This window comes from Aestuariibius violaceus (assembly GCF_040779325.2).
Lineage (GTDB): Bacteria > Pseudomonadota > Alphaproteobacteria > Rhodobacterales > Rhodobacteraceae > Aestuariibius > Aestuariibius violaceus.
This window is the reverse complement of the sequence record NZ_JBFONT020000008.1, coordinates 1-54,769: the sequence shown is the minus strand read 5'-3', so window position 1 is coordinate 54,769 and position 54,769 is coordinate 1. Positions and strand designations below refer to the sequence as shown.

Here is a 54,769-nt window from a genome sequence, read left to right as displayed (position 1 = left end):
CGCATCCTCGACCCCGGCGATCTGGCGAATGCGCGGCAGTTCAATGCGTCGGTTCGGGCCGATGCGCGGTTCAGCGAGAACATCGAAAGCTACGGCCTGACCGCGCAGGTGCGCCTGCAGTTCTGAGCCGTATCGCGCCGACAACGGGGCCTCACCTTGACGGGTGAGGCCGTTTGCCGCACCATGATCCCCATTGATAAGTCCTGTTTTTAGGGGGTTGTGATGGTGATTTTTTTCGATCGATCCACGCGCTATGCGCTGTATTTCCTGGCCGCGTCGGCCCTGCCTGCGGCGGCGCAGGTCGTCGATGATGGTCAAATACTTGAGCCGCGGATACCGGGTATCGCCGGTGTGACCAACAACGTGACGATCACCCAGTCGCTGATGGCGATGGCGGCGAACGACGCGATCTTCAACCGCCCATCGAGCCCGTTCGTGGTCGGCCTCGCCTTCGAGGACGAGGACAATTGCGGCAAGGGTGTCTGGGGCCGGAGCACGATCGGCACTGCGGATCTCGAAGGGGATACGACCGTCGACGGGTCCGTCACCCTGCCGACAGAGCTTGAGATGGATTATTACGGGGTCCAGCTGGGCGGTGATTATGCCTGCTTCAACGGGTTCTACAACGGCTGGGATCTTGCATTCGGTCTGACCGGCGGGGTCAATGTGGGCGATACCGAGCAGCCGGTTTTCGAACTGAACGGGTCGGGCACCGGGCTGACCGATACGCAGTCGAGCACGACCGAGACCGATTTCACCCAGCGCTATCTTGGCGTCTACATGGTGGCCAATCGCGGGCCCTTCTCAGCTGATATCCAGCTGCGGTTCGAGGATGCGGAATTCGATATCGAAAACGACCCGAAAAGTGGGTTCGCGGGCCTTGGCCTCGACACCGAGTTCGACAGCACCGGATACACGCTGAGCGGGGCGGCAAGCTATGTCGTGCCATTCCGCAACAGCGATACGCTGGCCTTCATCCCGGCGGCGGGTTTCGCCATCTCGCGCACCGATACGGACGATATCGGGTTCGAGGATGGCAGCCGGTTGGAGATCGGGGAGACCGAGAGCAATCTGGGCTTCATCGGCGGCACGATCGCCGGCGCGCAGATCGCGCCGGACGGCCTGTCGGCAACCACCTATTTCGGGACCGCCACGATCTATAACGACTTCGCGGACGATCAGGAGGCGCGGTTCGTCGATGGCGGCACGGTGGGCGAGCTGGAATACACCACGCTCGAGACCTATGGCGAGCTCAGCGCGGGGGTGAATTACACCCGCATCCTCGACCCCGGCGATCTCGCGAATGCGCGTCAGTTGAATGCCTCGGTCCGGGCGGATGCGCGGTTCGGCGAGTTCATCGAAGGCTACGGTCTGACCGCGCAGGTGCGGCTGCAGTTCTAGCGCCACAAAGGGTCAAGGTCGGGTGAACCTGCCTTGACCACCGATCCCTGAGGTTCCAGAGTCGCCGGCGATTGGGGACGTGCCGCGCGCGCGGAAAGGGATTTTGATGTCTTGGTTCAGCAAGGTCGCCTGGAAGGAGGGCCTTTTTCTTCAGCCACAGCATCTGCAACAGGCGGACCGCTATACCGAGCGGCTGATCGAGGCGCGCGTGGGGGTGACCACGCCCTATCCCTGGGGCGTCTCGGATATGGTGCTGGACAAGGACATGGCGCAGCAGGGGCGTGTCGGGTTGCGGTCCGTGACGGGGATCATGCCGGACGGGACGCCCTTCGATGCGCCGAACATCGACGAGCTGCCCTTGCCGGTCGAGGTGCCGGACGATGCGGCCGGCCTGCATGTCTGGCTGACGCTGCCCGATATCAGCCAGAACGGGCAGGATGTGGGCGGCGACGATCCGGGCGAGGCGGCGCGCTACAAGATCCTGCCGCAGGTCGTGGCCGACAATTCCAGCCCGAACCGGATGGAGCAGGCGTTGGAAGTCGCCGTTCCCCGGCTGGAACTGGTGGTGCGGAAGTCGCCCAAGGCGGGCTATCAGTGCCTGCGGTTGGCGCGGATTTCCGAGGTGCGGGACGGCGTCGTCTCGATGGACGACACGGTGCCGCCGCCTGCGTTGATCCTGACGGTGCATCCGGTGATGATGGGGTTCCTGACCCGCGTGATCGGCTGGGTCGAAGCCAAGCTGGAAAACCTGGCGCGCTATGCTTCCGATCCCTCCGCGGGCGGTGGGATGCAGGCCACCGATTACCTGATGCTGATGACGCTGAACCGCGAGATCGGGGCGCTGCGCCACATGCGGGAAAGCCGGAGCATCCATCCCGAACGGCTCTATGAGCGGCTGATCGGGCTGGCCGGCGAGTTGTCGACCTTCGATCAGGGCAAGCGGACGGCGCCCGAATACGCGCCTTATGATCATGGCGACCCGAAGGAGACGTTCACGCCGGTCGTGCAGGATATCCAGCGGCTGCTCAGCCGGGATGTGGGCCGGGCGACGCGGCTGGATCTGCGGCAGGTGCGCCAGAACTCCTACATCGCGCAGGTCGCGGACCGGACGCTGTTCCGCAACGCGACCTTCGTCATCGAGGTGGAAAGCGCCAAGCCGCTGACGCAGGTGCAGCAGCAATTCCCCGAGCTGTGCAAGGTCGGGCCGAATACCCGGATGAGCGAGATCGTCAAGAACAACCTGCCGGGCATCGGGCTGGTCCATCTGCCCAACCCGCCGCGGCAGATCCGGGTGATTTCGTCGAACGTGTACTTCCTGCTCGAGAAGAACACCCCGCTTTGGCAGGAATTTTCGACGGCGCCGGCGATCGGAATGCATTTTGCGGGCGACTGGCCGGAGCTTAAGCTGGAGCTGTGGGCCGTGCCGGAGAAAGCGTGATGGGATCGGACGACGAAAAGACGGTGTTCGGGGGCAAGCTGCCCCAGCCCGGCCAGGCGCCGAAGCCTGCCGATGGCGACAAGACGATCATCGGGGGCGCGTTGCCCACGCCGGGGCCGGGACGGGTGGCGCAGACGGGGCAAGGGTTCCAGCCGTCGCGCGACGACACGTGGCTGGGCGGGTCGGTGCCTGTGCAGCCGCGCGCGCCGCAGCCGCAGCAGCCCGCGCCAAGCTTCGGGGGCTACCCGCAAAGCCAGACACCGGGCGGCATCGGACGGCCAGGCACCACGAACGAGGGCTTCTTCCCCGAGATCGGCGGCGGGCAAGAGGCGCCGATGCAGCAGACCGGGCCGAAGATCCCGCTGCAGGACGCGCTGAAGGGCGCCGGCCTGGGCGCCGGCGGATCGTCGAACCCGCTGGTCGCGGCGGCTGCCAACCTGCTGATCCTGCTGGGCCGGTTGCGGACCGGTCTGGTGGAGATGCAGGCGGTTCCGCTGATGGAACACGTGACCCGCGAGCTGGACAATTACACGCCGAACGCCATCGCCGCAGGCGCCGATCCGCAGGAGGCGGAGATCGCAAAATATGCGCTCTGCGGCACTGCGGACGATATCGTGCAGAACCTGCCCGGCGCGGACCGGGGCATCTGGATCCAGTATTCCATGGTCGCGCGGTTCTTCGGCAAGCGCGATTCCGGGGTCGGCTTCTTTCAGGAGGCCGAGAAGGCGATGCAGGCGCCGGGGCAGCGCTATCAGCTGCTCGAGCTGATGCTGATGTGTCTGTCGCTGGGTTTCGAAGGGCAGTACCGGACGGCGCCAAACGGGGCCGTTGAGCTCGCCCGGATCCGCAACGCGATCTACGAGACGTTGCGCCGGGTGAACCCGAGGCCGGACGAGGATATCTCGGTCAACTGGTCCGCCGTACCGCTGGCCGGCAAGCGGCGGTTCAGCGGACCCCCGGTCTGGGTGATCGCGGCGGTGGCCGCTGTGATGCTGGTGGGGGCCTTCGCGACGCTCTCGACGCTTCTGGCCCGTGATGGCGGGCAGGTGGCCGTTGCGCTGAACGAACTGCATGCGGGGGTGCCTGCGGTCAGCCTGGAGCGGCTGGTGCAGGCGCAATTCGTGCCACAAGCCCCGGATTCCACGCAGCTTGAGCGGATCCGAGAGCGACTTGCCGACCGGATAGCGGCGGGCGAGGTCGAGGTTGGGACCAAAGGCGATTACATCTACGTGCGCGTGGGCAACCTCCTGCTGTTCGACAGTGGTCAGGCGACCGTCAAGGAGGAGTTTGCCACTCTCGCTGCCGAGATTGCGCAGGTCCTCAACGACGAGCCCGGCCCGATCCGGGTGCTGGGCTTTACCGACAACATCCCGATGTCGGGTCGTGGCCGCTACAAGACCAATTTGGATCTGAGCCAGGCGCGGGCGCAGGGCGTGGCCGATGTGCTGGCGGGCAGCATTTCCGATCCCGACCGAATACAGGTCGAAGGGCGCGGCCCGGCGGACGAGATCGCCGATAACGCAACGCCGGAGGGACGCGCCCTGAACCGCCGAGTCGAAGTTCTGATCGCCAAGGAAGGGACCTTCTGAGATGCGGATCCGTTTGCCCAGACCTCGCTACAAGTCGTGGATGCGCTGGCCGCTGATCGTCATCGGCCTGATCTGCCTTGGCGTCGCGATCTGGTTCGGCGGCGAGATGATCGGCGGCGTCTTCGCGTCGCTCTGGCTGCGGCTGACCGTCCTTGGCGTGCTTTACGGCATTCTGCTGGTCGTCTTCCTGATCCGCTGGCGCAAGCGGCGCAAGAAGGCGGCAGAGCTGGAAGAGGCGATGATCCCGCAGGTCGTGGAAGGCGACGCCAAGGAGCTGTCCGAGCGGATGACCAAGGCGCTGGCCACGCTGAAGAAATCGGGCGGGGCAAGCTATCTCTACGACCTGCCATGGTACGTCATCATCGGCCCGCCGGGGGCGGGCAAGACGACGGCGCTGGAAAACTCCGGCCTGGAATTTCCGCTGGCGAACAAGGACGAGGGCGGCGTCATCGAAGGGTTCGGCGGCACGCGCTACACCGATTGGTGGTTCTCGGAAGAGGCGGTGCTGATCGACACGGCGGGCCGCTACACCACGCAGGACAGCGACGCCGAGGCCGACAGCAAGAGCTGGACGGCCTTCCTTGAGTTGCTGAAAAAGGCCCGGTCGGACCAGCCGATCAACGGCATCATCCTGGCCTTCTCGGTCGAGGATATGCTGAATTCGAACGAGGCCGAACTGACCCGCCACGCCGAGATCGTGCGCGAGCGGCTGGGCGAGATCCACGAGACGCTGAGGGTCGACTTCCCGGTCTATGTCGTCTTCACCAAATGCGACCTGATCTCGGGCTTCCGGGAATATTTCAGCTCGTTCAGCCTGAACCGGCGCAAGAATGTCTGGGGCGTGACCTTCCAGACGAAGGACCGCAAGGAACAGACCTACGACAAGGTGCCGCAAGAGTTCGACCAGCTGGTCAGCCGCCTGTCGGACGAGATCATCGACCGGATGAACGAGGAACCGGACGGCATCAGCCGGATCGCGATCTTCGGTCTGCCGGGGCAGATGGCGCTGCTGCGCGACAATGTCAGCGACTTCCTGCAGCGGGTGTTCGAGCCGACGCGGTACAAGACGAACGCGATCCTGCGGGGGTTCTACTTCACCTCGGGCACGCAGGAAGGCACGCCGATCGATCAGGTGCTGGGCGCGATGAGCCGGGGCAACGAGGGCGGCGCCTTCACCCCCGCCTTCATGTCGGGCAAGGGCAAGAGCTATTTCCTGCACGACCTGCTGCGCCGCGTGATCTTTGAAGAGCGTGACTGGGTGTCGTTCGACAAGAAGGCCGTTGCCCGGCGCCAGATCCTGCGCGCCGCAGCGATGGGTGTGATCGGGGTCGTGACGCTGGGTCTGCTGACGGCCTTCGGGATCAGTTACTGGCAGAACGCGACGCTTCTGGCCCGGGCCGAGGGCGAGCGGCAGACCTATCAGAACGTCGCCCGGTTCGAGATCCAGCGCGAGGTCGTCAGCGACACCGATCTGCGCGCGATCTTGCCCTATCTGAACAGCCTGCGGTCGATGCCCGCGGGTTATGGCGATCCAGAAGACGGCGATCTTTGGGAAGGCTTCGGCCTGGGCCAGCGCAACCGCGTCAATGCCGCGGCGACCGAGGCCTACTCGGACGCGCTGGAAAAGATGCTGCGGCCGCGGCTGATCCTCGATGTGGAGCAGCGCATTCCGCTTTTCCTGCAGGACAATGACCTGCCGCAGATCTACCGGGCGCTGAAGGTCTACATGCTGCTTGGCGGGATCGGCGGGCGCTCTGACGACGAGGCGATCCAGGTCTGGTTCGAGGAGCAGTGGCGCCGGGGCGAGTTCGCGTCGCTCAGCGATCTGGACGAGCGCGAGGCGCTGGTCGGCCATCTGGAGGCGATGCTGTCGCTCGACGACACGCGCAGCGTCGAGATCGGCCTGGATCCCGAGACGATCGCGCGTGCCCGCGATGCGATCATCCGGATGCCGCTGGTCGATCAGGCCTACATCACGATCGCCGACGCGGCGGAGACGAACGGGATGCCTGACTGGAGCCTTGAAGAGGCGACAGGGCGGGGCAGTGATCTGGTGTTTATCACCCGCGACGGGTCAGACCTGTCGGACGTTACCGTGCCGTCGATCTATACCTTCATGGGCTTCTGGGATTACTTCTATCCTGCGCTCGACGAGGCCGAACAGCGGCTGCGCGACGACCAGTGGGTTCTGGGCGAGGCGGCGGGCGAGGTCGATTACGAAGGCCAGCTTGCCACGCTGACCTCCACGCTTCTGACGAAGTACCGGAGCGAGTTCATTGTCGCTTGGGACGAGATGTTCGAACGGGTGGAGCTTGCCTCGGTTTCGGCCGACGCGCCGAGCTATGCGGTGCTGGAGGAGCTCGCGAGTGGCCTGACCTCGCCGCTCTATGCGCTGGCCCGTGAGGTCACGCGAGAGACCCGGCTGAGCCGCCTGATCGACGAGATGGCGAGCCTCGATCAGGAGGCGATCATGTCGGGCAACCTCGACGGCGTGACCGATGAGGCCAGCCGGCGCCTGCTCCAGCGGTTTATCACCTCGCAGGGCGGCACCGCCCGGATTTTCCTTGAATCGGCGGCCAACAACAGCAGTGGGAAGAACCAGCAACGCGTTGGCGGGGCGTCCCAAAGCCAGAGCCCGCTTCTGCCGATCGAACGGCTCGAAGACGATTTCGAGCTGTGGCACATCATGATGGAGGGGGAACAGGGTGAACGGGCGATCAATGAGCTTGTTGCGGACATCCAGGGAATCCATCAAAATCGCCTGCTCTCCCGCAGCAACCCGACACAAGCTGCGCTGGAACTGCCCGGGGTCCTCAGTACTCTCGAAAACAAGGAGTCCCGGACCCCGCCGCCGATCGATCGGTTCATCCGCGAGATACTGGAAGACCTACGCAGCGAGTCGCGCGACGCGACGATCGATCAGATGAACCGGGCTCTGACGAACGACGTGACGTCGTTATGCCGGAGCGGTATCGAGACAAGCTATCCTTTTACTCAGAATGAGCGGCACTTGTCGCTTTCGGAGTTTGGCCGCTTCTTTGGCGAGCGTGGTGTGATGGATCGCTACTATTCCGAATATCTTGAATCCCATGCTCAAAGGATCGGTGACGGGCAGATCGCCCCGGATCCGAGAAGCAGGCTGTCGCAGGAACTGTCGCAGACCACGCTCGACCAATTCGGGCGGGCTGCAGCGATCCGCAACGCCTTTTTCCCTCCCGGGTCGTCCGAGCCACGGGTGAGTATTACCGTGCGGCCCGAGTTGCAGCCTGGGATGTCGGTCGGCGTTACGATCGGTGACAAAAACCACTTGTTCAATGGGTCCGGTCCGGGCGTGCAGTTCGACTGGCCAAACGGCTCCGGCAACGTCACTCTTGAAATCTATAACCGTGGAGGAGCCGGAGGCGGTCAGAGGGATTTCACCAGGAACGGACCCTGGTCGATTATCGATTTTCTGAACGCGGGAACCCAGCAGCGGCGGGACGGCAACGTATTGAGTTCCATCTATACGGTTCAGGGATTGTCCGTAAGGATCGAAATGCAGTTCAACTCCGCGCAGGTCCCCTTCCTCATGGATGCGATCGACGATTTCCGCTGCCCGACGCAGGTCAACTAGGGGCGCCGGTGGCGGGACTCTACGGCAAACACCGGGCGTTTGGGGACTTCATATCGTTGGGCCTCAAAGGCGAAACGGGAGCTGCGCTGGAGAATTGGCTGCACGCGATCCTGCCGCGGGCCAAAAGCACGCTGGGGGAAGCGTGGGACGGAATCTTCGACAGCGGGATGGAGCTGCGGTTCTGGGCCGGGCAGGGGGTGCTGTCGCCCGGGCCGGTCTGCGGGATCCTGCGCCCCTCGCGCGACAAGGTCGGCCGCCGTTTTCCGCTGCTTGCCATCGTAGAGGACGCGGTTCCCCTGCCACCGGTGATCGACCCGGACCAGACGCTCTACGCCGCGCTTTCCACCGGGCTCGACGCGCTGGAGGGGGAGGCGCCACTTGAGACGCTCAACGCGCATCTCGCCGAGCTGGGCGATTACCGCACCGTCGAGGCCGACGAGCCCGGCTTCTGGGCGGTCAATCCGGAGACGCCGGTGGAGGAGCTTCTGACCGCCATCGCGGCCACCGACCATCTGCGCGCGACCCGCGGACGCTCCTACTGGTGGAGCGCGGGCGATCCGTTAAGGGCCGCCGCGGTGCAGGTTTGTGCTGGATTGCCGGACGCGGATGGGTTCAATTGGCTGACAGCAGGCGTTTCGAGGCAGGAGGCAACGGGGTAGAGTGCGGGCGGGCACGACAAAGAGCCTGAAAACGGGCCGGGAGCCTCTTGGGGAATGAGCAACGGCTTTTTCACGTTTCAGACCGGGGAAGCGACCCATCGCGGTTGCGTCCGCGACCACAACGAGGACGCGCTGCTGAGCCTTCCGGGTTCGGGCGTCTGGGCCGTCGCCGACGGGATGGGCGGACACCAGGCCGGGGACTACGCGAGCCAGACGATCGTGGAAGACCTGCGGTCGGTCGGAATGCCGGGATCGGCCCACGATCTTCAGGCGCGGTTCATGGAACGGCTCGACCGGGCGCATCACCGGATCGTCGAACACGCGATGCGGATCGGCGGCGGCACGGTCGGCGCGACGCTGGTGGCGCTGCTGATCTTCGAGGATGCCTATGCCTGCGTCTGGGCCGGGGACAGCCGTCTCTACCTGCTGCGCGGGGGCAAGCTGACGCGGGTCAGCCAGGACCATACCGAGGTTCAGGAGCTGCTCAACTCGGGCGCCATCACGCCGGAAGAGGCGATCCACTGGCCCCGCCGTAACGTCATCACGCGCGCCATCGGCGTGACCGATCCGGCCGCCTGCGACGTGGTCAGCGGCACGCTTCAGGAGGGCGACCGGTTCCTTCTCTGTTCGGACGGCGTGACCGAGCACAACCGCGACCACGACCTTGCCGCGATGCTGTCGAACGGCTTCGGCGACCCGCAGGCGGTCAGCGACGCGATCATCCAGCGCACGCTTGCCGAAGGGGCGCGTGACAATACCACCGCGATCGTCGTGGATTGCTACGCCCGGACCGAGGCCATGGTCGACGAGACCACCGGCCTGTGGGAGACGTAAGTCATGGGGGCCGACAAAGCCGCCGAGGGGAAGCGCAGCGCGATCCCCATCGGCACGATGATCAACAACAATTACGAGATCACCGACCAGATCAGCTCTGGCGGGATGGGCGAGGTCTATCGCGGGGTCAACGCCTTCACCGGCGATCCGGTGGCGATCAAGATCGTGCTGGAAAGCCTCAGCCAGGACGAAAAGGTCGCAACGCTTTTCAAGCGCGAGGCGCGGATCCTCTGCCAGCTCTCGGACCGGGCGATCGTCCGCTATTACAACTTCGTCCGGGACGAGGGGCTCGACCGGTTCTGCCTGATCATGGAGTTCATCGACGGGATCTCGCTGAGCGATCACGTCCGGAAGAACGGCCCGATTTCGGTCGAAGAAGCCAAGCGGCTGATGAAGCGTCTGGCCCAGGGCCTGGACGAGGCCCATGGCCGCGAAGTGACCCATCGCGACCTGTCGCCCGACAACGTGATGCTGCGCGACGGCAAGATCGACGAGGCGGTGCTGATCGACTTCGGCATCGCGAAGTCGACCGAGCTGACGGAAGGCACGCTGCACGGGCAGTTGGCCGGTAAGTTCAAGTACATCTCACCCGAGCAGCTGGGCCATTATGACGGGGAAATCGGGCCGCGCACCGATGTCTACGGTTTCGGCCTGATGATCGCGGCAGCTGTCATCGGCACGCCGCTTGATATGGGCGGGTCGGTTGTCGAGGCGGTCAATGCCCGCCGCTCCGTCCCGGATCTGAGCGAGGTGCCGGACGAGTTGCAGCCGGTTCTGGCCAAGATGCTCGAGCCCGATCCGGACGATCGGCCGCCCCGGATGCTCGACGTGATCGCGCTGCTCGACGCGAAGCCCGAACCGCTGGTGCTTGATCAGACGATCATCCAGCCCGCCGACAAGACGGCAGAGCCGTCCACGCCGCCGCAGACCCAGCCGCCCTCAGGCGAGGAAAGCGCCGGATCGGACAGCCCGTTTGGCGCGCCGCCGCCGGCAGCGGCGGGCGTCCTGACGGGCGCGACGGCCCCGCCGGCGGGATCGGGCTTTGTGCCGACCTCACCCGCTCCGCATACGCCCCGCACGTTGACCGTCCCACCGCCGTCCCGAAAGAAACGCAATGTGAAGCGCAGCGGCAGCCGGTGGACCATGCTTCTGGCGCTTCTGCTCATCATTGTCGGTGGTCTGGCTGCCATGCAGGGGCCGCTGCAGTCGATCTTGCCTGGATCGTGGTTCGCGTCGGATGCGAATGGTGCAGGAGGTGGTGGCGGTGAAGGGGTGGCCAGCGCCTCAGGTACTCCAGCGGCGATGACGCGCGAGGGCTTCCTCGCTGCGTTTGCCGAAGGGGACTGCACCTTTGCCACCCGCGTGCGGGCGGGGCCGAATACCGGCCTGATCGAGACCTTCGCGACCGAGCTTGGCCAGTTCGGCGGCTTGCGCGATGCCTACGAGGATGAATTCGGCGCGCGTCCCGACCTGCTTCAACGGGTCGTGGCCGAAGGGCATTGCCCTGCGGTGAACTTTGCACGACGCCTTCAGGCGGACGGTGGAACCGGACCCATCCTTCTGATGGATGCCAGCCGGGTCGAGGCGGGCGGCACGGTGTCGGGCACGCTGACCGGGACCGATGGCGATCCGGTCTGGCTGTTCCTCATCAGCACGAAGGGCGGGATCTATAACCTGACCGCTGGGCTGGAGCCGTCGCCGGATGGATCGGCGCGCTTCGCGTTTGGGCTGGACCTTGCCGCGGGCGAGACCTCGGAACCGCAGCTGATCGCCGCCGTGACCTCGGAGGCGTCGCTGACCAGTGCAGCGACCGCCGTGGCCGGCGCGGTGGCCGGGTCTCTCCTGCCGCTCGTCGCAGACGAGATCGCCTCGACCGGCGGCGGGGGGGTCACGTTGGGTTATTTCCTGCTGGAGCGGACGGCATCCGAGGGGGCGCCTGTGGGCGAGACTGCACCGGAAGAAACGATACCGGACACGGGCAACAGCGGGTTCGTCATCCAGGAAGAGGGCTGAGACGCCCTCTCGTCACGCCCGGCCGGCTCGGCTATGTCCGGGCGCATGTCTCAGATCAGCTCTCTCTTTGTCACCCGCCTCTACCGGGCAGCCTTGTCGGACCACAAACCCGCTGTTGATGCCGCCGAGCTTGAGGCGTCGTGCTTTTCCATCGCCGGGGATGACGAGGCAGGCCAGGAATGGTGCGAAGAGAACGGCTATCCCGGCTATACCAGCTACGCCTCGCTGACGGACCTGCCCTGGCGGTTCCCGATCTTCGCCGACCTGGTCAAGGCGCTCGACGCCCATGTCGCGGCCTTTGCCGGCGAGTTGCAGTTCGATCTGGGCGGCAAGGCGCTGGAGCTTGAGGATATCTGGATCAACATCCTGCCCGAAGGCGGCATCCACACCTCCCACCTGCACCCCCATTCGGTGATCAGCGGCACGACCTACGTGGCGATGCCCGAGGGGACGAGCGCTATCCGGTTCGAGGATCCCCGCCACCCGATGATGATGGCTGCCCCGCCCCGCCGTGCCGATGCGTCCGAAGACCAGCGGACCTTCGTCTACGTGACACCGCAGGTCGGAGAGGTCCTGCTCTGGGAAAGCTGGCTGCGCCATGAGGTTCCCATGAACATGAGCGAGGACGAGCGGGTGAGCGTGAGTTTTAACTATAAGTGGACGTAAAGCTCACGCTTTAGGGCTGTCGGATCACTCCGCCGCCTGCGCTGTCGTCCGCCGCGTCTTGGGATGCAGCGACGCGGCCAGGATGTGCTCCGATTGGCTGATGACGTGGTTGGCGTGCAGAACGATCTTCGGGTCCGGCGCCGTCGCTACCGTCTCGTCCTTGTTGGGGTAGTCGAGCACCGACAGGAAATGCTTCATGCAGTTGAGCCGCGCCCGCTTCTTGTCGTCCGACCGGACGACGGTCCACGGCGCATCGGCGGTGTCGGTATAGAAAAACATCGCCTCTTTCGCCTCGGTATAGTCGTCCCACTTGTCGAGGCTCGCCATATCGATCGGCGACAGCTTCCACCGCTTCAGCGGATCGGTCTCGCGCGATTCAAACCGGCGCTTCTGCTCGTCCCGGGTGACCGAGAACCAATACTTGAAAAGCTTGACCCCGCTGCGGACGAGCATCCGCTCGATCTCGGGCGTCTCACGCATGAATTCGAGGTATTCGGTCGGATCGCAGAAGTTCATCACCCGCTCGACCCCGGCGCGGTTGTACCAGGACCGGTCGTAGAGGACCATCTCGCCCGAGGTCGGCAGGTGCTTGATGTAGCGTTGAAAGAACCACTGGCCGCGTTCCACCTCGGTCGGCTTGTTCAGGGCGACGACGCGCGCGGCGCGGGGGTTCAGGTGTTCGGTGAACCGCTTGATCGTGCCGCCCTTGCCGGCGGCGTCGCGTCCTTCGAAAAGCAGGACGTGTTTCTGGCCGGTCTCCTGCACCCAAAGCTGGACCTTCAGAAGCTCGACCTGCAATGCGGCCTTCTCGGCTTCGTACTCGGCGCGGCTCATCTTGGTGGGGTAAGGGTATTCGCCCTGCTCGAAGCTCAGGATCTTTGCCGTCCGCTCGTCAATCGCCTCTTTTGGCTGTTTCGTCGCTGCGCTCTCCATACTCGATCTCCCTCGTGACAGGGGGGCACCCTTTGCAGAAAAGGGGGGTGCAAAGCATTGACTTGAATCAAAGGCGCAAGCAGAAGGGTTGCGGTCATGGCATCGCGCTGAGGACTTCCGTAGAACGGCCCGATCTCCTCCGGAGAAACGGGCGCGCAAGTCTCGCCGCGCCGTGTAAAAAAAAATGCCTGTTGCCATGGGAGCGCTTGGCACGTATACGGCGCGCTCATTCACGAACTCCACGGGAATCAGCGTGACCCGGACGCCGGGGCGCTCTCGTGATGTTGAAAGGAAGAAGGCGATGAACGCCACAGAACTGCGCGACAAGACGCCGGACCAGCTCCGCGACGAACTCGCATCCCTCAAGAAGGAGGCCTTCAACCTCCGCTTCCAGCAGGCCACCGGTCAGCTTGAAAACACCGCGCGCATGCGCGTCGTCCGCCGGGACGTCGCCCGCGTGAAGACGATCCTGAACGAAAAGGCCGCGACCGCGGCGACCGAGGAGTAGGCCCATGCCCAAGCGTATCCTTCAGGGCACCGTGACCTCGAACCAGAACGCCCAGACCGTCACCGTGTCGGTCGAGCGCCGGTTCAAGCACCCGCTTCTTCAGAAGACCGTCCGTAAGTCCAAGAAGTACCGGGCTCACGACGAGAACAACAAGTTTAACGTCGGTGACAGCGTTCGCATCCAGGAATGCGCGCCGAAGTCGAAGACCAAGCGCTGGGAGGTGATCGCCGACTGACCGGCCGCTCATCGGCCCGCACGGGCCTCTTCGCTGATCCAGCGAGGAGCGCCCGCACGGGAGCGACGAGCGACCTGCCACACGCCATCACATTCCGGTTTGATCGAAACCCTGGGGGAGACAACCAGACCAGCCCCCAAAGGTCGGGAGAAACCAAATGATCCAGATGCAGACCAATCTGGATGTCGCTGACAATTCCGGTGCTCGCCGGGTTCAGTGCATCAAGGTTCTCGGCGGTTCCAAGCGCAAGTATGCGTCCGTGGGCGACATCATCGTGGTGTCGGTCAAGGAAGCCATCCCGCGCGGCCGTGTGAAGAAAGGCGACGTCCGCAAGGCCGTCGTCGTGCGCACCGCCAAGGAAGTCCGCCGCGAAGACGGCACCGCGATCCGCTTCGATCGCAATGCCGCCGTCATCCTCAACAACAACAACGAGCCGATCGGCACCCGTATCTTCGGGCCGGTGGTTCGCGAGCTGCGCGCGAAGAACTTCATGAAGATCATCTCGCTCGCTCCGGAGGTGCTCTGATGGCCGCCAAGATCAAAAAGGGTGACAAGGTCATCGTCCTGGCCGGCAAGGACAAGGGCAAGACCGGTGAGATCGAAAGCGTCGATCCGAAGGCGGGCAAGGCCGTCGTCGGTGGCGTCAACATCGCGATCCGCCATCAGCGGCAGACCCAGGCGAGCCAGGGCGGCCGCCAGCCGAAGGCGATGCCCATCGACCTGTCGAACCTCGCCATCGTCGATGCCAACGGCAAGGCCAGCCGCGTCGGCTTCCGCATGGAAGACGGCAAGAAGGTCCGCTTCGCCAAGACGACGGGAGACGTGATCTGATGCTCGACACAGCAACCTATACCCCGCGCCTCAAGTCGCTTTACCGCGAGGAGATCCGCGCGAAGCTGAAGGAAGAATTCGGCTACAAGAACGACATGCAGATCCCGCGCCTGGACAAGATCGTCCTGAATATCGGCGCCGGCTCCGAGGCGGTGAAGGATTCCAAGAAAGCCAAGACGGCTGCCGAGGATCTGACGAACATCGCCGGCCAGAAGGCCGTCATCACCAAGGCCAAGAAGTCGATCGCCGGCTTCCGCGTCCGGGAAGACATGCCGCTTGGCGCCAAGGTCACCCTGCGTGGCGACCGCATGTACGATTTCCTCGACCGGCTCGTCACCATCGCGCTGCCCCGCGTCCGCGACTTCCGCGGCGTGTCCGGCAAAAGCTTCGATGGCCGCGGCAACTACGCCATGGGCCTGAAGGAATTCATCGTTTTCCCCGAAGTGAACTTCGACAAGATCGATGAGAACTGGGGATTGGACATCGTCATCTGCACCACCGCTGATAACGACGCCGAAGCCAAAGCGCTGTTGAAGCATTTCAACATGCCCTTCAACAGCTGAGAGGATTGATCCATGGCTAAGAAAGCAATGATCGAGCGCGAGAAGAAGCGCGAACGCCTCGTCGCCAAGTATGCCGAGAAGCGCGCTGCGCTGAAGGAAATCGCGAACGACGAGAGCAAGCCGATGGAAGAGCGGTTCAAGGCGCGCCTCAAGCTCGCCAAGCTGCCGCGCAATTCGTCGGCGGTCCGGCTGCATAACCGCTGCCAGCTCACCGGGCGTCCGCACGCCTATTATCGCAAGCTCAAGATCAGCCGGATCGCGCTGCGCGAGCTTGGTTCCAAAGGCGAGATCCCCGGTCTCGTCAAGTCCAGCTGGTAAGGGAGGCGTAACATGATGAACGATCCCATCGGCGATATGCTGACCCGAATCCGCAACGGCCAGATGCGCGCCAAGTCCACCGTCCACACGCCCGCGTCCAAGCTGCGCGGCTGGGTGCTCGATGTGCTGGCCGACGAAGGCTATATCCGCGGGTACGAGAAGACGACCGACGAACGCGGCCATCCCGCCTTCGAGATCAGCCTGAAATACTACGATGGCACTCCTGTCATTCGCGAGCTCAAGCGGGTCTCCAAGCCCGGCCGCCGCGTCTACATGAGCGTCAAGGACATCCCGCAGGTCCGTCAGGGCCTCGGCGTGTCGATTGTCAGCACGCCCCGCGGCGTGATGTCGGATGCAAATGCCCGCGCTGCCAATGTTGGTGGCGAGGTGCTTTGCACGATCTTCTAAGGGGGCGCAGATGTCTCGTATTGGTAAGAAACCAGTCGACCTGCCCTCCGGGGTCGAGGCCAAGGTCTCGGGTCAGACGATCGAGGTGAAGGGGCCGAAAGGCACCCGCAGCTTCACCGCCACCGACGACGTGACGCTCGCCGTCGAGGATAACGCCGTGACGGTCACTCCGCGCGGCAAGTCCAAGCGGGCGCGTCAGCAATGGGGCATGTCCCGCACGATGGTCGCCAACGCGGTCGAGGGCGTGACGAACGGGTTCAAGAAAGAGCTCGAGATCAACGGCGTCGGCTACCGCGCGCAGATGCAGGGCACGACCCTGAAGCTGTCGCTGGGCCTCAGCCACGAGGTGAACTTCGAAGTGCCCCAGGGCGTCACCGTCACCGCGCCGAAGCAGACCCAGATCATCGTCGAAGGCATCGACGAACAGCAGGTCGGCCAGGTCGCGGCGAACATTCGCGAATGGCGCAAGCCCGAGCCCTACAAGGGCAAGGGCATCAAGTATCTCGACGAGTATATCTTCCGCAAGGAAGGCAAGAAGAAGTAAGGACCGGACAAGATGGCCAACAGCAAGAGAGACCTGTTCCTCAAGCGCCGCCTGCGCGTTCGGAACAAGCTTCGCAAGGTGAATGCAGGGCGCGCGCGCCTGTCCGTTCACCGCTCGAACAAGAACATCAGCGCCCAGCTGATCGACGACGTCAACGGCGTGACCATCGCGTCGGCCTCGTCGCTCGAAAAGGATCTGGGCGTTGTCGGCAAGAACAACGTGGACGCGGCGACGAAGGTCGGCGCGGCCATCGCGGAGCGCGCCAAGAAGGCCGGCGTGGAAGAAGCCTATTTCGACCGTGGCGGCTTTCTCTTCCACGGCAAGATCAAGGCGCTTGCCGATGCCGCCCGCGAGGGTGGTCTGAAGATCTAACCTGCGGTTTCGCGGGACCTGAAGGGGGCGGCCACCGCCCTCTCGATGATCCGGGAGCCCCCTACTGGGGCTCACCAGGATTGGAAAAACGGGCGCCACCGCGCCGCATGACGAAGGAGGCCACATGGCCAGAGATGACAATCGCAGGGGCGGCCGTCGCGACCGCGACGAGAACCCCGAATTCGCCGATCGCCTGGTTGCGATCAACCGGGTCAGCAAGACCGTCAAGGGCGGCAAGCGCTTCGGCTTTGCAGCCCTCGTCGTCGTGGGCGACCAGAAGGGCCGTGTCGGCTTCGGCAAGGGCAAGGCCAAAGAGGTGCCCGAGGCGATCCGCAAGGCGACCGAGGCCGCCAAGCGGTCGATGATCCGCGTGCCGCTGCGCGAAGGCCGCACGCTGCACCACGACATGAAGGGCCGCCATGGCGCCGGCAAGGTCGTGATGCGGACGGCCCCGGAAGGAACCGGTATCATCGCCGGTGGTCCGATGCGCGCCGTGTTCGAGATGCTGGGCATCAAGGACGTGGTCGCGAAATCGATCGGGTCGCAGAACCCCTACAACATGATCCGCGCGACGATCGACGGGCTGCAGAAAGAATCCTCGCCCCGCTCCGTCGCTCAGCGCCGCGGCAAGAAGGTGGCCGACATTCTCCCCAAGCGGGACAGTGTCGACGAGCAATCCGATGTCGCCCACAACGCACCCGTGGCCGAAGCCACGGCCGATGCGTAAGGAGGCTGGATCATGGCAAAAACCATCGTCGTCAAACAGATCGGCTCCCCGATCCGCCGCCCGGCCAAACAGCGCCAGACGCTGATCGGCCTCGGCCTGAACAAGATGCACAAGACCCGCGAGCTGGAGGACACCCCCTCCGTCCGCGGCATGGTCGAAAGCATCCCGCATCTGGTCGAGATTGTGGAGGAGCGTGGGTAATCATCCCTGCCTCTTGTGAGAAACGATAGGGCGCTCGGTTTCGAGCGCCCTTTTTAGATTGTTTTCAGACGCAGTGTCTTTATGGGAATTTCAAACATCGAACCACCGCTCACGAGTTCGGCTTGTTGTTCGATATTCGGCCAGAATGCCATAAGACGTTCCATCTGTTTCGTCATTGAGCTTTTCTGAAGCGATCTCGCGAGGAAAAAGCCGATAAGGTTGGAAGACCTGAAGACCTGCTGTTCGGCCTTGTTGCGGCTTATTCGCCGGTCACCGGATATAACAATCCACCTGCCTTCCGAACTGAGAGTTCTTATCCACTCTGTATCTTCTACTTTAGGGCCGAAGCGGTCGCGGAGATGGATTACTACGTGCAGATCGGCAAACAAGGCTGCGAGTGAGTGCGCCAATGCTGGCGGAAGATTTTCGTCTACGATGACCTTCAAGCAGCCTTGAGTCCATTTTGGTATTGCACGGCATCGCGCACGACTTTGGGTGCCACTTCGAACAAGCGGGCCACCCGCGTCACGGATCCCTCGGCTTCAACAGCCTCCGCCAGTGTTATTGTCGGCACGCCGCTGGCCTCTGCAATCGGCTGACCAAATGATCTGCCGGGATCGATCACAATCGTATCTTTGCCGCGATGGGGCCTCCATCGTGTGACGATATCATCTTCAAGGTCCAGATCTCGGAATGACTTTTCAACTATCGCTTTGAAAACAAACTGCCTCTTCCGCAGGTCTATGAGCGGCCCGTCCTCTGACTTCTCGAGACTCTGAAGAAAGATAGTCTGGCCATCAGTCCGAAAACGACCCGTAGAAAAGGGCCGATCCGTCTCGATACATTCTCGCGCGTAGTTCAGGCAGTTCCGTACCGCCTTCAGGCCTATGCCCTGATCGGTAAATGCCTTGACGAAGCGGAACTCGATCAGGTCCTGAAAGCTCAAGATAGGTGTTCCGTCGTCCAGCAACACATCGCTTGTCCAAAGTGGATCGACGTGCCGGCGATCGGAGGAGATCTTGTATGAGTATCCATGAACCCACCGTCTGAGCTTCTGTGTTGCCATACCAAGCAAAAGGGCGGCCTCTGACGTCGTGTAGAGGCCGATACCTAACAAGTCTTGGTTTGAAACACGCGGGTTCATCAGCCTGAGCATCTCTCGAAGGTATGGAACGATCTCTAAACAAATTGATAAGCATGGCGTTCAACAGGCGCAACAAGACAAGCGTGAAGCGAGAGCTATAGCCCTTGATCCCGCCCCATCCCCCGTCTATACGCCTCCGGTCGGATCATACCGACCTCATCAACCAAGATATGCCGTGTCCCTCCCATATCGCTTCCGGGGAGGTGTTCCGGCCGTAGGAGAAGCGATATGAAACTGCACGAACTCAGCGACAATCCCGGCGCAACGAAGAAGCGCAAGCGCGTGGGCCGCGGCCCGGGCTCCGGCATGGGCAAGACCGCCGGCCGCGGGATCAAGGGTCAGAAATCCCGCTCGGGCGTGGCCATCAACGGCTACGAGGGCGGCCAGATGCCGATCTACCAGCGTCTGCCCAAGCGCGGCTTCAACAATCCCAACCGCAAGCAGTTTGCCGTGGTGAATCTGGGCCTGATCCAGAAGTTCATCGATGCCGGCAAGCTGAAGGGCGACATCACCGAGGACGGCCTGATCGAAAGCGGCCTCCTGCGCCGCAAGCGCGACGGTGTCCGCCTGCTCGCCAAGGGCGATCTGACAACGAAGGCCAACATCACCGTGACCGGCGCGTCGAAGGGCGCGATCGAGGCGGTCGAAAAGGCCGGTGGTTCCGTCACCGTGACAGGCACCGCCGCAAGCGCCGAGAACACGAGCGCCTGATCCCGGGTTGTGAGCGGCGCCCGCGTCGCTTACATCAGCCCAATGATTTTACGGCGCCGCGGGCCCTCCGCCGGCGCCGACCTGCCAGATAGAGAGCGTTCATGGCATCAGCAGCAGAGCAAATGGCGTCGAACATGAGCTGGTCGGCCTTCGGGAAGGCCACCGAGCTTCGCCAGCGGATCCTCTTCGCCATCGGCCTTCTGATCGTCTACCGCATCGGTACCTACATCCCGGTTCCCGGCATCGACGGCGCCGAGCTGCGCAACTTCATGGAAGGGGCGGCCGCGGGCCTTGGCGGCGTGCTGTCGATGTTCACCGGCGGGGCGCTCGCCCGGATGGGCATCTTCGCCCTCGGGATCATGCCCTATATCTCGGCCTCGATCATCGTGCAGCTTCTGGCGGCGATGTACGAGCCCTTGAAGCAGCTCAAGAAAGAGGGCGAGCAGGGGCGCAAGAAGATCAACCAGTATACCCGCTACGGCACCGTGGTGCTGGCGACGTTCCAGGCCTACGGGCTTGCCGTCAGCCTCGAGGCAGGCGGGCTTGCCTCTGATCCGGGGCTCTTCTTCCGCGCCTCCTGCGTCATCACGCTGGTCGGCGGCACGATGCTTCTGATGTGGATCGGGGAGCAGATCACCTCGCGCGGCATCGGCAACGGCATCTCGCTGATCATCTTCGTCGGCATCATCGCCGAGATCCCGGCGGCGCTGGCGCAGTTCTTCTCCCAGGCGGAGTCGAGCGGCAACTGGGCGCTTGTCGTCGGTGTCATGGTGATGGTCGTGGTCGTCCTGACCTTCGTGGTGTTCATGGAACGGGCGCTGCGAAAGATCCACATTCAGTACCCCCGCCGACAGGTGGGGATGAAGGTCTATGATGGCGGCACATCCCACCTGCCGATCAAGGTGAACCCGGCGGGCGTGATCCCGGCGATCTTCGCCTCGGCGCTGCTGCTTCTGCCGACGACGGTCTCGACCTTCTCGGGCAACCAGACAGGCCCTGTCATGTCGACGATCCTCGCCTATTTCGGCCCGGGCCAGCCGGCCTATCTGGCCTTCTTCACGGCGATGATCGTGTTCTTCACGTTCTTCTACACCAAGGAAGTGTCGTTCAAGGTCGACGACGTGGCCGACAACCTCAAGCGCCAGAACGGCTTCATCCCTGGCATCCGCCCCGGCCAGCGCACCGCCGAATACCTCGACTACGTGCTGACCCGGATCCTCGTCCTCGGCTCGTCCTACCTGGCGCTTGTCTGTCTGCTGCCCGAGATCTTGCGGTCCCAGCTGGCGATCCCGTTCTATTTTGGCGGCACGTCGATCCTCATCATCGTGTCGGTCGGCATGGACACGATCCAGCAGATCCAGTCCCACCTGCTGGCCCACCAATACGAAGGTCTCATTGAGAAATCCCAGCTGCGTGGCAGACGCAGCGGAGTAAAGCCGAAGAAGACCAAAGGGCCCGCACGTCGATGAACATCATACTTCTGGGCCCTCCGGGCGCGGGCAAGGGGACACAGGCCCGCCGTCTGGTGGATGCACGCAACATGATCCAGCTCTCCACGGGCGATATGCTGCGCGAGGCGCGGACCTCCGGCACCGAGATGGGCAAGAAGGTCGCCGAGGTTATGGATCGCGGCGACCTCGTGACGGACGAGATCGTGATTGGCCTGATCCGCGAGAAGCTGCAATTGGGCGAGGCGGAGGGTGGTTATATCTTCGACGGCTTCCCGCGGACGCTTGCCCAGGCCGACGCGTTGTCAAACCTTCTGAGCGAGCTGAACGAAACGCTCGATCACGTGGTCGAAATGCAGGTCGATGACGACGCGCTCGTCGCGCGCATCACCGGCCGGTCGACCTGCGCCAATTGTGGCGAGGTCTACCACGACGTCACCAAGCCGATCCCGGGCGACGGCAAATGCTCGAATTGCGGGGCGACCGAGTTCAAGCGCCGTGCGGACGACACCGAAGAGGCGCTCAGGACCCGGCTTCTGGCCTATTACAAGCAAACCTCGCCGCTCATCGGCTATTACTACGCGAAGGGCGACCTGCGCAGCGTCGACGGCCTGAAGGATATCGACGAGGTCGCCAACTCGATCCAGACGATCCTCTCCTAGACCCACGATTTTCTAGAAAATCGTGCCAAGTCAAAATCTTCTAGAAGATTTTGCCCCCTCAGGATCTTCTGGAAGATCCTGCAACGCCCGCCCTCTTGACGATCCATTAAAGACTCCATAGGTGGTGCCATCCCGAAAGGGAATCGCCCGCGCCGGGGGCCGATCACCTCCCGCGCTCATTACCAGAGATGACAGTGGCCCGCAGGCAGTCCGCCTCGGGCTTGCCGTTGTGAAAAAAGGGTCTGGAACTACGGACCCGCAACGAGAGAAGGACCACTAACCCGTGGCACGTATCGCAGGGGTCAACATCCCCACCGCAAAGCGCGTTCCGATCGCGCTGACCTACATCACCGGCATCGGCCATTCGTCGGCCAAGGAAATCTGCGAGGCTGTCGGCATCGACGCCAGCCGTCGCGTCAACGAGCTTTCCGATGCGGAAGTGCTCCAGATCCGCGAGCATATCGATGCCAACTTCACCGTCGAAGGCGACCTGCGCCGCGAGGTGCAGATGAACATCAAGCGTCTGATGGATCTCGGCTGCTACCGCGGCCTGCGGCATCGCCGCAACCTCCCCGTGCGCGGTCAGCGCACCCACACCAATGCTCGCACGCGCAAAGGCCCCGCAAAGGCCATCGCCGGCAAGAAGAAGTAAGGGGAGAGCACCGATATGGCACGCGACACCCGCACCCGCGGAAAGAAGAAGGTTTCCAAGAACATCGCCGCCGGCGTTGCGCATGTGAACTCTTCGTTCAACAACACCAAGATCCTGATCTCCGACGTTCAGGGCAACGCCATCGCCTGGTCCTCGGCCGGCACGATGGGCTTCAAGGGGTCGCGCAAGTCGACGCCCTATGCCGCCCAGATGGCTGCCGAAGACGCGGGCAAGAAGGCGCAGGAACACGGCGTCCGCACCCTCGAGGTCGAGGTGCAAGGCCCCGGCTCTGGCCGCGAAAGTGCGCTGCGCGCTCTGGCGGCCGTGGGCTTCAACATCACGTCGATCCGCGACGTGACGCCGATCGCCCATAACGGTTGCCGCCCGCCAAAGCGTCGCCGGGTCTGATCCGCATCCACCGTTTACGGGGCTGCGCTTCGGCGCGGCCCCGCTTCGTCATTTTGAAACCTCGGGAGTCTGCCGCTTGGGACATGGGCGCCAGACAGGAATGGAGGGACGCATGATCCACAAAAACTGGGCCGAATTGATCAAGCCGACGCAGCTCGACGTCAAGCCGGGCAACGATCCCGCGCGTCAGGCGACGGTCACGGCCGAACCGCTCGAGCGGGGCTTCGGCCTGACGCTCGGCAACGCGCTGCGGCGCGTGCTGATGTCGTCGCTGCAGGGCGGCGCGATCACCAGTGTCCAGATCGACAATGTCCTGCACGAGTTCTCGTCGATCTCGGGCGTCCGCGAGGACGTGACCGATGTCGTCCTGAACCTCAAGGGCGTGGCGATCCGGATGGAAACCGAAGGTCCGAAGCGGCTGTCGGTCCAGGCCAAGGGCCCGGGCGTTGTAACCGCCGGCGACATTTCGGAAAGCGCGGGCATCGAGATCCTGAACAAGGATCACGTCGTCTGCCACCTCGATGACGGTGCCGATCTGTTCATGGAACTGACGGTCAATACCGGCAAGGGCTATGTCCCGGCTGATCGCAACAAGCCTGAGGATGCGCCGATTGGCATGATCGCGATCGATGCGATCTATTCCCCGGTCAAGAAGGTCAGCTACGATGTCCAGCCGACCCGTGAGGGCCAGGTGCTCGACTACGACAAGCTGACGATGAAGATCGAAACCGACGGCTCGGTCACCCCGGACGATGCCGTGGCCTTCGCCGCGCGGATCATCCAGGATCAGCTGTCGATCTTCGTGAACTTCGATGAACCGGAAAGCGCCCAGGCGTCGTCCGAAGATGACGGGCTGGAGTTCAACCCGCTTCTGCTCAAAAAGGTCGATGAACTGGAATTGTCGGTCCGGTCCGCGAACTGCCTCAAGAACGACAACATCGTCTATATCGGCGATCTCATCCAGAAGACCGAAGCCGAGATGCTGCGCACCCCGAATTTCGGCCGGAAGTCGCTCAACGAGATCAAGGAAGTGCTCTCGGGCATGGGTCTGCACCTCGGCATGGATGTCGAAGACTGGCCGCCCGACAACATCGAGGATCTCGCCAAGAAGTTCGAAGATCAGTTCTGAAAATGAGACAATCGGCGCCGAAAGGGGCCGATTGTTTTTGGTGTTCAGTAAAGGTTAAGAAAGGTCGACAGGAACGTCCGTTCCCCTCCGACCAAATGCCGACTGGATACCGACCAAATGCCGCAAGGCAAAAACCCGGGCAATCCCGCCCCAAGGAGAGCGGGGGACACGCATCCCCCGCCGGACAAAGCATAAAGCTGAAGGAGTAAGAAAATGCGTCATGCAAGGGGCTATCGCCGCCTTAACCGAACCCACGAGCACCGCAAGGCGCTCTTCGCCAACATGGCCGGATCGCTGATCGAGCACGAGCAGATCAAGACGACCCTGCCCAAGGCAAAAGAGCTGAGGCGGGTGGTTGAAAAGCTCGTAACCCTCGGAAAACGTGGGGATTTGCATGCCCGCCGTCAGGCCGCTGCGCGGCTCAAGCAGGACGGTCATGTCGAAAAGCTGTTCGACGTGATTGGCCCCCGCTACGCCGACCGCCAGGGCGGCTATGTCCGGGTGATGAAGGCGGGCTTCCGCTACGGGGACATGGCCCCGATGGCGATCATCGAATTTGTCGATCGCGACACCGAGGCGAAGGGCGCTGCCGACAAGGCGCGCCTCGTCGAAGAGGATGATGCGTAACGCATTGGTTCAAAAAGAGAAAGCCCCGCCATTCCGGCGGGGCTTTCGTCAGGTAGCTGAAGATCTCAGTGACTGCTATGCGCGCTGCGACCATATCCCCTGTGATGGGAGCGCAGTGTGGCAAGAACCGTCTCCAGATCGTCGTCCTGGCCGCCCAAAAACTCCAGCAATAGGGCACGATCGGCCTGGGCCATGTTCCGCATCTGGACGTAGATATCGGTATCCGCCTGTTTCACAGCTCACCTCTTGTCTCCAGCTCGTCGCGGTACAATTTACGGTTGACCGGCTCTGGGGCAACTTGTCTAAAAAGACATGTCCTTAAGGTCGGGAATAGAACTTCAAACCCGTCGTCTGTCCAAGCTCGCGCCTGGCGGCTTCTTCTTCGCCTTACATATCCGGTTCGCGCTGCCGCTGTTACACCACCAGACCTACCCGCAAGGATGGACCGACCGTTACACAGAGGAGGCCTATGCGCTCCGTGATCCGATCATTGCCTGGGGGTTCAGCCAGACGGGCACGTCGCGATGGAGCGAGATCACAATCCCAGATCCCTTTGGCATTCTTGAGCAAGCCAAGGAGTTCGGTATGATCTATGGCTTTGCGGTCTCTTACGGTCCGATGAAATCGAGAACCATCGCATCGGCGGCGCGGGAAGACCGGGAGTTCACGGACGATGAGATCGAGACCTTCTCGGTGCTTATCCGTCAGCTGCATGACATAACCGAACCACCAACGACTCTCACGGATGCCCAACTCGAAGCCCTGCGGTGCATCGCCGACGGGGACCGTCATGCAGCTGCCGCGGCAAAGCTAAACATCTCTGAAAGTGCGCTCAAGGCGCGTCTTGCATCCGCCCGGCAGAGTTTACTTGCTCGTACAACCGCGGAAGCGATCCAGCGGGCCAAGGATTACAGACTGCTCTGACGCGACCTGAAGCAGCTCCGGCGGGGTGAACCGTTTACCCACCAACTTGCTGGAGCAGAATGCCATGCAAACCACCACTCTTTCTTTCGCCAACATGCACAATCATGGCGAGTTACTTGCCAACGTCCTTCGCGCACGGAGGCAATCCTTCATCGTCCAGAACCGCTGGGAGCTGCCAGAGACGATGGGGATGGAGTTCGATCAGTACGATACGCCGCAAAGCCGCTGGATCGCCGTCCACAATGACCTGGGGGAGGTCTTGGCGGGTGTGCGTCTGACACCCACGACAGCCCGTTGTGGCATCTACAGCTACATGATCCGCGATGCGCAGCGCGGACTGCTCGACTCGATCCCTTCGGATCTTCTCTATAGCGAGGCGCCCGTCGACGAGCATATCTGGGAGGTGACGCGCGGCTTTGTCGCCCATGACATCCCTGCCAACATTCGGATGCGGGTGCGGATGAAGCTGGTTGTCGAGATGTTCAAGACGACCCGGCAGGAGGGGATCGGAAAGATGGTCGCGCTCTTGCCATCGAACTGGGGCCGCTGGGCCAACCGCTGCAGGCTCGACATGAAGGCGGCAGGTCGCAACATGAACATGGGTGGGATCGACTACCAGGCGGTTTGGATCGACTTCGCTCAGCAGTTCCATTGAGCTGATCCTTTAAAACCTCATCGGGCCGGCGTAGATACGGCCCGATGCCCGATCTCTTCGACAAACTGGATGATGGTGTGGAAGAGGGGCCTATGCGGCCGCTCGCGGACCGCCTGCGCCCAAAGTCCCTTTCAGACGTCATCGGCCAGGATCAGATCCTCGGGCCTGACGCGCCGCTGTCATCGATGCTGGCTAACAATGCGCTGAGTTCGCTGATCTTCTGGGGGCCGCCGGGTGTCGGCAAGACGACGATTGCCCGCCTGCTCGCCGATGAGACCGACCTGCATTTCGTCCAGATCAGCGCGATCTTTTCGGGCGTGCCGGAACTGAAGGCCGTGTTCCAGGCAGCAAAGATGCGGCGGCAGGGCGGGCGCGGAACGCTGCTGTTCGTCGACGAGATCCACCGCTTCAACAATGCGCAGCAGGACGGCTTCCTGCCGCATATGGAGGATGGCACGATCCTTCTGGTCGGAGCGACCACCGAAAATCCATCATTCGAGTTGAACGCCGCGCTTCTGAGCCGGGCTCAGGTTTTGGTGTTGGAACGGCTGAATGAAAGCGCGCTCGACCATCTGATTTCCCGGGCCGAGGCTGAATTGGGCAAGGCGCTACCGGTCGCCGATGCCGGACGGCGCGCTCTGGTCGAGATGGCGGATGGCGATGGGCGCGCTCTCTTGAACCTTGTCGAACAGGTTGCCGCTTGGCCACCGGATGTCACCTACGACAAGGCAGCGCTGTCCGAACGGTTGATGCGCCGCGCCTCTGCTTACGACAAGAGCGGGGATGCCCACTACAATCTGATCTCGGCGCTCCATAAGTCCGTACGAGGCAGCGACCCGGACGCCTCTCTCTACTGGCTGGCGCGGATGTTGTCGGCGGGCGAGGATCCCCGGTACATCGCACGCCGCGTGACGCGCATGGCGGTCGAGGACATCGGGCTGGCCGATCCGCAGGCCTCGCGGCTGTGTCTGGATGCCTGGCAGGTTTACGAGAGGTTGGGCTCGCCGGAGGGCGAACTAGCGCTGGCGCAGGCGGTGATCTATCTGGCGCTCGCGCCGAAATCGAACGCCTCCTACGGCGCCTACAAGGGGGCTATGAAGAGTGCTGGGAAGAATGGGTCGCTGGCGCCTCCTAAACACATCCTGAATGCGCCGACGCGTCTGATGAAGGATCAGGGATACGGCAAAGGCTATTCCTATGACCACGATGCGGAGGACGCGTTTTCGGGCCAGAACTACTTCCCGGAAGAGATGGAGCGGGAGAACTACTACCAACCGGTTGAGAGGGGGTTCGAGCGGGACTTGTCCAAGCGGCTGGACTACTTCGCCAAGCTTCGGCAGGAGCGGAAGGGATGAATGCTTTTCTGCTTGTAGCCCTTGGCGGCGCCTTGGGATCGGCGTTGCGCTATGCCGTAAGCCTTGCCCTGATCGGAGGGGCCGGGTTCCCGCTCGCGGTCCTTACTGTCAACGTGGTGGGATCTTTTCTGATGGGCCTGTCTTTCGCCTACGTGGCAGAGCGTGAGCTGGGCGGGCTTCTGCTGTTTTTCCAGGTCGGTCTGCTGGGTGGGTTCACGACGTTTTCGGCCTTCTCCCTCGAAGTCTTCGCGCTCTACGAGCAAGGCCTTCTCGGGCAGGCGGCGCTTTACGTTCTTCTGTCGGTGGGCCTGTCGGTCGGTGCGCTTTTTGCCGGCGTCTTCCTGATGCGGGGCGTCTCGTGAGCGGAGTGCAGTTGCGCGAAGTGGCCGCGGGCGAGGGCGGACAGCGGCTCGACCGTTGGATCCGGCGCCATTTTCCGCAGCTGACCCAGGGCCGGATCGAGAAGATGTGCCGTAAGGGGGAGATGCGCGTAGACGGCGGGCGGGTGAAAAGCTCCACACGGGTGGAAGAGGGGCAGACAGTCCGCATTCCACCGGTTCCCGCTGCCGCGTCTGCCGCCGCCGCGTCGCCGCAACTGACGGATGCGGAGGCGGAGCGGGTGCAGAGGATGGTGATCTACCGCGACGACCACCTGATCGCACTGAACAAACCACCAGGGCTGGCAAGCCAAGGCGGCAGCAAGCAGACGACTCATGTGGATGGCCTTGCTGAAGCGCTGCGCTTCGGCGCGGACGAAAAGCCGCGCCTCGTCCACCGGCTGGACAAGGATACAAGCGGCGTACTTCTTTTGGCCCGCAGCCGAGAGGCCGCGGCGAAGCTGGGGGAGGTGTTTCGCAGCCGAGAGACAGTGAAAATCTATTGGGCTGCCGTTGCGGGTGTGCCCCAGCCCGCGATGGGGCGGATCACCTATGGTTTGGTCAAGGACAGCGTGGGGCGGGCGCGCGACGGTGACGAAATGATGCGCTGCGTGCATCCGGACGAAGTTTCGAAGACGCCGGGCGCAAAATCGGCCGAGACCCATTATACGGTACTTGCAACATTGGGGCGCCGGGTCTCGTGGTGTGCCATGCGCCCCGTAACGGGTCGCACGCATCAGTTGCGGGCTCATATCGCCGCGCTGGGCCATCCGATCATCGGGGACGGCAAGTACGGCAAACGCGGGCAGGAGAACCTCGGTGACGGCTGGGGGTCAGGACTTGGCGGCGCGGTCAGCCAGAAACTGCATCTACATGCCCGGTCGTTGATGATGGAGCATCCCTTTACTGGCGCAAAGCTCACCTTGACGGCGCCGTTGCCCGAACACATGGCAGAGACATGGGCCTTTCTTGACTGGGTTCCGGGCGATGCGCCCGCCGATCCGTTTGCTGATCCGGTGTAAGATACAATGAGCGAGTGGAAGCAGAAGCGGTTCTGGAAAGAAGCCGTCGTGGAGCAGCGGGGGCAGGGCTTCGCCGTCCTGCTGGACGGGCGGCAGATCAAGACACCCGCTGGCGTGTTGCTCGAGCTGCCATCGCAGCCACTTGCCGAACACGTCGCACGGGAATGGGATAGCCAGACGGATGTGATTCTTCCCCAATCCATGCCGATGACGCGGGCCGCGAATTCGGCGATCGACAAGGTCGCTCCGAACCGGAACGACGTTGTTACGATGCTGGCCGCCTATGCAGAGACGGATCTTGTCTGCTATCGCGCGGACGGACCGCACACGCTGATTGAGCGGCAAGCGGAGGCTTGGGATGAGATCCTACGCTGGGCCGAGGCCGACCTCGACGCGCGGCTCGTCCCGACGCAAGGGATCATCCCTGTTCCGCAGCCGCCATCGTCGCTTCGGAACCTACATGACCGAGTCGATAGCTTTACCCCTTTCGAACTTGTGGCGGTCGCAGATCTCGTGACGCTGAGCGGGTCGCTTGTCCTCGGTCTTGCGGCGACGACGCGGCGTTGGGATGCTGGAGATCTTTGGCAGCGATCGCGTGTCGATGAACTTTGGCAGATCGAGCAATGGGGTGAGGACGCGGAAGCGACTGCCGCTGCCGAGATCAAGCGGTCGGCCTTTCTCGATGCCGTCGATTTCTTCGGATTGGTGCAAGTCTGACAGCTTTGCCGGAATGATGCACACGGTTTGGGCAAGCTAGGCTTCGCTCTCTATCCTGTTAGGTCACAAGCATCCACCCTTGACGTCTTTGCGGAAATCCGCGCAACTTATCGCCGTTGAAGGCTCATCCTTCATTGCTTCGCGGACGTCCGTGGGACGGGCGCCAAACACGCCTTCGAAAAGGCGGATACTCAGGAAGAGGTAAACATGAAAAAATCCGTATTTCTCGGCGCACTGACCGTGGCTGGTCTGACGGCCGGTGTCGCATCCGCTGCGACGCTTGACGACGTCCAAAGCCGCGGAACGCTGAATTGCGGCGTCACCACCGGCCTTGTTGGTTTCGCTGCACCAAACGCCAATGGTGAATGGGAAGGCTTTGATGTCGCGCTCTGCCGTGCTGTCGCCGCTGCCGTTCTGGGCGACCCGCAGGCTGTTGAATTCGTTCCGACGACCGGCAAGACGCGCTTCACCGCGCTTGCTTCGGGCGAAGTCGACATGCTGGCGCGGAACACAACATGGACCTTCAGCCGCGACACGGATCTGAAGTTCGAATTCACCGGCATCAACTACTATGACGGTCAGGGCTTCATGGTTCCGCGTGAGTTGGGCGTGTCCTCGGCGCGTGAACTAGACGGCGCGACCGTCTGCATCCAGACCGGTACCACGACCGAGCTGAACCTGGCGGACTTCTTCCGTTCGAACAACATCAGCTACGAGCCGGTGCCGATCGAAACCAACGCGGAAGCGCAGCAGCAGTATCTGGCGGGCGCCTGTGACGTCTATACGACGGACGCCTCGGGCCTCGCTGCGACCCGTGCGACCTTTGAGGCTCCGGGCGACCACGTGGTTCTGCCCGAGATCATCTCGAAAGAGCCGCTCGGGCCGCTTGTCCGTCACGGTGATCACGAATGGGGTGATATCGTTCGCTGGACGCTCAACGCGCTGATCGCCGCGGAAGAGCTTGGCGTAACGTCTGCCAATGTTGAAGAGCTGGCATCGAACGGCACCAACAACCCGGAAATCAACCGCCTGCTCGGCACCGAGGGCGAACTTGGTGCGATGATCGGGCTTGAGCCTGACTGGGCCCGAAACGCCATCCTTGCCGGCGGCAACTATGGTGAGATTTTCGAAGGAAACATCGGTGAAGCGACCCCGATCGGTCTGGCGCGTGGTCTGAACGCGCAGTGGACCAATGGTGGCCTCCTGTACTCGCCGCCGTTCCGGTAAGGTGATCCTTGGAAAGGGCGCGGTTGGATCCGCGCCCTTTTCCTATCCAGAATAAACAGAACATTCGGGCCAGCCGCCGCACAGGCAGGCGCAGGAACCGAAGAGCCAAGGATACGCGCTGATGACCGCTGTAACCGACGCACCCAAGCAATCCTTCCAACTGTCAATGTTGATCAACGATACGCGGTATCGTGGGCTCACGTTTCAGTTCATCGCGCTTGTTCTGCTCGTCTTTGCGATTGGGTATCTGGTCAACAACCTGATTACGAACCTTGATGATCAGGGTGTCGTGTTGTCCTACGAATTCCTTGGGCAGCCGGCGGGGTATGACATCAACCAGACGCTGGTGCCGTATACGAGTCAGAGCACCCATCTGCGGGCTGCGGTCGTCGGGGTTCTGAACACGCTGCTCGTCGCGTTCCTGGCCTGCGCGACGGCGACCGTTCTGGGTGTCTTTGCGGGTGTCCTGCGGCTGTCGAAGAACTGGCTGATCGCCAAGCTAATGGCGATCTATGTCGAGGCATTCCGCAACGTCCCGGTCCTGATCTGGATCATCATCATCAACACCATAGTCACGATTCTGCCGGCGCCCGCCGCCTATCGCGCACGTGGCGATACACCGGCGGATCTGGAGCTTCTGTTTGGCGGCATCGCCTTCACCAACCGCGCGGTTTATGTGCCCGCCCCGGTCTGGGGCCCGGGATCGGGGATTGTCGTCGCGGTCTTTCTTCTGTCGATCGCGGCGATCTTTTTCCTGCGCCGCTACGCGACGAAGCAGCTTTACGATCATGGTCGGGTCGTGCCGACGCTCTGGCCCTCGATCGGCATTTTCTTCCTTCCGACGCTTCTGATCTTTTTCCTGCTTGGCCGCCCGATCGGCCTCGACGTGCCGACCATCGAGCGGTTCAACTTCGACGGAGGGCTGCAAATCCAGCGACCGCTGATCGCGCTGTGGCTGGCTCTGTCCGTCTATACCGGGGCCTTCATCGCAGAGAACGTGCGCGCGGGCATTCTGGCTGTCTCCAAGGGGCAGACCGAGGCGTCGGCGGCACTTGGGCTACGACCGGGCCGTATCATGAGCCTGGTGATTTTGCCGCAGGCGCTGCGGGTCATCATCCCGCCGATGATTTCGCATTACCTAAACATCACCAAGAACTCGTCGCTCGCCATTGCGGTGGGCTATGCAGACATCACCGCGACGCTGGGAGGTATCACGCTGAACCAGACCGGACGCGCGATCGAGTGTATCCTGCTATTGATGCTGTTCTACCTGACGATCTCTCTTTCGATTTCGGCGGTGATGAACGTCTACAACAACTCTGTCCGGCTGAAGGAGCGGTGAGATGAGCGACACCCATGCCCGTTCTGTTGCCTTCGTTCGCAAGGAAGAGATTCCGCCGGCGCCGCCGCCCGCGTCTCAGGCTGGCGTGGTCATGTGGCTGCGAGAGAACCTGTTTTCAAACTGGTTCAACAGCATTCTGACCGTCCTGGGTATTCTTGCGGTTTACTATCTTGTCATCTGGCTGACCCCGTGGCTCGCCAATGGGGTCTGGGATGCCGACAGTCTGTCGGAGTGCCGCGAGATCCTTGATGGGACGCGCGGCGCCTGTTTCGCCGTTCTGACCGAGCGTTGGAACCAGCTTCTCTTCGGGTTCGGCTATCCGTCGGATGCGTATTGGCGCCCGGCACTGGCCTTCGTTCTGCTGTTCGGGGCAGTCGCGCCGATCCTGTTCAGTGACCTGCCGCGTCGTCTTTTGATCCTGACCGCGCTTTATCCCTTTGTTGCCTACTGGCTGATCTGGGGTGGCACGATCGTCGTGCCCATCGTCGCAATCCTGGGATTTGTCGCGGGATACGTCGCCTATTCGCAGGTCGTCGATCGCAGCTTTGCCGGCGGTGCGCTGGCAGGGATAGCCGCCGCTGCCGTCGTCTGGTGGCTGGGTGGGTTTATCAGCGATGAGGCCAGCGGCTTCCTAGCGCTTTCGGAGGTGCCGTCGCGCGACATGGGTGGCTTCATGCTGAACATGATCCTCGGCACAGTCTGTGTGTCTCTGTCGCTGCCTATCGGCATCGTGCTTGCGCTTGGACGACAATCGAAGCTGCCGATCATCAAGGGCTTCTGCGTCGTCTTTATCGAGTTCGTCCGCGGTGTGCCCCTTATCACCCTTCTCTTCGTGGCGAACGTGGTGCTGGCCTACTTTCTTCCGCCGGGATCGAACTTCGATCTGATCCTGCGGGTGATCATCATGATCACGATGTTTGCGTCTGCCTATATCGCCGAAGTGATCCGGGGTGGCTTGGCTGCCTTGCCACGCGGGCAGTACGAGGCGGCCGATAGCCTTGGCCTGGACTACGCGCAGGCCATGCGGCTGATCATCCTGCCGCAGGCGCTCAAGATCTCGATCCCCGGAATCGTCAATGTCGCGGTCGGGCTGTTCAAGGACACCACGCTGGTCTCGATCATCTCGATGTTCGATCTAGTCGGACTGATCCGCGGCCCGATCCTGGCATCGACCGACTGGAACGGCGTCTATTGGGAGCTCTGGGGATTCGCGGCGCTTCTGTTCTTCGTGATCTGCTACGGCATTTCGCAATATTCGCAATGGCTTGAGCGCAGGCTCACAACCGACCAGCGGTGAGGATACGGCAATGGCTCTGACCGAGGAAATGAATGTCGACACGTCGCAGATGCAGATCTCCGACGAAGTCGCGATTTCGATCAACAATATGAACAAGTGGTACGGGGCGTTCCACGTGCTGCGGGATATCGACCTGACCGTCTATCGGGGGGAACGGATCGTGATCTGCGGTCCGTCCGGGTCGGGTAAGTCGACGCTGATCCGGTGCATCAATGCATTGGAAGAGCATCAGCAGGGCAGCATTGAGGTAGACGGGACGATCCTGTCATCGGACCTGAAGAACATCGACAAGATCCGGTCGGAAGTCGGGATGGTGTTTCAGCACTTCAACCTGTTCCCGCATCTGACGATTCTCGAGAATTGCACGCTGGCGCCGATCTGGGTGCGCAAGACGCCCAAGAAGGAAGCCGAAGAGACGGCGATGCATTTCCTGCGGAAGGTAAAGATCCCCGAGCAGGCCGACAAGTATCCCGGCCAGCTCTCGGGCGGGCAGCAACAACGTGTTGCCATCGCCCGGTCGCTTTGCATGCGTCCGCGGATCATGCTGTTCGACGAACCGACCTCAGCCCTCGACCCAGAGATGATCAAAGAGGTGCTCGACACTATGATCGAGCTGGCGGAAGAGGGAATGACGATGCTGTGCGTTACACATGAGATGGGGTTTGCCCGTCAGGTGGCGAACCGGGTCATCTTCATGGATGAAGGTCAGATCGTCGAACAGAACGAGCCGGAGGAGTTCTTCAAGAATCCGCAGAACGACCGGACCAAGCTGTTCCTCAGTCAGATCCTTGGTCACTAAGCAACTCGCGCGGGATCACGAAGTCTTCGAGCACGGCGCGGCCTTCAGAGAGGTCGCTCCAATCCTCGAACGCAAAGACAGCTGTTGCGCACGTGGGATACCTGGAGAAATCGGGATGATTGTGCTGTCCGCATGAAAGCTGAGTTGCCAGCGCGGCGAGGCCGGGGTTGTGAGCTATGATGGCGACATTTCCCGTCTCGACCTTGGCGATGGCCTGCAGAATGGTGCCGGGCGGCGCATGATAGAGGCTTTCGAGGACGTGCGCCTCGGGGGTGTTGCTGAGCTGTCCCGAGAGCAGCTCCCACGTCTCGCGTGTTCGGCGGGCGGCTGAGATCAGGACGGTATCGAGGCGGAAGCTCTGAGCGTCGAGCCACTGACCGATAGCCACCGCCGAGCGCTCGCCGCGTTTCGTCAGTGTCCGATCGAAGTCGCCGAGCGCTGGGTCCGACCAGTCTGACTTTGCATGGCGGATCAAAATCAGATGGCGAGTCACTGGCCGATCCCGCGGATGATCGTGCCTGCGCCGTGTTCGGTGAAGAGCTCGAGCAGGCAGGCATTTGGTGCGCGGCCATCGAGGATGACAGCGGCGCGGACCCCTTGACGGATCGCCATCAGCGCCGTTTCGGTCTTGGGGATCATCCCACCGGCGATCACGCCGTCTGCCGTCAATGCCTCGATTTCCGCCGCCGTGAGTTCTGTCAGGAGTTCTCCCTCGGCATTCTTCACCCCCGCCACATCGGTGAGGAGGAGCAGCCGGTCGGCACCCAGAGCTGCCGCTATGGCTCCTGCGGCCGTATCCCCGTTGACGTTGAGGGTCTCCCCGCTCTCACCCGCACCGATCGGTGCAATCACTGGGATCATGTCGCTGTCGAACAGCGCCCTCAGAACGGTCGGATCGACGTGTTCCGGTGTGCCTACAGCACCAAGCGCAGGGTCGGTGATGGTGCAAGTCATCAATCCGCCATCCTTGCCCGAAAGCCCAACGGCCTGTCCCCCCTGGCGATTGATCGCCTGGGTAATCGACTTGTTGACGGAGCCAGAGAGGACCATCTCGACGACACCGATCATCTCTTCCGAGGTTACGCGCTTGCCGCCTACAAAACTCGATTCGATACCTAGGCGACCGAGCATATCGGTTACCATCGGCCCGCCGCCATGGACGACAACAGGATTCACGCCGACCTGCTGCATCAGGACGATGTCGCGGGCAAAGCTGTCGAGCGCCGCTTCGCTGCCCATCGCGTGACCACCGAGCTTGATGACCACGATCGCGTCGTCGTAGCGCTGGAGGAACGGCAGGGCCTCGCTGAGCGTACGCGCCGTCGCGATCCAGTCTCTTTGCATCTGTTGCATCTTCATAGTTCGACCGGGATAGCCGGGTGCCAGGCCGCTGTGAAGCGCGATCAGGCGAGGTTCGCGATAATCGCACGCAGGTCGGCGATGCCCGTGCCGTCGTTCGACGAGGTCAGGACCAGCTCAGGAAAGGCGGCGGGATGGCGCGAAAGCCTTTCCCGGACTTGGTCAAGCATGGCTTCCTGTGCGGTGGTCTTGACCTTGTCGGCCTTGGTGATGACGCATTGGAAGGTCACAGCGGACTTGTCGAGAAGTGAGAATATCTCCTCATCCACAGCCTTCACGCCGTGCCGCCCGTCGATCAGCACGAAGGCCCGCCGAAGGTTTGGTCGACCAGAGAGGTAGCTCTTGAGCAGATCCTGCCATTTCTTTACCACACCAAGCGGCGCCTTCGCGTAGCCGTATCCGGGCAGATCAACCATGTAGTGCGACGTGCCGAGCGTGAAGAAGTTGATCTCCTGCGTGCGACCCGGCGTGTTCGAGGTACGGGCGAGCGATTTTCGATCTGTCAGCGCATTGATGAGGGATGACTTGCCGACATTAGACCGGCCCGCGAAACACAGTTCGACCCGGTCGGCAGGCGGCAGGCCTGACATGGCCACGACGCCTTTGAGGAAATCGACAGGCCCTTCGAACAGCTTCCTGCCTGCCTCAATTGCCTCCGGATCATCAATCGATGCCAGCGGGAACCGGATCTCGCTCACCAGACGCCTTCCTGCCAGAGACCGCTACTGATCCTTCGTATCCTTCTTCCGAAAGCCTTCGGTGATGTTGCCGAAGAGGTCCGGCTTCATGCCCTGGCTGCGCATGATCAGGTATTGCTGTGCAAAGGTGATCACGTTGTTCGCGATCCAGTAAAGGACGAGGCCGCTCGCAAAGCTGCCGAGCATGAACATGAAGACCCACGGCATCCAAGCGAAGATCATCTTCTGCGTCGGATCCGTCGGCGCCGGGTTCAACTTCTGCTGCAACCACATGGAGATCCCGAGGAAGATGGGGAGGATCCCGAGCGAGAAGATGAAGAACAGCGAGCCGGGCTCCGGAGTGCTCCAAGGCAGCAACCCGAAGAGGTTCAGGATCGACGACGGATCGGGGGCGGAAAGGTCGCGGATCCATCCAAGCCATTCCGCGTGGCGCAGCTCGATCGTGACGAAGATCACCTTGTAGAGTGAGAAGAAGATTGGGATCTGCAAAAGGATCGGCAGACATCCCGAGGCGGGGTTCACCTTGTTCTTCTTGTAGAGTTCCATCATGCCCTGTTGAAGCTGCTGGCGGTCGTCGCCGGCCTTCTCCTTCAGCTTCTCCATCTCCGGCTGGAGCTCTTTCATCTTCGCCATCGAGACATAGGACTTGTAGGCGAGCGGCAGCAGCACGGCCTTGATGATCAGGGTCAGAACGATGATCGCCCAGCCCATGTTGCCTATGATTAGGTTCAACTCGTGCAGTAGCCAGAAGATCGGTTTGGTGAGGAAGAAGAACCAGCCCCAGTCGATCGAGTCGATAAAGCGATTGATGCCGCCTTCGTTCTGGTAGGTTTGGATCGCCTCCCACTCCTTTGCACCGGCAAAGAGCTGTGTCTGCTGAGTCAGTGTCTCGCCGGCTGCAACCGTCCGAACCGGCATCACCACTTCGGTCTGGTAGAGATCCCGGCTGGGGCTGTAGCGCGCGATCGACCGGAATGACTCTCCAGATGGCGGGATGAGGGTGGTCATCCAATAGTGATCGGTGAAACCGATCCAACCATTCTCAGTGACCTGGACGCTGTCAACCAGACCGCGGCCGCGGGGATCGGCGTCCAACTCCGTCATGTTGGAGTAACTTGTTTCTTCAAGCTCGCCATCCGTCATGCGGATCGCGCCTTCGTGAATGATGAAGAAGCCGGTAAGGTCATCCGGCTCGCCGTGGCGGGCAACGATGCCGTATGGGGCGAGGCTGACATCGGTGCCGGAAGTGTTCTCGACGCTCTGTTCGATGGTGAAGAGAAACTTGTCATCCATCGAGAACGTCTTGCGGAACGTCAGGCCGTTGCCGTTCTGCCAGACAAGCGTGACCGGGTCTTGAGGCGCGAGTGTCTCTCCGGCTTCGATCTGCCAGATCGTGCGTGCATTCGGAACGTCATCTGCGGCAACGCCTGCCTGGGCGGCCCAGCCATGCAGCGCATAGTACGGTTCAGCCGATCCAACGGGCGACAGAAGCTGAACGATCGGTGCCTCAGGATCGAGGGTTTCGCGGTAATCTTTCAGGTACAGTTCGTCGATACGGCCACCCAGGAGCGAGATGGAACCCGTCAGCGATCCGGAATCGATTGTGACGCGCGGCGCATTCTCCAGCGCTTGCGCGATGTCCGAAGATGGCGCGACGGTGCCGGTGGCCTCTGCAGGAGCCGCAGTAGGTGGCACAACCACATCAGCAGCGCCGGGCTCAACGGTAGACGGGGGTAAGGCCGCATCAGTTGGCTGTTGTGGTGCCTCTGGCGGCGGAAAGAAGATCAGCCAGGCGAGAAGCACGAGGAAGCTCAGCGCTGTCGCAAGAATGAAGTTCTTGTTCTGATCGTCCATGGATCTGCCGCTTGATGTGGAGGGGGTTTGGGTCAGGCAGGTTCAACAGGTGCGACCTGCAAAGGTCAAGTCGATTCAGGGGTTCCTATCGTCGCGAGTCCTTGTGGCGGTGAGACCAGGGAAGTCAAAAAGAGCGGGGTCGAGCATGTGCGACGGCCTCACATTGGTCAGTGCGCGGAACAGGACCTGGCGGCGGCCGGGGCTGTTCGCTTCCCACCCGTCGAGCATCTTCTTGATCTGCTGGCGCTGCAGCCCATCCTGGCTGCCACAGAGGTCGCAGGGGATGATGGGGTAACTCATAGCGGCCGCGAATTTCTCGCAGTCGACCTCTGCCACATGGGCGAGCGGGCGATAGACTAAGAGGTCGCCTTCCTCGTTCAATAGCTTCGGCGGCATCGTCGCGATCCGACCGCCGTGGAAGAGGTTCATAAAGAACGTCTCAAGGATATCGTCGCGATGGTGACCGAGTACGATGGCGCTGCAGCCTTCCTCCCTCGCAATACGGTAGAGGTTACCGCGGCGCAGACGAGAGCAGAGGGCACAGTAGGTGCGGCCTTCAGGGACCTTGTCGACCACGATCGAGTAAGTGTCTTGGTATTCGATCCTGTGCGGAACACCCATCTGTTCGAGGAATTCCGGCAGAACGGTTGCGGGGAAACCCGGCTGCCCCTGGTCGAGATTGCAAGCGAGCACATCAATCGGCAGAAGACCACGCCATTGCAGCTCGTAGAGCGCAGCGAGCAGGGTGTAGCTGTCTTTTCCACCTGAGAGGCAGACCAGCCAGCGCGCGCCCGGTTCGATCATGCCGTAGGCGTCGATCGCTTCTCGGACGTTGCGCACGATGCGTTTGCGTAGCTTGCGGAACTCCGTCGTCTTCGGTGCCCCCGCCAGCAGGGGGTGGATATCGTCGATATCGTCTAACATAGACTACCGCTACCCCATTGGCCGATGGAGCGGAAGATGAAGCGCTTGCGTCTTTATGATCATCCCGAGGAGGTGACGAACCCCTATCCGGATGAGTGGAGCTTTTTGTCGGACCTAGACTATCTGGACGCGCTCGTTCTGGTTCGGCCCAAGGGCAGTGTTGAGATGAGGGTGGGGCAAGATGCTGACTATATCGTCGGCGCGCAGTTTCGTATCAGGGTATTGGCGGATGGAGAACAGCGGGAGGTTGCAGTTCCGCCGGGTCTCATCACCGACCTGACATCAGTGCCGCAGTTCGTCCGATGGGTCGTCGGGCGGGTGGGGCCGTGGCTCGAGGCGGCGATCGTTCATGACTACCTTTACATCGCTTGGCAGGACATCGAAGGGAGGCGACCGCTGGAACAGGACCGACACTTTGCAGACCGGATTATGCTGGAGGCGATGAAGACGTCCGCGGTTGGGTTTGTCCGGAGAAGCGTAATCTACGCCGCCGTGCGTGTCTTCGGCGGCTTTGGATTCAGGCGACGATCAGAGCAGCGCTATGTCGATGTGAACGATCTGGACCTGCCGCCGTTTCTCGGGCGCCGCTCCTAGGGAACGTTGTCGATCCCCGATTTCCCCCAGGGATGGCAGCGCGCGACCCGCCTGGCCGCCAGCCATGTGCCACGCGCAGCTCCATGCCTTTCCAGCGCTTCGAGGGCATAGGCAGAGCAGGTGGGCTGAAACCGGCAATTGTGCCCGACCCAAGGGGAGCCGATCAGCCTATAAAGCCGGATGGGCGCGGCGACAATGTGGGCCAGCGGGCTCATGAGCCGTGAACCTTGGTGAGGGCGCTGCGTAGATCTGCCTCAAGCTCTGCAAAAGGCATGTTCACGGTCGATCCGGGGCGCCCAACAAGGACATAATCCCAACCCGACTGGCCGAGATCCGGCAAGAGCTTTCGTGCCACAGCGCGCAAGCGCCGCTTCGCCCGGTTGCGCGCCACGGCGTTGCCGAGCTTCTTAGAACAGGTGAACCCGACCCGTATCGCGCCATCTGGGCGCTGCTCCTTGGCCAGAAGGAGGAATCCCTTTGTCGGCACCCTCACAGAACGATTAAGCGCCAGGAAATCCCGGCGCTTCAAAAGGCGGTCGATCCGCGTGCCATGCGCCATCTCGGACGCAGGCTGATCGTTTGAAATCAGGCGCTGAGCGCCTTGCGGCCGCGGGCGCGGCGGGCGTTCAGGATCTTGCGCCCTGCCTTCGTCGCCATGCGCGCACGAAAACCGTGGCGCCGCTTGCGCACGAGGTTCGAAGGTTGATAGGTCCGTTTCATCGTCGCTCTCCGGGTCAGGGGGCGACTTCCATCGGCGGAACTCAAGCCCCAAAGTGTTCGAGAAGCTGTCGCATAGAAGGCTGCGCGGCGCCTGTCAACGGGGTGAACCCGGTTTCTGCAACAACAAGCGCTCCTGTTCCGTAACAAATGTTTCAGGCGTCAAGGCAGATTCGCCCGTTCTGAAACATGAGCGCCGCGCAGCGGGTGCCGCCATCACCGCACCGTGACCTCGGCTTCAACGCCACGTGAGAGGCCTATCGCGACGGCACCGATGCGGGCATCTCTTGCGCAACACCCGAGTGGAGCGTGAGATGACCCATATGCCAGATACCGAGACAGAATCGACCTTTGTGAAGAACCTGCCCCTCATTGCGATCGGAGTTGCGGCCTTGGCAGGCTTCTTCTTCCTGAGGGATTACCTGACGTTCGAGACACTGGCAGCCAATCGCGAAGCGCTGATCGCCTTTCGCGATGGCAATTATTTTCTGACCGTTGTCGTCTTCATGCTGGCCTATGTGATCATCGTGGGTTTCTCTCTCCCTGGGGCGACGATCGCGACGTTGACCGGCGGTTTCCTTTTCGCAACGTTCCCCGGCGCGCTTTTCAACGTGCTCTCGGCAACGATCGGTGCGGTGCTGATCTTTCTCGCTGCTCGCTGGGGCCTTGGTGAGAAACTGTCGGCTCGGATGGATGCTTCGGAGGGAGGCGTCAGGAAGATCAAAGCGGCCATCGACGACAATCAGTGGGAGGCGCTGTTCCTTATCCGGCTGGTCCCGGCCGTGCCGTTCTTTGTGGCAAATCTTGTCCCGGCGCTTGTTGGTGTTCCGCTTTATCGCTTCGCTGTCACGACATTTCTAGGCATCATTCCGGGGGCTGTCGTCTATACGTCCGTCGGCGCAGGTTTGGGCGAGGTGTTCGCCCGTGGCGAGACGCCCAACCTTGGTATCATTTTCGAGACGCACATCCTGCTGCCGATCCTCGGCCTCTGTGTGCTGGCCATTTTCCCGATCATCCTCAAAGCCGTCCGCGGCAAGAAAGGTATCTGAGCCATGGACCAGATCAACACGCAGACCGAGCCCGAGGTGGCGCAAAAGGCACCGAAACGCATCAAGGCGGACGTCCTGGTGATCGGAGCTGGCTCAGGCGGGTTGTCCGTCGCAGCGGGTGCCGTGCAGATGGGGGCAGACGTTGTCCTACTCGAAGGGCACAAAATGGGCGGTGACTGCCTGAATTACGGATGTGTTCCGTCCAAGGCGCTCATTGCGGCCGCCAAGAAAGCCCAGGCAATGCGGAGTGGCAAATCATTCGGGGTGAAGCCGGTCACACCGCAGGTCGACTACGCGACCGCGAAGGATCACGTCCATAAGGTGATCGACACGATCGCGCCGGTCGACAGCCAGGAGCGCTTCGAAGGTTTGGGCGTCAAGGTGATCCGCGAATACGGACGCTTCATCTCAAAGACTGAGGTACAAGCGGGTGATACCGTGATCGAGGCGCGGCGGATTGTCGTTGCCACTGGATCCTCCCCCTTCGTGCCGCCGATCGACGGTCTGGATGAGGTCGAGGTCCACACGAACGAGACGATCTTCGATCTTCGGGAAAAGCCCGAGCATCTGTTGATCGTAGGCGGCGGTCCGATTGGGATGGAGATGGCGCAGGCACATATCCGCCTCGGGTCGAAGGTTACTGTCATCGAAGGGCAAAAGGCCCTTGGCAAAGACGATCCCGAGTTAGCGTCAGTTGTACTTGACCGCCTTCGTGCCGAAGGGGTTGAGATCGTTGAAGACGCGCTGGCCGAACGTGTAAGCGCTACAGCTGGCGTGACGGTTCATACTAGCGAAGGCGACTTCTCAGGCAGTCATCTTCTCATGGCTGTTGGTCGTAAGATAAACCTCGAACGGCTGGATCTCGAAAAGGGCGGTATCGCCTATAACCGTGGCGGGCTGAAGGTCGGCGACGATCTCCGATCAGTCAGCAACAAGAAGGTCTATGCCGTCGGTGATGCCGCGGGCCGGTACCAATTCACCCATGTTGCGGGGTATCACGCTGGCGTGGTCATCAAGTCGATGCTTTTCGGCCTTCCGTCGAAGGCGCGGGAGGATCACATCCCATGGGCGACTTATACCGATCCCGAACTGGCTCAGGTTGGTTTGACCGAAGACCAGGCGCGCAAGAAGTATGGCCCCAGTCTCTCCGTTGTCCGCTTCGCTTATGATGAAAACGACCGCGCAATCGCCGAGGGCAAGACGGAAGGTCTTGTAAAGGTCATGGTGGTGCGCGGCAAACCTGTCGGCGCATCTATCGTCGGCGCCCAGGCCGGAGAGCTGATTGGCATCTGGGCCATGGCCATTGCGAACGGTCTGAAAATGACGGCGCTTTCCAATACCGTTCTGCCCTATCCGACACTGATGGAGGTCAACAAACGGGCGGCGGGCGCGTATCTTGGCCCGAAGATCTTTGACAGTACGATGGTTAAGCGCATTGTCGGCTTCGTTCAGAAAAGAATACCCTAGGTGGGTTCCCGGGTCTTTTGGTAACCATGATAAAATCCCTCTCCGGCAGATTGCTCATCCTCACGACCATCTTCGTGATGCTGGTCGAGGTCATGGTCTTCGTGCCATCCGTTGCCCGCTTCCGCGAGGATTACCTATTGCTTCGACTTGAGCGGGCGCAGATCGCCTCGCTTGCGCTACTGGCCGACGACATGATCGACCGTGACCTGGAAGAGGAACTGCTGGAGAGCGCAGGCGTCTTCAACGTTGTATTGCGGCGAGATGAGATCAGTCAACTGATCCTGTCTTCTCCGATCCCTGCGCCGATCCACGCGACATACGACCTGCGGGCTCCGACGCCATGGCAACTGATCCGCAACGCTCTGGAGCGCCTCGTTGATACCGAAGAACGGGTCGTGCGCGTCATCGGAGAGCCTGTGAGAGGGGGTGGGCTGCTGATCGAGGTCACCATGCATACCATGGATTTGCGCCACGAGATGATCCGATACGGCCTCCGTATTCTTTTCCTTTCTGCAATCATTTCGATCGTGACAGCTATCCTTCTATTTCTTACTGCGCGCCGCTTCATCGTGACGCCGATAAAGGGGGTTGTCAGCGCGATGCAGCGCTACGCCGCCGAACCAGAGGACACCCGCCGCATTATCGAGCCGAAGGCGAGCGTGACGGAGTTACGTGAGGCTGAAGAGGCACTGCAATCGCTTCAGACGCAATTGACCTCAGCCCTGCGCCAGAAAGAGCGTCTGGCTCAATTGGGAGAGGCTGTAGCTAAAGTCAGTCACGACCTGCGCAACATTCTGACTTCCGCCCAGCTCTTCACCGATCGGATCGAAGCTTCAGAGGATCCCTTGGTGCGCCGGATGGCGCCGAAGCTCATCAATTCTATCGCGCGCGCGGTGTCCCTCTGCGAGAGCACGCTCGCCTTCGGAAAGGCGGAGGAGCCGCCCCCGACACTTGACCGGGTCGCGATCGCGCGGATCGTTGAGGATGTGATCGACAGCGAGCGGCTGGCTGCGGGCGACTACGAGATTGCTTTCAAAGAAGAGGTGCCGCCTGGTTTGATGATCCGAGCTGATGGAGAGCAACTCTTCCGGGTCATCTCAAATCTCATCCGCAATGCGCGACAGGCGATTATAGCGACGGGAAAGCCCGGCGAAGTGTCGCTCTCGGCCTGGGAGGACGACCAAGCCTGGTGGATCGAGATCGCCGATACCGGCCCGGGCCTGCCGCCAAAGGCCCGAGAGTATCTCTTTCGCCCATTCCGTGGGGGTGCCCGAAAGGGCGGCGCAGGGCTTGGCCTCGCTATAGCTGCTGAGCTCATCCGGGGCCACGGTGGTACACTTGAGTTGCGGCAGACGGGAGCGGATGGGTCACGCTTTCTGATCTGCCTGCCCAAGATGGATGCGGTAACGATCGCCGTCAGTTGACGTCGATTCACCCTTGCGCCGCGGGAACGCCGCCGCTATCTCCCGAACACTCTGCGCGCTGGTAGCTCAGTTGGATAGAGTACTTGACTACGAATCAAGGGGTCGGGGGTTCGAATCCTCCCCAGCGCGCCATTTCCCTTTCACCTGTGGAAAAAGCCTCTAACGCCTTGAAGGGCAAGGTAGTTTTCGGGGTTCGAAGTCCCTCTTTGCGGCAATAGGCCAGACGCTCTGCGAAGGCCAGTTTCAGGACGGTTCTCTGCAGGGGTAGGTTGCCGGAAGCCCAGAGTTTCCAAGGGCTTGCGAGGAAGGCCATGGCGAGTTCGAACATCTCCTCGAAGCTGCGTTTGGGCTGGCCGGTTTTGCGCAGCTTTTCGGTGAGCAACAGCTTCTCTGTCTCAAGACGATCGATCTTTGCCTCATAGGCGGAGATGACGCTCGACGAGTTCGCCTCGACAATCCGGTCCATCAGCCCGTCGACCTGTTTCTCGATGGCCTTGATCTGTCTCTTGGCCTCGCCGCTCTGCGACTGGACGCGGGCCAGTTGCTGATCCCAGGCGTCCTTGAACATCTGCCGGACGAGGGCGAAGAGTCCGTCCGTCGGTTGCATAGTTTGCAGCATGTCCGCGAAGGCCCCTTCCAGCTCGTCGCGGCGGATCGACTTGCGATAGCTCGGGCAGCCTTTCGTGTGGCACAGATAGTATGGATGCTTCTTGCCGGTCTTGCTTTTCGACCAGCAGGAGGTCAGTGGCTTCTGGCAGTCATTGCAGAGGATGAAGTTTCTGAGCGGGAAGTCCGCGCTGATGTCTTTTCGCGCGGGCGCCTTGGCCCTCTCCTGAAGGCGGTTCTGGATCTTCTGGAAGGTCTCGAAGTCGATCAGGCCCTCATGCTGCGCCTTGCGCAGGGGCACGTTCCAGAGTGGCACGTCCAGATAGCCCGCATAGATCGGGCGGGTCAGGATGTCTTGGATCCGCTGATGGTGCAGGAGCCCATTGGCCGTGTCCTTCGGAAAGGCGGGCTGGCTTTCCAGGAAGCGCTTCACCTCGACCTTGGTCTGGAAGCGCCCGCAGGCATAGCCCTCGAGGGCCTCCCGCAAAAGCGAGGCTGTGGGCTCGTCGCGGACCAGCATGTTCCCGCGCCCGCTAATGCGCTGATACCGGTAGCCAACCGGCGCCTGGAAACACCAATAGCCGTTCATGGCCCGGGCCCGCATCCGGTTGACGGTCTGTTCCCCGTTCTTCTGCCGCTGGTGCTGCGAAACGCTGGCAAGGAGGTTTTCGACCAGAATAGAATCCGAATCTTCGCCAAACTCGATGGACGGGCTTTCGAGCTTGCCGCCAGCCTTGGCGAGGGACGCGCGCAATTCCAGATGCGCCTCTAACCCGCGGGCCAGGCGGCTGATATCGTCGATGATGACGATTGTGCCCCGCTTTCGGTTCTTGCGGAGATATGTGAGCATCGCCTGCATGCCCGGTCGGGTGGCGAGGCTGCCGGTCATGTCGTCGGTGAAGACCTGCGCCACCTCATAACCTTTGTGGCGGGCATATTCCCGGCAGCGGGTTTCCTGGGAGGTCAGACCGTCCCCACGCTTCGTCTGGGCCGAACTGGAGACCCGGCGGTAGATGACGGCTTTCGGGATATGTCTCTGATCCTCCATTACGGCCTCCTTTCCGGCGCTTCCAGACTGGAAGCCACCTCTTGCATCTCAATGTCCGGATTATCTCCACACTTTACCACATCGCGGAAGGCGCTCGCCAATCTCCCCTGGTCTTGTCCACAGATCTCTTGTGCCGGCTCGATCCCGAAGCCGAGATCGACGAAGGTGACCACGATCGACCAGAGGGTTTCGATGAGCGCGCGCTTCTGCTCTTCGGGGATAGCCTCGTCTTCGAGGAACGGCAGATAGGCGTCCCAGTCGATTGTGAGTTTGGGGTTTGTTTCGGTCATCTCGGCCTCCGGATCACGAAGTTTGGCTTTGCCAAAGAGGCGGCGGGGATTTACCCAACAGGTTGTAATCCCTTCGCTTTTCTCTTCTTTTCGGTGTCCGAACTATGCCACAGTAGGACCACGCAATGCCCGCGCAGTGAGGCGGGCAATTCAAGCAATGTGGGGCGATGAGGCGCAGACGGATCGATTGGCAGCAGGCGGATACTGATCAGCGGAAGACACTCTATCCGGCGATCAAGGCTGTCTGTAGTGAGCGCCGTTGGACGTTAGAGGCCTTCTGCAGTGAGGTTCTGCCGGACAAGGTTGGACTGGGCTACGAGTCGCATCTCCGCGACGGAACCCTGTCCAAGGACCGCGCGGCCTTCATCCATGCCTGGATCGGAGAGCACCATCCCGATCTTGGGGTCAGACACGCTCCGGATCTCTACACGGACAGCCAGATCACCTCCTGGACGGAGCTGCTGGAGGAGCATGGGGTGTTCGGCACGTTCACCATCCAACGTTACGAGGCCGGGATGGGGCTTGTCCGGCGGTCCGACCGGGCGCCGCTGGCCAAGAAGCGGATCGCCCTAGGCGAGGAGTTCGTATTCCATCTGGAGAGCGGCTTTGCGGGTCAGGCCATCGCCCTGCAGGAGCTGGACGGCACCTGGTATCCAATGCCGCTCAACAACGCCGATATCCCTTGGGTGGCCGATCTGACCGCAGGCCACCAATTCCTACCTAGTCACCCCATCACCGGCGCCCCAGAACCGCTCCGGGAGGATGATCATACGGGCCGCCACGGCTTTGCGCTTTTAATCGCTTCCGACGGTCACTCAGACGAACTGGAAAACCTGACCGCTCTGTTCTCAGCCGTTCATGCGCTGCCGCAGGATCGACTGGACGACCTGGCCGCATGGTGGACCGGCCTCACCGGCCCCAAAGCGCTGTATCGGCTGAATGTCGTGTTCGTGGCGCGGGCGGACTAGGACCGCATTCACCCAAGTTTGCAAATCATTATGTGATCTGTTATGATTATATATGATATATGCGACACGAGAGTATTTGAGAGGAGGCCATTGATGACCCGTTTGACCATATCCATGCCGGACCAGATGAACGACTGGGTCGAAGCGCAGATCGCCACGGGCCGTTACGGCAATGTGAGCGAGTACTTTCGGGATCTGGTGCGCCACGATCAGGAGCGCCGGGAAGGCGCGATCGCCGAGTTGCGCGGGATGATCGACGCGGCCGAGGCCAGCGGGATCAGTGAGAAGAGCCTGCCCGAGATCCTGGAACAGGCGCGGGCGATGGCGCGCGCCAAAGGGTTGGTGAGTGACTAGGCTGACCCTCACCCGGGACGCAGAAACCGACTTTACCGAGATTACTCTCTACACGATCGAGCGCTTCTGCCTGGATCAGGCGGAGCGCTACACTGAAGCCCTCTGGCAGCGCTGTTTGCTCCTGGCCGAGCATCCCGGTCTGGGTCGGCGCTATGAGGTTGTTAGGGAAGGTCTGTTACGCGCGGAATACGAGCGCCATTCGATCTACTATAGGTCATCGAGTGATGGGATCCTCGTCTATCGGATCCTCCATCAGCGCCGGGATCCGGCGCGGCATCTCTAGAGGTATTTAAGGACATCGCCACCCAACCATGGGTCGGGTGAAGACTGACCTCGCCATGGATCCTGACGGACCATGACATCTCTTCCTCTTTATTTACCGCCAAGCACCCGGCCAGGCCATCGTCAAAGGGCAAGCGTCCGCAGAATTGCGGCCGTCTCCGGCGGGACCCGTGTCCTCATCCCATTGGTCGCCCCGATGGGGCTTTATCCCAATGGGATTGCGGGCCGCACCAGTCCCGCCTCCGACCCGTTTGACCCTGTCCCGTCCGGCCGCTCGTCGGGCTGCCGCCCTCCTCCCTGCGCTTCGGTGAATGGCAGGAGCCATTCCCTCGAAACGAGGAAGGCAGGCTTCGCCCAAAGGCGGTGGGAACAGGTCTCACCGTCTCAACCCGACGAGACGGAGACGGATTATGACGACCACATTCTTTGCCCAGCCCTACGACATCACGGCGGCGGGCTTCTACTTTGAAACCTTGGAAGAGTATCGCCTCAAGGCGAACGCGCTTCGCAATGATCATGGGGAGGTGGTCGAAGAGTTCGAAATTCAATTCATCGATGGGGAGGAGATCGATTGCGCCTTGAGCAAGGCCGCGAGCCTCTCGCAAGCCAATCTCGGCGATGTCCTGAAAGCCATCGACGATTGGTCGGAGGAGGACAAGCTCCGCTTTATCGTCGGCGTGGAATACTGCTCTGTCAGCTTTGATCTAAGTCGCGACGATCCCAACGAGTTGGATGTCGATATCTACCATCTCGCGAGCCTGCGGGAATTGGCGGAGCAGTTCGTCGATGACGGCATCTGCGGGGATATCCCCGAAGCGATGCGGTTTTACTTCGATTACGACGCCTTCGCCCGTGATCTGGGCATGGATTACTTCGAAGTCGAGATCGCAGGCCAACGCCTCGTCTGCCGATGCGCTTGAAGGGCGCGGAGGCTGACGCAGGGGCGTGCCGCGGCGCGTCTCTCCGCGAGCCTCTGAGGTCCAGAGGGTCGGTAACCCACTCGAAAGGAGAGACCAATGACCAAGCAAGAGAAGATCAAAACGAACGAAGCCACCAAAGCGACCGAGACAGGCGCGCTGCCTGCCATGCCCACGCGCGCGATCCACGATATCCCGCTGGGGCGGCTCGACCTGTCGGTGATGAACCCACGGCAGGATGTCGAGGACGCGGAAATTGCCGCATTGGCAGACTCGATCCGCACTGTGGGACTTATGCAGAACCTCATGGGCGTGCTCATGGAAGACAGCCGCGTTGCCATCGTGGCGGGCGGACGCCGCTTGCGGGCCTTGAAGGCCATTGCCGCCGAGGACGGGCAGAACGAGGCCGAGGTGCTTGTGCCTGTCCTCGTAACGGATGACGAGGCCGAAGCGCAGGTCTGGGCGAGCACTGAGAATACGGCGCGTCTTGCCCTCAATCCCGCCGATGAGATCAGAGCCTATAGGCGGATGGTCGAGACAGGCGCATCCGTCGAGACCATCGCCAAGGCCTTCGCGGTGTCCGTCCGCCATGTAACGGGGCGCTTGCGGTTGGCAGGGCTTGCGCCTGTGATCCTTGAGGCTTTGCGCGCGGGTGAGATCACCTTGGACGTGGCGGCGGCCTATACGGTGACAGGCGATGTGGCGGCACAGGAGGCGACCTTCACCCGTCTGCAGGAGGGCTATGGCGGCGACACGCCCGCCCAGATCAGACGGATGCTCATGCAGGAGGCCGTGTCTGCCGAGAGTTCACTGGCACGGTTCGTAGGTCGCGAGGCCTATGAGGCGGCAGGCGGCGCGATCCGCGAAGACCTCTTCGGGGCAGACATCTGGTTTTGCGATCCCGATCTGGTGCGGGGTTTGGCAGAGGCGAAGCTGAGTGCGGCCAAGGCCGATCTTGAGGCCGAGGGCTGGTCATGGGTGAGTGCCCAGATCGAGCCGATCCCTTACGAGGTTCTGGCAGACTATCGCCGCACCTATCCCGAACAGAGGGACATCTCCGAGGAGGAGCATCTGCGTTACGAGGAGCTTGCGGAATTGATCGAGGCGGAGGCCTGCGATGAGGCGGGTCTCGCCGAGTTTGCCACCTTGGAGGCGAAGCTGAACGAGGAGCACTTCACCGAGACCCAGAAAGCTCATGCGGGCGTGATGGTGGCGATAGCCTGGGATGGCACGCTCGACCTGCGGCAGGGGCTGGTGCGCCCCGAGGATCAGGCGGCGGCGATAGAGGCAGGGGTGATCGAAGAGAGCCGCCACGCCAAGGCGGTGAAACCCGCCACGCCCTATCCGACCTCCCTCATGGACGATCTGGCGGCGATCCGCACGGGGGCAATCCAAGCCGCGCTGATCAAGAAGCCCGAACTGGCACTTGATCTCCTGACCTTCGCGCTCTCGACGCCCTGCTATGGGGACGCGATGCCCTTGCAGATCGGCGGCAAAGCGGCGCGGAACATGCCCGAGAAGAGCGATCAGGGAATGGCACTGCCCAACAGGCTCAGACCACAAGAGTATCGGATGCCGCTCAATGGATCAGAGGCGAGCGACGCCTTCACTGCGTTCCGTGCTCAGTCGAAGAAAGCTCGCAACGCCGTTCTGACCGAGCAGATCACCCGTCTCTTCGCGGCAGACCTTGCCTTCGACAGGCCGACCCCGCTGGTCGAGCAGATTGCTCATCTGGCCGAGGCCGATATCCGCGCGGTCTGGACACCGACCAAGGCCTTCTTCGCGCGGCTTAAGAGCGATCAGCTGGACGAGATCATGGCCGAGATCATCGGCACCGACGTCGCCCCCGCCTTCGCGAAATCGCCCAAGAAGGACAAGGTCGAGAAGCTCCATAAGATGTTCACCGACGAGAGCGCTCGCGCGGGCCTGTCGAAAGAGGCCAAGGCACGGTTGGACGCTTGGTTGCCGGAGGGGATGGCGGTGAAAGGCGACTAACCCTCGAAAGACTAATGAAACGCATTGCCCGCGCCGATCCAGTTGGCGTGGGCTTTCCTGCAGGAGGGGGCGGGAAAGGAGCCATTCGCCGCAGCCGCAGTACTCTGAAACATCATTTGAGAGAGCGGACATTCGAACGACTGACTTGTTGGGTTCTAATCTCAGCGCGGGCATCGCAATGCTATCTGCTTGCAGATTGCTCGTCTCCGTCGTTTGAAAAATACAGCTCGTCCACCCGTGCAATTGCCTTCCTGATAATTCCCAGCCAACTGCTTTTTCTGTTTCGATGATTTCCCAGCAATCACCAAGCAATGACAACAAGTCTTCAAGAGAGAGTTCCGGCTTATCTTCCAGTCCCGTAATCGCACGGGCAACATCTGCTGCTACTTGTGGCGTCTTTGGTTCCGGCTTGTCGCCGCCTTTGATCTTCGCCAAGAAATCAAGTGCAGCTCCGCCGGCCTTTTGATACGGGCTATTTTTGCCTAGAGCACGATCCGCATAGGTTTCCTTGCGCTTGGCTGGCGCCTTGGTTGTGTGAATGAAATCTGCAAGCCCTTGTCGATCAAGTCCGGCCTTCTCGCCATAAAAATGCATAGGCAACCAAGCCCCGTTGCTCACTTCGACTGCGCAACGCACATAGTCCTTAGGATCGTAAGGAGAAGTCCCGTTCAGGAAATTGCGTATAAGGTCTGCCGGTGTTGCAAATCCCTTTCGGAGAACAGCACCGGCACCGTCCACAGCTTGAACCTCCCCGACCAGCTTCAGCGTTGATTCGCCTTTCTTTTCATCGAATTCGCCCTCACGAATAAACTTGATCTTATCCAATAGATCTTCCCCGATCACGATTGACCGGTTCTCATCGCTCAAAATGCCGTCGGCAAGATCAGCGACCATAGCATCACGCGGACCGAGCTGGAGAAGCTTTTCCACCATCGGAAGTATCTGCTCTCTAGACTGACGATCACGTTCGTCGAGAATGGACCGCAGATCACTGTACTTGATACGCGCTGATTGCCCAGGATAACGGAAAAAGATGTCTCCTTCCTTGACCTGATCGCCGTCGCCTTTCTGCGCAATCACGGGACGCGAGCCATGCTGATGGACAAACATGATGCCCACCTTCAATCCATCGATTTCAAGAACACCGGTCTCGACTTCTGGCGTAGGATCGAAAGTTGATTTGATACGCTTGGTGAAATCTGCCGGATCGGCATTCACGAAATCAGCACCCTTGAGCCCGGTCACCTTGTAGCTTTCGGGATCGACTTTCCCGCCGGTCACCTTTTTATCTTTGACGCCAAAGACAATGTAGCCACCTGAATTGTTTGCAAGTGCCGCGACGGCCCGAAGCCATTTTCCAGTGTGCTTGAAGCCGAAATCCTGCTTGCATTCGTGAGTTTCGCTTTCTCCAAACTTGAACCGCCAAACACCGCCTGTGTCCTTGGCGAACATCGCGGCAAGGGTAGCTTCAACCATCGGACCACTTTCTGGAACCGACGACGGTCCAGAACCCGGAACTGCCACCGACGCCGTAACACCCGTGGCTTTGAAAGACTTCAGGAAGGCATCAAGCGTGCCGTCACTCGCCGCGCCAATCCTCGAGGAGTCGCTGTAGCTGCCGTCCTTGATGCCGGTGATCCTGCCAGAATTCACAGGTCGGTCAGGCCGGTTAAAAAAGAACTGAATGTCCTTGTTCTTCATGCCTCGCGCAGCCATCGCCTTGATGAGGGCGATTTCTTCATTCGTAATGCTACGGTTTTTGGCCATCGGGTTTGCTTTACTCTCACCAAATCTACAAATCGGGTTAAAATGAACAACTAATCATGCTGTGCCAGCAGATGGGTGTCGAATATTAGTCTTGGAAACACAAGTTGGCCACATTTGATCCTATTCAACAACCTGAAACATGCGTGTGGTCTTTGCCTTGTATTACCTGGAAATCTAGTCTGTCCGCACGCATGTAACGTCAGTTAATGGCAGCTATAGAGAGCGCTGCGGTGCGGCGTCATCGGTTAGGTCGAGAGGCCGCTTCGGGCCGTCAAACGACAATTTGATGAGCCCCTGACGGTTCAGCCAAAGTCTCACATGGGTGAATGTCCGCGAAGATCTCGATGATGTTATTCTCTGGGTCCCTGAAGAACAATGTCCTGTGGGTCCAATCCTGGTTCGTAGGTGGTTCGATGACCTCCAAACCACATTCGACAAGCTTGTCATAGGCGAGATCGACATCAGCGGGCGGCACGCGAAAGCTGATCTGGATGGAAGCGGATGATGACGGCACGTTCGGTCCATCATAGGCGCGCCCACGCTTCCGCAGGCCAAGAAACAAGGTCCCAACCCTAAAGAACGTCATTCGTTCGAGGAAATCCTCTTCTATATAGAACTCAAATAGCTGCTCGTAGAAAGCTCTCATCCTTGCAAGGTCGTCACAAAGGATGATCACGTAGTCCAAGCTGCGAATGGCTTTGAAGCCGCTGTATTTATTCATGTCCGTTCAACCTCAATATTTTGGTTCGTGAAAGCGATCGTCGGGGATCACAGCAATTGGCGCGATTTCCACCAGTAGGTCTGATGTGATCAGCCCCGCTGCCTGGATGAGAATGCTGACCGGGCCATGCTCCATTCGGAGGCGTTCGGCCCTGACTTTTTGAATCGCCGGCATGTCCGTTGGGTCCAGATAGAAGACCGTTAAGGAGACGATATCTTCCAATTGCCCGCCGACGGCTTTCAGAATGTTCTCGACATTGTCGAAGCATTGCTGTGCCTGCGCTTCGCAATCGCCCTTGCCAATTACATTGGCATCCTTGTCCCAAGCCACTTGTCCGGTTATGTGGAGCACGTGGCCCTTCGGCGCGATCACACCATGATGGAAAGGACGGCCAAGTTGTGGCCATCCAGTCGGAGGGTTGTATCTGATCATTATTGAGGTCCTCATCCTGACTTTCGGCAAGACTTGACCGGCTTGCCTCCTCTTACTCAAACGACAAAATTTGAGCGCGAGACTTAGAAAATCTCAGTCTCGTTCGAAAGTCGTCCATGCTAATACGCCGTAGGGAGACAGCATGACCTATCGATTTCCATCCTTGAACGGGCTCAAAGCATTTGAGGCGGCGGCGCGGCATTTGAGCTTCAAGGCCGCCGCAGCTGAGCTTGGCGTCACGGCCGGCGCCGTCAGCCAGCAGGTCAAGCGATTGGAAATGTCGCTCGGCATCTCTCTCTTCCGGCGCCTCCCTCAAGGGTTGCTGTTGACGCGGAAAGGCGCTGCTTATCTCCCGGACATCTCGCGCGCTTTTGACGTCCTCACAGACGCCACAGAAGCAGTTGCTCCAGCTCTCAATGGCCGCAAGCTGAGCATCGGTCTCGACCCGCTGGTCATCGAACGGCTTCCAAAAGGATGGCCGCGGCATTCGACCGAGCTTGAGTCTTATGTCCGGGAGACACGGATCACTGACGATATTGAACTGATCTGGAACAACGAGCTTGATGCGTTGCTTCTCGCCAGGCAAACCCGACACGGAAGTCTGTCAGAGCATACCGTCTGTCCAAATGGCAACTCAGAGCCAGTCTTTTTCATCACCCGACCTGGTCTGGCTGAATGCCGTCAATCGCGCGCGATCGTCGAAGCATTGGCGTCTGAGAGCGCAGAGTAAAAGCGACAAGACGCGTGGTGCGTTGGAATTTGCACCGAGAACGAACGTCCGCAATGCAGGCTGCAAGCGCAGCGTTATGATAGTGTGTAGAGAGTCCGCTTCTCTAATTGGGCATTTGGGTCAAGCTCGTTTTTCTTGTTGCTTAGGATCGTTGTCGCTCATCCGGGTCACGCTTCTCTTCGCAGTCTGTTTGATGCCGCGTAGGACATCGCTGCACGCATGTG

At 61.2% G+C, this 54,769-nt stretch carries 63 protein-coding genes, 1 tRNA gene and 1 pseudogene (1 of these 65 cut by a window edge); 48 read left to right on the top strand and 17 right to left on the bottom strand.

The features are described 5' to 3' along the window. From AADZ90_RS18530 to AADZ90_RS18490, 9 genes are all read left to right on the top strand, one after another. On the top strand, positions 1-126 hold the final stretch of the coding sequence (locus AADZ90_RS18530; RefSeq protein WP_367312227.1) for a polymer-forming cytoskeletal protein. It extends 8,559 nt beyond the left edge of the window; 126 of the gene's 8,685 nt are visible here — the last part of the coding sequence; the start codon falls outside the window, past its left edge; its stop codon occupies positions 124-126. 96 nt (positions 127-222) lie between these two features. Beyond that, on the top strand, positions 223-1,401 hold the full coding sequence (locus AADZ90_RS18525) for an autotransporter outer membrane beta-barrel domain-containing protein (RefSeq protein WP_367312226.1): 1,179 nt from the start codon (positions 223-225) through the stop codon (positions 1,399-1,401). Between the two features lie 106 nt (positions 1,402-1,507). Further along, complete coding sequence (gene tssK / locus AADZ90_RS18520; RefSeq protein WP_367312225.1) at positions 1,508-2,839, top strand: type VI secretion system baseplate subunit TssK; 1,332 nt, start codon at positions 1,508-1,510, stop codon at positions 2,837-2,839. After that, positions 2,839-4,428, top strand: coding sequence for a type IVB secretion system protein IcmH/DotU (gene icmH / locus AADZ90_RS18515; RefSeq protein WP_367312224.1), 1,590 nt, complete (start codon positions 2,839-2,841; stop codon positions 4,426-4,428). The genes tssK and icmH overlap by 1 nt, the downstream gene beginning before the upstream one ends. A gap of 1 nt (position 4,429) precedes the next feature. Then, entirely contained in the window at positions 4,430-8,041 is a 3,612-nt protein-coding gene (tssM, locus tag AADZ90_RS18510; protein WP_411997090.1) for a type VI secretion system membrane subunit TssM, read from the top strand. Between the two features lie 8 nt (positions 8,042-8,049). Continuing rightward, positions 8,050-8,700, top strand: a complete 651-nt coding sequence (tagF, locus tag AADZ90_RS18505) for a type VI secretion system-associated protein TagF (protein WP_367312222.1) — start codon at positions 8,050-8,052, stop codon at positions 8,698-8,700. A gap of 54 nt (positions 8,701-8,754) precedes the next feature. Next, positions 8,755-9,534 (top strand): PP2C family protein-serine/threonine phosphatase, encoded by a 780-nt coding sequence (locus AADZ90_RS18500; protein ID WP_367312221.1) that lies wholly within the window; start codon positions 8,755-8,757, stop codon positions 9,532-9,534. A 3-nt stretch (positions 9,535-9,537) separates the two neighbouring features. Continuing rightward, positions 9,538-11,547, top strand: a complete 2,010-nt coding sequence (locus tag AADZ90_RS18495; RefSeq protein WP_367312220.1) for a serine/threonine-protein kinase — start codon at positions 9,538-9,540, stop codon at positions 11,545-11,547. 45 nt (positions 11,548-11,592) lie between these two features. Then, positions 11,593-12,213, top strand: coding sequence for a TIGR02466 family protein (locus tag AADZ90_RS18490; RefSeq protein WP_367312219.1), 621 nt, complete (start codon positions 11,593-11,595; stop codon positions 12,211-12,213). A 24-nt stretch (positions 12,214-12,237) separates the two neighbouring features. Here AADZ90_RS18490 and ppk2 read toward each other — a convergent pair whose 3' ends face one another. After that, positions 12,238-13,146 carry a polyphosphate kinase 2 gene (gene ppk2, locus AADZ90_RS18485; protein WP_367312218.1) on the bottom strand — a complete coding sequence of 303 codons (909 nt, stop codon included), beginning with the start codon at positions 13,144-13,146 and terminating at the stop codon, positions 12,238-12,240. Positions 13,147-13,447: 301 nt separating this feature from the next. Here ppk2 and rpmC point away from each other — a divergent pair, with 301 nt between their 5' ends. The 11 genes from rpmC (at position 13,448) to rpmD (ending at position 17,853) form a co-directional block, all read left to right on the top strand. Next, complete coding sequence (gene rpmC / locus AADZ90_RS18480) at positions 13,448-13,654, top strand: 50S ribosomal protein L29 (protein ID WP_367312217.1); 207 nt, start codon at positions 13,448-13,450, stop codon at positions 13,652-13,654. A gap of 4 nt (positions 13,655-13,658) precedes the next feature. Then, the gene (gene rpsQ / locus AADZ90_RS18475) at positions 13,659-13,889 is read left to right on the top strand and encodes a 30S ribosomal protein S17 (RefSeq protein ID WP_367312216.1); all 231 of its coding nucleotides are present in this window, start codon (positions 13,659-13,661) and stop codon (positions 13,887-13,889) included. 157 nt (positions 13,890-14,046) lie between these two features. Further along, positions 14,047-14,415, top strand: a complete 369-nt coding sequence (gene rplN, locus AADZ90_RS18470) for a 50S ribosomal protein L14 (RefSeq protein ID WP_011567679.1) — start codon at positions 14,047-14,049, stop codon at positions 14,413-14,415. Beyond that, positions 14,415-14,720 (top strand): 50S ribosomal protein L24, encoded by a 306-nt coding sequence (gene rplX / locus AADZ90_RS18465; protein WP_367312215.1) that lies wholly within the window; start codon positions 14,415-14,417, stop codon positions 14,718-14,720. The genes rplN and rplX overlap by 1 nt, the downstream gene beginning before the upstream one ends. Beyond that, positions 14,720-15,283 carry a 50S ribosomal protein L5 gene (gene rplE, locus AADZ90_RS18460; protein WP_367312214.1) on the top strand — a complete coding sequence of 188 codons (564 nt, stop codon included), beginning with the start codon at positions 14,720-14,722 and terminating at the stop codon, positions 15,281-15,283. The genes rplX and rplE overlap by 1 nt, the downstream gene beginning before the upstream one ends. 12 nt (positions 15,284-15,295) lie before the next feature. Then, entirely contained in the window at positions 15,296-15,601 is a 306-nt protein-coding gene (gene rpsN / locus AADZ90_RS18455; protein WP_367312213.1) for a 30S ribosomal protein S14, read from the top strand. Positions 15,602-15,616: 15 nt separating this feature from the next. Further along, a complete protein-coding gene (rpsH, locus tag AADZ90_RS18450) occupies positions 15,617-16,009 on the top strand; it encodes a 30S ribosomal protein S8 (protein WP_367312256.1) in 393 nt (130 codons plus the stop codon). Between the two features lie 10 nt (positions 16,010-16,019). After that, on the top strand, positions 16,020-16,553 hold the full coding sequence (rplF, locus tag AADZ90_RS18445) for a 50S ribosomal protein L6 (RefSeq protein ID WP_367312212.1): 534 nt from the start codon (positions 16,020-16,022) through the stop codon (positions 16,551-16,553). 12 nt (positions 16,554-16,565) lie between these two features. Beyond that, positions 16,566-16,925: a 50S ribosomal protein L18 gene (gene rplR, locus AADZ90_RS18440; protein WP_367312211.1), complete on the top strand. Its 360-nt coding sequence runs from the start codon at positions 16,566-16,568 to the stop codon at positions 16,923-16,925. 124 nt (positions 16,926-17,049) lie between these two features. After that, complete coding sequence (gene rpsE / locus AADZ90_RS18435; protein ID WP_367312210.1) at positions 17,050-17,652, top strand: 30S ribosomal protein S5; 603 nt, start codon at positions 17,050-17,052, stop codon at positions 17,650-17,652. 12 nt (positions 17,653-17,664) lie between these two features. Continuing rightward, on the top strand, positions 17,665-17,853 hold the full coding sequence (gene rpmD, locus AADZ90_RS18430; protein WP_367312209.1) for a 50S ribosomal protein L30: 189 nt from the start codon (positions 17,665-17,667) through the stop codon (positions 17,851-17,853). Positions 17,854-17,906: 53 nt separating this feature from the next. Here rpmD and AADZ90_RS18425 read toward each other — a convergent pair whose 3' ends face one another. Both AADZ90_RS18425 and AADZ90_RS18420 read right to left on the bottom strand, forming a co-directional pair. Continuing rightward, positions 17,907-18,299, bottom strand: a complete 393-nt coding sequence (locus AADZ90_RS18425; protein ID WP_367312208.1) for a PIN-like domain-containing protein — start codon at positions 18,297-18,299, stop codon at positions 17,907-17,909. Beyond that, complete coding sequence (locus tag AADZ90_RS18420) at positions 18,296-18,997, bottom strand: hypothetical protein (protein ID WP_367312207.1); 702 nt, start codon at positions 18,995-18,997, stop codon at positions 18,296-18,298. Before AADZ90_RS18420 ends, AADZ90_RS18425 begins: the two co-directional genes overlap by 4 nt. A gap of 228 nt (positions 18,998-19,225) precedes the next feature. Between AADZ90_RS18420 and rplO the strand changes: the two genes are divergently transcribed. The 7 genes from rplO (at position 19,226) to rplQ (ending at position 24,634) form a co-directional block, all read left to right on the top strand. Then, positions 19,226-19,708, top strand: coding sequence for a 50S ribosomal protein L15 (rplO, locus tag AADZ90_RS18415; RefSeq protein ID WP_367312206.1), 483 nt, complete (start codon positions 19,226-19,228; stop codon positions 19,706-19,708). Positions 19,709-19,809: 101 nt separating this feature from the next. Next, on the top strand, positions 19,810-21,177 hold the full coding sequence (gene secY / locus AADZ90_RS18410; RefSeq protein WP_367312205.1) for a preprotein translocase subunit SecY: 1,368 nt from the start codon (positions 19,810-19,812) through the stop codon (positions 21,175-21,177). Continuing rightward, positions 21,174-21,818, top strand: coding sequence for an adenylate kinase (locus tag AADZ90_RS18405; RefSeq protein ID WP_367312204.1), 645 nt, complete (start codon positions 21,174-21,176; stop codon positions 21,816-21,818). The genes secY and AADZ90_RS18405 overlap by 4 nt, the downstream gene beginning before the upstream one ends. A 283-nt stretch (positions 21,819-22,101) precedes the next feature. Beyond that, a complete protein-coding gene (gene rpsM, locus AADZ90_RS18400) occupies positions 22,102-22,470 on the top strand; it encodes a 30S ribosomal protein S13 (RefSeq protein WP_367312203.1) in 369 nt (122 codons plus the stop codon). A 15-nt stretch (positions 22,471-22,485) separates the two neighbouring features. Further along, entirely contained in the window at positions 22,486-22,878 is a 393-nt protein-coding gene (rpsK, locus tag AADZ90_RS18395) for a 30S ribosomal protein S11 (RefSeq protein ID WP_367312202.1), read from the top strand. A gap of 112 nt (positions 22,879-22,990) precedes the next feature. Beyond that, a complete protein-coding gene (locus AADZ90_RS18390; protein WP_367312201.1) occupies positions 22,991-24,007 on the top strand; it encodes a DNA-directed RNA polymerase subunit alpha in 1,017 nt (338 codons plus the stop codon). 213 nt (positions 24,008-24,220) lie between these two features. Further along, on the top strand, positions 24,221-24,634 hold the full coding sequence (gene rplQ, locus AADZ90_RS18385) for a 50S ribosomal protein L17 (protein WP_367312200.1): 414 nt from the start codon (positions 24,221-24,223) through the stop codon (positions 24,632-24,634). Between the two features lie 65 nt (positions 24,635-24,699). On the opposite strand, the gene AADZ90_RS18380 is transcribed toward rplQ, so the two are convergent. Continuing rightward, the gene (locus AADZ90_RS18380; RefSeq protein WP_367312199.1) at positions 24,700-24,870 is read right to left on the bottom strand and encodes a hypothetical protein; all 171 of its coding nucleotides are present in this window, start codon (positions 24,868-24,870) and stop codon (positions 24,700-24,702) included. Positions 24,871-24,946: 76 nt separating this feature from the next. On the opposite strand from AADZ90_RS18380, the gene AADZ90_RS18375 reads away from it, so the two are divergent. The 10 genes from AADZ90_RS18375 to AADZ90_RS18330 all read left to right on the top strand — a co-directional run bounded on the left by AADZ90_RS18375 (position 24,947) and on the right by AADZ90_RS18330 (position 34,349). Then, complete coding sequence (locus AADZ90_RS18375) at positions 24,947-25,558, top strand: autoinducer binding domain-containing protein (RefSeq protein ID WP_367312198.1); 612 nt, start codon at positions 24,947-24,949, stop codon at positions 25,556-25,558. Positions 25,559-25,622: 64 nt separating this feature from the next. Next, positions 25,623-26,213, top strand: coding sequence for an acyl-homoserine-lactone synthase (locus tag AADZ90_RS18370; RefSeq protein ID WP_367312197.1), 591 nt, complete (start codon positions 25,623-25,625; stop codon positions 26,211-26,213). 44 nt (positions 26,214-26,257) lie between these two features. Further along, positions 26,258-27,568: a replication-associated recombination protein A gene (locus AADZ90_RS18365; RefSeq protein WP_367312195.1), complete on the top strand. Its 1,311-nt coding sequence runs from the start codon at positions 26,258-26,260 to the stop codon at positions 27,566-27,568. Further along, a complete protein-coding gene (gene crcB / locus AADZ90_RS18360; protein ID WP_367312194.1) occupies positions 27,565-27,930 on the top strand; it encodes a fluoride efflux transporter CrcB in 366 nt (121 codons plus the stop codon). Before AADZ90_RS18365 ends, crcB begins: the two co-directional genes overlap by 4 nt. Further along, positions 27,927-28,967 (top strand): RluA family pseudouridine synthase, encoded by a 1,041-nt coding sequence (locus AADZ90_RS18355; protein WP_367312193.1) that lies wholly within the window; start codon positions 27,927-27,929, stop codon positions 28,965-28,967. The genes crcB and AADZ90_RS18355 overlap by 4 nt, the downstream gene beginning before the upstream one ends. A 6-nt stretch (positions 28,968-28,973) precedes the next feature. Further along, a complete protein-coding gene (locus AADZ90_RS18350) occupies positions 28,974-29,684 on the top strand; it encodes an ATP12 family chaperone protein (protein ID WP_367312192.1) in 711 nt (236 codons plus the stop codon). A gap of 207 nt (positions 29,685-29,891) precedes the next feature. Then, entirely contained in the window at positions 29,892-30,911 is a 1,020-nt protein-coding gene (locus AADZ90_RS18345; RefSeq protein ID WP_367312191.1) for an amino acid ABC transporter substrate-binding protein, read from the top strand. Between the two features lie 121 nt (positions 30,912-31,032). Further along, entirely contained in the window at positions 31,033-32,253 is a 1,221-nt protein-coding gene (locus tag AADZ90_RS18340) for an amino acid ABC transporter permease (protein ID WP_367312190.1), read from the top strand. A gap of 1 nt (position 32,254) precedes the next feature. Then, positions 32,255-33,550: an amino acid ABC transporter permease gene (locus AADZ90_RS18335; protein WP_367312189.1), complete on the top strand. Its 1,296-nt coding sequence runs from the start codon at positions 32,255-32,257 to the stop codon at positions 33,548-33,550. Positions 33,551-33,560: 10 nt separating this feature from the next. Beyond that, positions 33,561-34,349 carry an amino acid ABC transporter ATP-binding protein gene (locus AADZ90_RS18330; protein ID WP_367312188.1) on the top strand — a complete coding sequence of 263 codons (789 nt, stop codon included), beginning with the start codon at positions 33,561-33,563 and terminating at the stop codon, positions 34,347-34,349. Here AADZ90_RS18330 and AADZ90_RS18325 read toward each other — a convergent pair. The 5 genes from AADZ90_RS18325 to ttcA all read right to left on the bottom strand — a co-directional run bounded on the left by AADZ90_RS18325 (position 34,327) and on the right by ttcA (position 39,184). Beyond that, a complete protein-coding gene (locus tag AADZ90_RS18325) occupies positions 34,327-34,842 on the bottom strand; it encodes a SixA phosphatase family protein (RefSeq protein ID WP_367312187.1) in 516 nt (171 codons plus the stop codon). The two genes, AADZ90_RS18330 and AADZ90_RS18325, sit on opposite strands and share 23 nt — an antisense overlap. Further along, positions 34,839-35,693: an acetylglutamate kinase gene (gene argB / locus AADZ90_RS18320; protein WP_367312186.1), complete on the bottom strand. Its 855-nt coding sequence runs from the start codon at positions 35,691-35,693 to the stop codon at positions 34,839-34,841. Before argB ends, AADZ90_RS18325 begins: the two co-directional genes overlap by 4 nt. 59 nt (positions 35,694-35,752) lie before the next feature. Then, complete coding sequence (gene yihA, locus AADZ90_RS18315; RefSeq protein WP_367312185.1) at positions 35,753-36,406, bottom strand: ribosome biogenesis GTP-binding protein YihA/YsxC; 654 nt, start codon at positions 36,404-36,406, stop codon at positions 35,753-35,755. Positions 36,407-36,430: 24 nt separating this feature from the next. Next, positions 36,431-38,260: a membrane protein insertase YidC gene (gene yidC, locus AADZ90_RS18310; RefSeq protein WP_367312184.1), complete on the bottom strand. Its 1,830-nt coding sequence runs from the start codon at positions 38,258-38,260 to the stop codon at positions 36,431-36,433. A 75-nt stretch (positions 38,261-38,335) separates the two neighbouring features. Next, positions 38,336-39,184, bottom strand: coding sequence for a tRNA 2-thiocytidine(32) synthetase TtcA (gene ttcA / locus AADZ90_RS18305; RefSeq protein WP_367312183.1), 849 nt, complete (start codon positions 39,182-39,184; stop codon positions 38,336-38,338). Between the two features lie 36 nt (positions 39,185-39,220). Between ttcA and AADZ90_RS18300 the strand changes: the two genes are divergently transcribed. Beyond that, positions 39,221-39,778, top strand: a complete 558-nt coding sequence (locus tag AADZ90_RS18300) for a DUF1353 domain-containing protein (RefSeq protein WP_367312182.1) — start codon at positions 39,221-39,223, stop codon at positions 39,776-39,778. Here the strand turns inward: AADZ90_RS18300 and yidD are convergent. Genes yidD through rpmH form a run of 3 tightly spaced genes read right to left on the bottom strand, consistent with a single transcriptional unit; the run spans position 39,775 to position 40,498 of the window. After that, positions 39,775-39,993 (bottom strand): membrane protein insertion efficiency factor YidD, encoded by a 219-nt coding sequence (gene yidD, locus AADZ90_RS18295; protein WP_367312181.1) that lies wholly within the window; start codon positions 39,991-39,993, stop codon positions 39,775-39,777. The two genes, AADZ90_RS18300 and yidD, sit on opposite strands and share 4 nt — an antisense overlap. Then, complete coding sequence (rnpA, locus tag AADZ90_RS18290) at positions 39,990-40,337, bottom strand: ribonuclease P protein component (RefSeq protein ID WP_367312180.1); 348 nt, start codon at positions 40,335-40,337, stop codon at positions 39,990-39,992. The genes yidD and rnpA overlap by 4 nt, the downstream gene beginning before the upstream one ends. Before the next feature lie 26 nt (positions 40,338-40,363). Continuing rightward, the gene (gene rpmH, locus AADZ90_RS18285) at positions 40,364-40,498 is read right to left on the bottom strand and encodes a 50S ribosomal protein L34 (RefSeq protein ID WP_072791770.1); all 135 of its coding nucleotides are present in this window, start codon (positions 40,496-40,498) and stop codon (positions 40,364-40,366) included. Positions 40,499-40,809: 311 nt separating this feature from the next. Between rpmH and AADZ90_RS18280 the strand changes: the two genes are divergently transcribed. The 4 genes from AADZ90_RS18280 (at position 40,810) to AADZ90_RS18265 (ending at position 44,567) form a co-directional block, all read left to right on the top strand. Beyond that, on the top strand, positions 40,810-41,544 hold the full coding sequence (locus tag AADZ90_RS18280) for a TVP38/TMEM64 family protein (RefSeq protein ID WP_367312179.1): 735 nt from the start codon (positions 40,810-40,812) through the stop codon (positions 41,542-41,544). 3 nt (positions 41,545-41,547) lie between these two features. Continuing rightward, on the top strand, positions 41,548-43,011 hold the full coding sequence (locus AADZ90_RS18275) for a dihydrolipoyl dehydrogenase family protein (protein ID WP_367312178.1): 1,464 nt from the start codon (positions 41,548-41,550) through the stop codon (positions 43,009-43,011). 26 nt (positions 43,012-43,037) lie between these two features. Beyond that, positions 43,038-44,435: a sensor histidine kinase gene (locus tag AADZ90_RS18270; RefSeq protein WP_367312255.1), complete on the top strand. Its 1,398-nt coding sequence runs from the start codon at positions 43,038-43,040 to the stop codon at positions 44,433-44,435. Between the two features lie 55 nt (positions 44,436-44,490). Then, positions 44,491-44,567: transfer RNA gene (locus AADZ90_RS18265), tRNA-Arg, on the top strand. Here AADZ90_RS18265 and AADZ90_RS18260 read toward each other — a convergent pair. Both AADZ90_RS18260 and AADZ90_RS18255 read right to left on the bottom strand, forming a co-directional pair. Then, positions 44,530-46,089 (bottom strand): recombinase family protein, encoded by a 1,560-nt coding sequence (locus tag AADZ90_RS18260; protein WP_367312177.1) that lies wholly within the window; start codon positions 46,087-46,089, stop codon positions 44,530-44,532. The two genes, AADZ90_RS18265 and AADZ90_RS18260, sit on opposite strands and share 38 nt — an antisense overlap. Beyond that, the gene (locus tag AADZ90_RS18255; RefSeq protein ID WP_367312176.1) at positions 46,089-46,379 is read right to left on the bottom strand and encodes a hypothetical protein; all 291 of its coding nucleotides are present in this window, start codon (positions 46,377-46,379) and stop codon (positions 46,089-46,091) included. The genes AADZ90_RS18260 and AADZ90_RS18255 overlap by 1 nt, the downstream gene beginning before the upstream one ends. Positions 46,380-46,546: 167 nt before the next feature. Here AADZ90_RS18255 and AADZ90_RS18250 point away from each other — a divergent pair, with 167 nt between their 5' ends. The 5 genes and pseudogenes from AADZ90_RS18250 to AADZ90_RS22475 form a co-directional block, all read left to right on the top strand. Further along, positions 46,547-47,347, top strand: a complete 801-nt coding sequence (locus tag AADZ90_RS18250; protein WP_367312175.1) for a hypothetical protein — start codon at positions 46,547-46,549, stop codon at positions 47,345-47,347. A gap of 93 nt (positions 47,348-47,440) precedes the next feature. Beyond that, complete coding sequence (locus AADZ90_RS18245) at positions 47,441-47,701, top strand: type II toxin-antitoxin system ParD family antitoxin (RefSeq protein ID WP_367312174.1); 261 nt, start codon at positions 47,441-47,443, stop codon at positions 47,699-47,701. Further along, positions 47,694-47,984 (top strand): type II toxin-antitoxin system RelE/ParE family toxin, encoded by a 291-nt coding sequence (locus AADZ90_RS18240; RefSeq protein WP_367312173.1) that lies wholly within the window; start codon positions 47,694-47,696, stop codon positions 47,982-47,984. The genes AADZ90_RS18245 and AADZ90_RS18240 overlap by 8 nt, the downstream gene beginning before the upstream one ends. A gap of 409 nt (positions 47,985-48,393) precedes the next feature. Beyond that, the gene (locus AADZ90_RS18235; protein WP_367312172.1) at positions 48,394-48,903 is read left to right on the top strand and encodes an antirestriction protein ArdA; all 510 of its coding nucleotides are present in this window, start codon (positions 48,394-48,396) and stop codon (positions 48,901-48,903) included. Between the two features lie 96 nt (positions 48,904-48,999). Beyond that, positions 49,000-49,608: pseudogene (locus tag AADZ90_RS22475) on the top strand (ParB/RepB/Spo0J family partition protein); the annotation flags it as partial. 879 nt (positions 49,609-50,487) lie between these two features. On the opposite strand, the gene AADZ90_RS18225 reads toward AADZ90_RS22475, so the two are convergent. From AADZ90_RS18225 to AADZ90_RS18215, 3 genes are all read right to left on the bottom strand, one after another. Then, positions 50,488-52,662, bottom strand: a complete 2,175-nt coding sequence (locus AADZ90_RS18225; RefSeq protein WP_367312171.1) for an ATP-binding protein — start codon at positions 52,660-52,662, stop codon at positions 50,488-50,490. A 271-nt stretch (positions 52,663-52,933) separates the two neighbouring features. Then, a complete protein-coding gene (locus tag AADZ90_RS18220) occupies positions 52,934-53,383 on the bottom strand; it encodes a VOC family protein (protein ID WP_367312170.1) in 450 nt (149 codons plus the stop codon). Positions 53,384-53,395: 12 nt separating this feature from the next. Then, entirely contained in the window at positions 53,396-53,815 is a 420-nt protein-coding gene (locus tag AADZ90_RS18215) for a RidA family protein (protein ID WP_367312169.1), read from the bottom strand. A gap of 142 nt (positions 53,816-53,957) precedes the next feature. Between AADZ90_RS18215 and AADZ90_RS18210 the strand changes: the two genes are divergently transcribed. Continuing rightward, positions 53,958-54,545, top strand: a complete 588-nt coding sequence (locus AADZ90_RS18210; RefSeq protein WP_367312168.1) for a LysR family transcriptional regulator — start codon at positions 53,958-53,960, stop codon at positions 54,543-54,545. Positions 54,546-54,769 lie beyond the last annotated feature (224 nt).

Coding starts and splice junctions, on each gene's coding strand:
- AADZ90_RS18525 (WP_367312226.1), top strand. CDS start 223: ATGGTGATTTTTTTCGATCGATCCACGCGCTATGCGCTGTATTTCCTG.
- tssK (WP_367312225.1), top strand. CDS start 1,508: ATGTCTTGGTTCAGCAAGGTCGCCTGGAAGGAGGGCCTTTTTCTTCAG.
- icmH (WP_367312224.1), top strand. CDS start 2,839: ATGGGATCGGACGACGAAAAGACGGTGTTCGGGGGCAAGCTGCCCCAG.
- tssM (WP_411997090.1), top strand. CDS start 4,430: ATGCGGATCCGTTTGCCCAGACCTCGCTACAAGTCGTGGATGCGCTGG.
- AADZ90_RS18500 (WP_367312221.1), top strand. CDS start 8,755: ATGAGCAACGGCTTTTTCACGTTTCAGACCGGGGAAGCGACCCATCGC.
- AADZ90_RS18495 (WP_367312220.1), top strand. CDS start 9,538: ATGGGGGCCGACAAAGCCGCCGAGGGGAAGCGCAGCGCGATCCCCATC.
- AADZ90_RS18490 (WP_367312219.1), top strand. CDS start 11,593: ATGTCTCAGATCAGCTCTCTCTTTGTCACCCGCCTCTACCGGGCAGCC.
- ppk2 (WP_367312218.1), bottom strand. CDS start 13,146: ATGGAGAGCGCAGCGACGAAACAGCCAAAAGAGGCGATTGACGAGCGG.
- rpmC (WP_367312217.1), top strand. CDS start 13,448: ATGAACGCCACAGAACTGCGCGACAAGACGCCGGACCAGCTCCGCGAC.
- rpsQ (WP_367312216.1), top strand. CDS start 13,659: ATGCCCAAGCGTATCCTTCAGGGCACCGTGACCTCGAACCAGAACGCC.
- rplN (WP_011567679.1), top strand. CDS start 14,047: ATGATCCAGATGCAGACCAATCTGGATGTCGCTGACAATTCCGGTGCT.
- rplX (WP_367312215.1), top strand. CDS start 14,415: ATGGCCGCCAAGATCAAAAAGGGTGACAAGGTCATCGTCCTGGCCGGC.
- rplE (WP_367312214.1), top strand. CDS start 14,720: ATGCTCGACACAGCAACCTATACCCCGCGCCTCAAGTCGCTTTACCGC.
- rpsN (WP_367312213.1), top strand. CDS start 15,296: ATGGCTAAGAAAGCAATGATCGAGCGCGAGAAGAAGCGCGAACGCCTC.
- rpsH (WP_367312256.1), top strand. CDS start 15,617: ATGAACGATCCCATCGGCGATATGCTGACCCGAATCCGCAACGGCCAG.
- rplF (WP_367312212.1), top strand. CDS start 16,020: ATGTCTCGTATTGGTAAGAAACCAGTCGACCTGCCCTCCGGGGTCGAG.
- rplR (WP_367312211.1), top strand. CDS start 16,566: ATGGCCAACAGCAAGAGAGACCTGTTCCTCAAGCGCCGCCTGCGCGTT.
- rpsE (WP_367312210.1), top strand. CDS start 17,050: ATGGCCAGAGATGACAATCGCAGGGGCGGCCGTCGCGACCGCGACGAG.
- rpmD (WP_367312209.1), top strand. CDS start 17,665: ATGGCAAAAACCATCGTCGTCAAACAGATCGGCTCCCCGATCCGCCGC.
- AADZ90_RS18420 (WP_367312207.1), bottom strand. CDS start 18,997: ATGAACCCGCGTGTTTCAAACCAAGACTTGTTAGGTATCGGCCTCTAC.
- rplO (WP_367312206.1), top strand. CDS start 19,226: ATGAAACTGCACGAACTCAGCGACAATCCCGGCGCAACGAAGAAGCGC.
- secY (WP_367312205.1), top strand. CDS start 19,810: ATGGCATCAGCAGCAGAGCAAATGGCGTCGAACATGAGCTGGTCGGCC.
- AADZ90_RS18405 (WP_367312204.1), top strand. CDS start 21,174: ATGAACATCATACTTCTGGGCCCTCCGGGCGCGGGCAAGGGGACACAG.
- rpsK (WP_367312202.1), top strand. CDS start 22,486: ATGGCACGCGACACCCGCACCCGCGGAAAGAAGAAGGTTTCCAAGAAC.
- AADZ90_RS18390 (WP_367312201.1), top strand. CDS start 22,991: ATGATCCACAAAAACTGGGCCGAATTGATCAAGCCGACGCAGCTCGAC.
- rplQ (WP_367312200.1), top strand. CDS start 24,221: ATGCGTCATGCAAGGGGCTATCGCCGCCTTAACCGAACCCACGAGCAC.
- AADZ90_RS18375 (WP_367312198.1), top strand. CDS start 24,947: ATGTCCTTAAGGTCGGGAATAGAACTTCAAACCCGTCGTCTGTCCAAG.
- AADZ90_RS18370 (WP_367312197.1), top strand. CDS start 25,623: ATGCAAACCACCACTCTTTCTTTCGCCAACATGCACAATCATGGCGAG.
- AADZ90_RS18365 (WP_367312195.1), top strand. CDS start 26,258: ATGCCCGATCTCTTCGACAAACTGGATGATGGTGTGGAAGAGGGGCCT.
- crcB (WP_367312194.1), top strand. CDS start 27,565: ATGAATGCTTTTCTGCTTGTAGCCCTTGGCGGCGCCTTGGGATCGGCG.
- AADZ90_RS18350 (WP_367312192.1), top strand. CDS start 28,974: ATGAGCGAGTGGAAGCAGAAGCGGTTCTGGAAAGAAGCCGTCGTGGAG.
- AADZ90_RS18345 (WP_367312191.1), top strand. CDS start 29,892: ATGAAAAAATCCGTATTTCTCGGCGCACTGACCGTGGCTGGTCTGACG.
- AADZ90_RS18340 (WP_367312190.1), top strand. CDS start 31,033: ATGACCGCTGTAACCGACGCACCCAAGCAATCCTTCCAACTGTCAATG.
- AADZ90_RS18335 (WP_367312189.1), top strand. CDS start 32,255: ATGAGCGACACCCATGCCCGTTCTGTTGCCTTCGTTCGCAAGGAAGAG.
- AADZ90_RS18330 (WP_367312188.1), top strand. CDS start 33,561: ATGGCTCTGACCGAGGAAATGAATGTCGACACGTCGCAGATGCAGATC.
- argB (WP_367312186.1), bottom strand. CDS start 35,693: ATGCAAAGAGACTGGATCGCGACGGCGCGTACGCTCAGCGAGGCCCTG.
- yidC (WP_367312184.1), bottom strand. CDS start 38,260: ATGGACGATCAGAACAAGAACTTCATTCTTGCGACAGCGCTGAGCTTC.
- ttcA (WP_367312183.1), bottom strand. CDS start 39,184: ATGTTAGACGATATCGACGATATCCACCCCCTGCTGGCGGGGGCACCG.
- AADZ90_RS18300 (WP_367312182.1), top strand. CDS start 39,221: ATGAAGCGCTTGCGTCTTTATGATCATCCCGAGGAGGTGACGAACCCC.
- yidD (WP_367312181.1), bottom strand. CDS start 39,993: ATGAGCCCGCTGGCCCACATTGTCGCCGCGCCCATCCGGCTTTATAGG.
- rnpA (WP_367312180.1), bottom strand. CDS start 40,337: ATGGCGCATGGCACGCGGATCGACCGCCTTTTGAAGCGCCGGGATTTC.
- rpmH (WP_072791770.1), bottom strand. CDS start 40,498: ATGAAACGGACCTATCAACCTTCGAACCTCGTGCGCAAGCGGCGCCAC.
- AADZ90_RS18280 (WP_367312179.1), top strand. CDS start 40,810: ATGACCCATATGCCAGATACCGAGACAGAATCGACCTTTGTGAAGAAC.
- AADZ90_RS18275 (WP_367312178.1), top strand. CDS start 41,548: ATGGACCAGATCAACACGCAGACCGAGCCCGAGGTGGCGCAAAAGGCA.
- AADZ90_RS18270 (WP_367312255.1), top strand. CDS start 43,038: ATGATAAAATCCCTCTCCGGCAGATTGCTCATCCTCACGACCATCTTC.
- AADZ90_RS18260 (WP_367312177.1), bottom strand. CDS start 46,089: ATGGAGGATCAGAGACATATCCCGAAAGCCGTCATCTACCGCCGGGTC.
- AADZ90_RS18255 (WP_367312176.1), bottom strand. CDS start 46,379: ATGACCGAAACAAACCCCAAACTCACAATCGACTGGGACGCCTATCTG.
- AADZ90_RS18250 (WP_367312175.1), top strand. CDS start 46,547: ATGAGGCGCAGACGGATCGATTGGCAGCAGGCGGATACTGATCAGCGG.
- AADZ90_RS18245 (WP_367312174.1), top strand. CDS start 47,441: ATGACCCGTTTGACCATATCCATGCCGGACCAGATGAACGACTGGGTC.
- AADZ90_RS18235 (WP_367312172.1), top strand. CDS start 48,394: ATGACGACCACATTCTTTGCCCAGCCCTACGACATCACGGCGGCGGGC.
- AADZ90_RS18225 (WP_367312171.1), bottom strand. CDS start 52,662: ATGGCCAAAAACCGTAGCATTACGAATGAAGAAATCGCCCTCATCAAG.
- AADZ90_RS18220 (WP_367312170.1), bottom strand. CDS start 53,383: ATGAATAAATACAGCGGCTTCAAAGCCATTCGCAGCTTGGACTACGTG.
- AADZ90_RS18215 (WP_367312169.1), bottom strand. CDS start 53,815: ATGATCAGATACAACCCTCCGACTGGATGGCCACAACTTGGCCGTCCT.
- AADZ90_RS18210 (WP_367312168.1), top strand. CDS start 53,958: ATGACCTATCGATTTCCATCCTTGAACGGGCTCAAAGCATTTGAGGCG.